General features: G+C 73.4%; 46 protein-coding genes and 1 tRNA gene (1 of these 47 running past the window's edge). 10 read left to right on the top strand and 37 right to left on the bottom strand.

Features of this window, described 5'->3' with window-relative positions:
* Positions 1-169: 169 nt before the first annotated feature.
* The 9 genes from cysQ to RQM47_RS08315 form a co-directional block, all read right to left on the bottom strand.
* Positions 170-1,003: a 3'(2'),5'-bisphosphate nucleotidase CysQ gene (gene cysQ / locus RQM47_RS08355; RefSeq protein WP_314008449.1), complete on the bottom strand. Its 834-nt coding sequence runs from the start codon at positions 1,001-1,003 to the stop codon at positions 170-172.
* A 236-nt stretch (positions 1,004-1,239) separates the two neighbouring features.
* Positions 1,240-2,355, bottom strand: coding sequence for a glycosyltransferase family 4 protein (locus RQM47_RS08350; RefSeq protein WP_314008447.1), 1,116 nt, complete (start codon positions 2,353-2,355; stop codon positions 1,240-1,242).
* Positions 2,352-4,196: an asparagine synthase (glutamine-hydrolyzing) gene (gene asnB, locus RQM47_RS08345; RefSeq protein WP_314008444.1), complete on the bottom strand. Its 1,845-nt coding sequence runs from the start codon at positions 4,194-4,196 to the stop codon at positions 2,352-2,354. The genes RQM47_RS08350 and asnB overlap by 4 nt, the downstream gene beginning before the upstream one ends.
* Positions 4,197-4,253: 57 nt before the next feature.
* Complete coding sequence (locus RQM47_RS08340) at positions 4,254-5,198, bottom strand: UDP-glucuronic acid decarboxylase family protein (protein WP_314008441.1); 945 nt, start codon at positions 5,196-5,198, stop codon at positions 4,254-4,256.
* 99 nt (positions 5,199-5,297) lie between these two features.
* On the bottom strand, positions 5,298-6,275 hold the full coding sequence (locus tag RQM47_RS08335; protein ID WP_314008438.1) for a glycosyltransferase family 2 protein: 978 nt from the start codon (positions 6,273-6,275) through the stop codon (positions 5,298-5,300).
* A gap of 75 nt (positions 6,276-6,350) precedes the next feature.
* Complete coding sequence (locus tag RQM47_RS08330; RefSeq protein ID WP_311662556.1) at positions 6,351-7,466, bottom strand: NAD-dependent epimerase/dehydratase family protein; 1,116 nt, start codon at positions 7,464-7,466, stop codon at positions 6,351-6,353.
* A 22-nt stretch (positions 7,467-7,488) separates the two neighbouring features.
* Positions 7,489-8,745, bottom strand: coding sequence for a glycosyltransferase family 4 protein (locus RQM47_RS08325; RefSeq protein ID WP_314008436.1), 1,257 nt, complete (start codon positions 8,743-8,745; stop codon positions 7,489-7,491).
* Positions 8,746-8,815: 70 nt separating this feature from the next.
* Positions 8,816-10,240 carry a UDP-glucose/GDP-mannose dehydrogenase family protein gene (locus RQM47_RS08320; RefSeq protein WP_311662558.1) on the bottom strand — a complete coding sequence of 475 codons (1,425 nt, stop codon included), beginning with the start codon at positions 10,238-10,240 and terminating at the stop codon, positions 8,816-8,818.
* A 194-nt stretch (positions 10,241-10,434) separates the two neighbouring features.
* A complete protein-coding gene (locus RQM47_RS08315; RefSeq protein ID WP_311662559.1) occupies positions 10,435-10,788 on the bottom strand; it encodes a hypothetical protein in 354 nt (117 codons plus the stop codon).
* 192 nt (positions 10,789-10,980) lie between these two features.
* On the opposite strand from RQM47_RS08315, the gene RQM47_RS08310 reads away from it, so the two are divergent.
* Both RQM47_RS08310 and RQM47_RS08305 read left to right on the top strand, forming a co-directional pair.
* Positions 10,981-12,300, top strand: coding sequence for an ATP-binding protein (locus RQM47_RS08310; RefSeq protein ID WP_314008432.1), 1,320 nt, complete (start codon positions 10,981-10,983; stop codon positions 12,298-12,300).
* Between the two features lie 69 nt (positions 12,301-12,369).
* On the top strand, positions 12,370-13,089 hold the full coding sequence (locus RQM47_RS08305; RefSeq protein ID WP_314008428.1) for a response regulator transcription factor: 720 nt from the start codon (positions 12,370-12,372) through the stop codon (positions 13,087-13,089).
* On the opposite strand, the gene RQM47_RS08300 is transcribed toward RQM47_RS08305, so the two are convergent.
* The 11 genes from RQM47_RS08300 to RQM47_RS08250 all read right to left on the bottom strand — a co-directional run bounded on the left by RQM47_RS08300 (position 13,074) and on the right by RQM47_RS08250 (position 27,144).
* Positions 13,074-14,315: an endonuclease/exonuclease/phosphatase family protein gene (locus tag RQM47_RS08300; RefSeq protein ID WP_314008425.1), complete on the bottom strand. Its 1,242-nt coding sequence runs from the start codon at positions 14,313-14,315 to the stop codon at positions 13,074-13,076. The two genes, RQM47_RS08305 and RQM47_RS08300, sit on opposite strands and share 16 nt — an antisense overlap.
* Positions 14,312-15,448, bottom strand: a complete 1,137-nt coding sequence (locus RQM47_RS08295; RefSeq protein WP_311662563.1) for a hypothetical protein — start codon at positions 15,446-15,448, stop codon at positions 14,312-14,314. Before RQM47_RS08295 ends, RQM47_RS08300 begins: the two co-directional genes overlap by 4 nt.
* Before the next feature lie 87 nt (positions 15,449-15,535).
* Positions 15,536-16,627, bottom strand: coding sequence for a nucleotidyltransferase family protein (locus RQM47_RS08290; RefSeq protein WP_311662564.1), 1,092 nt, complete (start codon positions 16,625-16,627; stop codon positions 15,536-15,538).
* 162 nt (positions 16,628-16,789) lie between these two features.
* Positions 16,790-18,673: an ABC transporter ATP-binding protein gene (locus RQM47_RS08285; RefSeq protein ID WP_314008423.1), complete on the bottom strand. Its 1,884-nt coding sequence runs from the start codon at positions 18,671-18,673 to the stop codon at positions 16,790-16,792.
* Positions 18,670-19,584 (bottom strand): hypothetical protein, encoded by a 915-nt coding sequence (locus RQM47_RS08280; RefSeq protein WP_311662566.1) that lies wholly within the window; start codon positions 19,582-19,584, stop codon positions 18,670-18,672. Before RQM47_RS08280 ends, RQM47_RS08285 begins: the two co-directional genes overlap by 4 nt.
* 256 nt (positions 19,585-19,840) lie before the next feature.
* Positions 19,841-21,949, bottom strand: a complete 2,109-nt coding sequence (locus RQM47_RS08275; RefSeq protein WP_314008421.1) for a lasso peptide isopeptide bond-forming cyclase — start codon at positions 21,947-21,949, stop codon at positions 19,841-19,843.
* On the bottom strand, positions 21,946-22,464 hold the full coding sequence (locus RQM47_RS08270; protein ID WP_311662568.1) for a lasso peptide biosynthesis B2 protein: 519 nt from the start codon (positions 22,462-22,464) through the stop codon (positions 21,946-21,948). The genes RQM47_RS08275 and RQM47_RS08270 overlap by 4 nt, the downstream gene beginning before the upstream one ends.
* A 5-nt stretch (positions 22,465-22,469) precedes the next feature.
* On the bottom strand, positions 22,470-22,754 hold the full coding sequence (locus RQM47_RS08265; protein ID WP_311662569.1) for a PqqD family protein: 285 nt from the start codon (positions 22,752-22,754) through the stop codon (positions 22,470-22,472).
* 75 nt (positions 22,755-22,829) lie between these two features.
* Positions 22,830-24,038, bottom strand: a complete 1,209-nt coding sequence (locus RQM47_RS08260; protein ID WP_311662570.1) for an MraY family glycosyltransferase — start codon at positions 24,036-24,038, stop codon at positions 22,830-22,832.
* A 215-nt stretch (positions 24,039-24,253) separates the two neighbouring features.
* Positions 24,254-24,793, bottom strand: coding sequence for a hypothetical protein (locus RQM47_RS08255; protein ID WP_311662571.1), 540 nt, complete (start codon positions 24,791-24,793; stop codon positions 24,254-24,256).
* The gene (locus RQM47_RS08250; protein ID WP_311662572.1) at positions 24,790-27,144 is read right to left on the bottom strand and encodes a polysaccharide biosynthesis tyrosine autokinase; all 2,355 of its coding nucleotides are present in this window, start codon (positions 27,142-27,144) and stop codon (positions 24,790-24,792) included. Before RQM47_RS08250 ends, RQM47_RS08255 begins: the two co-directional genes overlap by 4 nt.
* Before the next feature lie 234 nt (positions 27,145-27,378).
* Between RQM47_RS08250 and RQM47_RS08245 the strand changes: the two genes are divergently transcribed.
* Positions 27,379-29,787 carry a T9SS type A sorting domain-containing protein gene (locus RQM47_RS08245; RefSeq protein ID WP_314008418.1) on the top strand — a complete coding sequence of 803 codons (2,409 nt, stop codon included), beginning with the start codon at positions 27,379-27,381 and terminating at the stop codon, positions 29,785-29,787.
* Between the two features lie 162 nt (positions 29,788-29,949).
* On the opposite strand, the gene RQM47_RS08240 is transcribed toward RQM47_RS08245, so the two are convergent.
* The gene (locus tag RQM47_RS08240) at positions 29,950-30,270 is read right to left on the bottom strand and encodes a hypothetical protein (protein ID WP_311662574.1); all 321 of its coding nucleotides are present in this window, start codon (positions 30,268-30,270) and stop codon (positions 29,950-29,952) included.
* 94 nt (positions 30,271-30,364) lie between these two features.
* Positions 30,365-30,916, bottom strand: coding sequence for an NUDIX hydrolase (locus tag RQM47_RS08235; RefSeq protein ID WP_311662575.1), 552 nt, complete (start codon positions 30,914-30,916; stop codon positions 30,365-30,367).
* Between the two features lie 188 nt (positions 30,917-31,104).
* Here RQM47_RS08235 and RQM47_RS08230 point away from each other — a divergent pair.
* Positions 31,105-31,180: transfer RNA gene (locus RQM47_RS08230), tRNA-Gly, on the top strand.
* A 135-nt stretch (positions 31,181-31,315) separates the two neighbouring features.
* On the opposite strand, the gene RQM47_RS08225 is transcribed toward RQM47_RS08230, so the two are convergent.
* The 4 genes from RQM47_RS08225 to panC all read right to left on the bottom strand — a co-directional run bounded on the left by RQM47_RS08225 (position 31,316) and on the right by panC (position 34,312).
* Entirely contained in the window at positions 31,316-32,014 is a 699-nt protein-coding gene (locus RQM47_RS08225; protein WP_311662576.1) for a superoxide dismutase family protein, read from the bottom strand.
* 116 nt (positions 32,015-32,130) lie between these two features.
* On the bottom strand, positions 32,131-32,781 hold the full coding sequence (locus RQM47_RS08220) for a superoxide dismutase family protein (protein WP_311662577.1): 651 nt from the start codon (positions 32,779-32,781) through the stop codon (positions 32,131-32,133).
* 76 nt (positions 32,782-32,857) lie between these two features.
* Positions 32,858-33,340: an aspartate 1-decarboxylase gene (gene panD / locus RQM47_RS08215; RefSeq protein WP_311662578.1), complete on the bottom strand. Its 483-nt coding sequence runs from the start codon at positions 33,338-33,340 to the stop codon at positions 32,858-32,860.
* A gap of 93 nt (positions 33,341-33,433) precedes the next feature.
* Positions 33,434-34,312 carry a pantoate--beta-alanine ligase gene (gene panC, locus RQM47_RS08210; RefSeq protein ID WP_311662579.1) on the bottom strand — a complete coding sequence of 293 codons (879 nt, stop codon included), beginning with the start codon at positions 34,310-34,312 and terminating at the stop codon, positions 33,434-33,436.
* Positions 34,313-34,534: 222 nt separating this feature from the next.
* Between panC and RQM47_RS08205 the strand changes: the two genes are divergently transcribed.
* On the top strand, positions 34,535-35,941 hold the full coding sequence (locus RQM47_RS08205; RefSeq protein WP_311662580.1) for a class II fumarate hydratase: 1,407 nt from the start codon (positions 34,535-34,537) through the stop codon (positions 35,939-35,941).
* Between the two features lie 280 nt (positions 35,942-36,221).
* Positions 36,222-37,148: a metallophosphoesterase gene (locus RQM47_RS08200; protein ID WP_314008415.1), complete on the top strand. Its 927-nt coding sequence runs from the start codon at positions 36,222-36,224 to the stop codon at positions 37,146-37,148.
* 11 nt (positions 37,149-37,159) lie between these two features.
* On the opposite strand, the gene RQM47_RS08195 is transcribed toward RQM47_RS08200, so the two are convergent.
* The 3 genes from RQM47_RS08195 to RQM47_RS08185 all read right to left on the bottom strand — a co-directional run bounded on the left by RQM47_RS08195 (position 37,160) and on the right by RQM47_RS08185 (position 39,348).
* A complete protein-coding gene (locus RQM47_RS08195; RefSeq protein WP_311662582.1) occupies positions 37,160-37,672 on the bottom strand; it encodes a hypothetical protein in 513 nt (170 codons plus the stop codon).
* Positions 37,673-38,231: 559 nt separating this feature from the next.
* Positions 38,232-38,741 (bottom strand): HNH endonuclease, encoded by a 510-nt coding sequence (locus RQM47_RS08190; RefSeq protein ID WP_311662312.1) that lies wholly within the window; start codon positions 38,739-38,741, stop codon positions 38,232-38,234.
* A 169-nt stretch (positions 38,742-38,910) separates the two neighbouring features.
* A complete protein-coding gene (locus RQM47_RS08185; RefSeq protein ID WP_311662311.1) occupies positions 38,911-39,348 on the bottom strand; it encodes a DUF2147 domain-containing protein in 438 nt (145 codons plus the stop codon).
* 384 nt (positions 39,349-39,732) lie between these two features.
* Here RQM47_RS08185 and RQM47_RS08180 point away from each other — a divergent pair, with 384 nt between their 5' ends.
* The 3 genes from RQM47_RS08180 (at position 39,733) to RQM47_RS08170 (ending at position 43,218) form a co-directional block, all read left to right on the top strand.
* Positions 39,733-40,791, top strand: coding sequence for a tetratricopeptide repeat protein (locus RQM47_RS08180; RefSeq protein ID WP_314008412.1), 1,059 nt, complete (start codon positions 39,733-39,735; stop codon positions 40,789-40,791).
* Between the two features lie 3 nt (positions 40,792-40,794).
* Complete coding sequence (locus RQM47_RS08175; RefSeq protein WP_311662309.1) at positions 40,795-41,595, top strand: DUF4292 domain-containing protein; 801 nt, start codon at positions 40,795-40,797, stop codon at positions 41,593-41,595.
* A 69-nt stretch (positions 41,596-41,664) separates the two neighbouring features.
* Positions 41,665-43,218: a murein hydrolase activator EnvC family protein gene (locus RQM47_RS08170; protein ID WP_311662308.1), complete on the top strand. Its 1,554-nt coding sequence runs from the start codon at positions 41,665-41,667 to the stop codon at positions 43,216-43,218.
* Between the two features lie 87 nt (positions 43,219-43,305).
* Here RQM47_RS08170 and RQM47_RS08165 read toward each other — a convergent pair whose 3' ends face one another.
* The 7 genes from RQM47_RS08165 to hisI all read right to left on the bottom strand — a co-directional run bounded on the left by RQM47_RS08165 (position 43,306) and on the right by hisI (position 54,024).
* Positions 43,306-44,862 carry a Vms1/Ankzf1 family peptidyl-tRNA hydrolase gene (locus RQM47_RS08165; RefSeq protein ID WP_311662307.1) on the bottom strand — a complete coding sequence of 519 codons (1,557 nt, stop codon included), beginning with the start codon at positions 44,860-44,862 and terminating at the stop codon, positions 43,306-43,308.
* Between the two features lie 300 nt (positions 44,863-45,162).
* Positions 45,163-47,814, bottom strand: a complete 2,652-nt coding sequence (gene rpsA / locus RQM47_RS08160) for a 30S ribosomal protein S1 (RefSeq protein ID WP_311662305.1) — start codon at positions 47,812-47,814, stop codon at positions 45,163-45,165.
* Positions 47,815-47,970: 156 nt separating this feature from the next.
* Entirely contained in the window at positions 47,971-48,657 is a 687-nt protein-coding gene (gene cmk / locus RQM47_RS08155; RefSeq protein WP_311662304.1) for a (d)CMP kinase, read from the bottom strand.
* Between the two features lie 108 nt (positions 48,658-48,765).
* On the bottom strand, positions 48,766-49,395 hold the full coding sequence (locus RQM47_RS08150) for a hypothetical protein (protein WP_311662303.1): 630 nt from the start codon (positions 49,393-49,395) through the stop codon (positions 48,766-48,768).
* A gap of 77 nt (positions 49,396-49,472) precedes the next feature.
* The gene (locus RQM47_RS08145) at positions 49,473-51,833 is read right to left on the bottom strand and encodes a S9 family peptidase (protein ID WP_314008410.1); all 2,361 of its coding nucleotides are present in this window, start codon (positions 51,831-51,833) and stop codon (positions 49,473-49,475) included.
* Between the two features lie 196 nt (positions 51,834-52,029).
* Positions 52,030-53,499 carry an aldehyde dehydrogenase family protein gene (locus tag RQM47_RS08140; RefSeq protein WP_314008407.1) on the bottom strand — a complete coding sequence of 490 codons (1,470 nt, stop codon included), beginning with the start codon at positions 53,497-53,499 and terminating at the stop codon, positions 52,030-52,032.
* A 135-nt stretch (positions 53,500-53,634) separates the two neighbouring features.
* Entirely contained in the window at positions 53,635-54,024 is a 390-nt protein-coding gene (gene hisI / locus RQM47_RS08135; RefSeq protein WP_314008405.1) for a phosphoribosyl-AMP cyclohydrolase, read from the bottom strand.
* Between the two features lie 109 nt (positions 54,025-54,133).
* On the opposite strand from hisI, the gene RQM47_RS08130 reads away from it, so the two are divergent.
* A complete protein-coding gene (locus tag RQM47_RS08130) occupies positions 54,134-54,802 on the top strand; it encodes a hypothetical protein (protein WP_314008403.1) in 669 nt (222 codons plus the stop codon).
* A gap of 45 nt (positions 54,803-54,847) precedes the next feature.
* On the opposite strand, the gene metH is transcribed toward RQM47_RS08130, so the two are convergent.
* Positions 54,848-57,074, bottom strand: partial view of a methionine synthase gene (gene metH / locus RQM47_RS08125; protein WP_314008400.1) — the 3' portion only. The gene runs 1,487 nt beyond the window's last position; the window shows 2,227 of its 3,714 coding nt (coding positions 1,488-3,714); its start codon lies off the right edge, out of view — the gene reads right to left on this strand; it ends in the stop codon at positions 54,848-54,850.

The following is a 57,074-nucleotide window of genomic DNA, read 5'->3' as shown; positions in this document are numbered from 1 at the left end:
CGCGTCGTTTTCTGCGTCTCGGATGCGCCCCCACCCTTGCCCTACCCTACGGTTTACGAGGCGGCAGCCTCACCGAATCCAGGCCTCCGCACGAGCATGGCTGCTGGGTTCTTTCGCCGCCGCGCAGACCACCCCGCCCTCGACGTTGGACGCGCGGGGCGGGGCGGCGTCACGAGTCGGCCAGCCAGCGCCGCCAGTCGAGGGCGGAGTCGCCCCAGCAGAAGACGGACGGGTTACGGAGGTCGCTCTTGTTGTACGCTAGTCGGGCACCGTCGCGCGTGGCGACGCCGCCGCCGGCGGCCTCGACGACGGCCTGCGCCGCGGCCGTGTCCCACTCGAAGGTCGGGACGGTCCGCGGGTAGAAGTCGGCTTGGCCTTCGGCGACGAGGCAGAACTTGAGCGACGACCCCATCGACGCCGCCTCGACCGCGCGTCCGTCGGCCTCGACGCGGGCGAGGATCGCGTCGACCTCGGCGCCCGCGTGGTCCCGGCTCGCGACAACGGTGAGGCTGCCCTCGGGCGCCCGGCGCGTCGAGATCGGCACCGGCTCCGCCCCGCCCGTCCGCTTCCACGCCGCCCCGCCCGCCGCGTAGTAGGTGACGCCGTGGACCGGGACGTGGACGACGCCCAGGACAGGCGCGCCGTCCTCAATGAGCGCGACGTTGACCGTGAACTCGCCAGACGTGATGGGCGAGGTGGCGGCGCCCTTGACGAACTCCTTCGTCCCGTCGAGCGGGTCGACGCACCAGAACCGGCGCCAGTCGCGGCGGTCGGCGCCTTCGGGATCGCCCTCTTCGGAGAGGACGGGGAGGCCGGTCGCCTCGAGCCGGCCGACGATCGCCCGGTGTGCCGCGGTGTCGGCCTGCGTCAGCGGCGAGTCGTCGGCCTTGTGGTCGACCGGGAGCGGGCGGCCGTAGAGCGGGAGGATGGCGGCCCCGCCGGCGAGGGCGGCGTCGAGGGCGGCGTCGAGGGCGGCGTCGAGGGCGGCGTCGAGAACGTCCATGCGGCGGGCGGGGCGGGGCGGCCGAGCGAGGATCGCACGAACCCGGCGCCAACGCGCGGCCTCCACCCCGCCCCGCTCCTCACGGACGAGACGCGGGCGGGGCGGCCCGACCGGAAACCGCAGGTGTACACCCTAGAGCAAGATGCGGGTGGGTACCGGGTACTCGGTACGGGGTACGCGTGCGTCGAGGTCAGATCGGACCGTACCTCGTACCGAGTACCCACCCGAAGGGTGCTCTAGGCGGGAAGAAATACGCGGTCGACCACGGACCGCCAGCGGTCGGCGAAGCGGGCGGCCGAAAAGTGGTCGAGCCGGTCGGGCACGCCCGCCGGCTGGCGGAGCGCCGTGCGCAGGCCGTCCACGACGGACGCCGGACTGTCGGGGTCCACGATCGTGCCGATCTCGCCGTTCAGGACGGCCTCGCGGCTCGCGTCCGCCGACGACGCCACGACGGGCACGCCGCACGCGAGTGCCTCGAGGTAGACGATCCCGAACCCCTCGCCCCGCCCCGGCATCGAGAAGGCGTCGGCCAGCCGGTAGTGGTCGGCCTTCTCGTCCTCGGCCACGTAGCCCGCGAACACGACGCGGTCCGCGAGCCCGAGCGCCCGCGCCTTCGCCTCCAGGCGCTCGCGGTCGTCGCCGCTCCCGCACACGAGGTAGGCCAGGTCCGGGAACTCGGGCACGAGGGCGGGGAGGGCCTCGAGTGTCTCGTCGATCCCCTTGTACTGCTCGGCCGCCGAGAGCCGGGCGAGCGTCATCACGACCGTCTTGCCGCCCAGCCCGTAGCGCTCCAACAAGTCGGTGCGTTTGGGGCCGACGCCAAACGCGCTCACGTCGACGCTGTTGGGGATGACCACGCCGCGCTCGGCCGGGACGCCCATCCACTGCGAGAACCGCTGCCGCGTGAGGTCGCTCACCGACACGAACGCGTCGGCGCGCTGAACGGCCCAGCGCACGGCGGCCTCCCGCCCCGCCCCGTACGACTGCGGCCAGTGCTCCGGCCCCCACCCGTCGACGCCGTGGACGATAAAGAACCACGGCGCGCGCGCGCGCATCGCGGCGACGGCCGCGAGCGGCGTCAGGTTGAGGTGGCCGCCGACGACGCCGTCGTATCCGCCCCGCGCGAGCACGGCCCCGAACGCGCGGAGGAACGCCGCCGCCCCGCCCGCCGCCTCAGTCCGGTAGTCGACGCCGGGCGGGGTGGGGCCGGGCGCCTCGACGATCACGCGCGGCAAGACGACGACCTCATCGACCGCCGGGTGCTCGGCGAACGCGGCCAGAAAGTCCCGATTGACCTTGGCGATGCCGCCGCGGCCGCCCCAGGCGTCGGTCACGAGCGCGAGCAGCCTCACGCGGCCACCCCGCCCACGGGGACCGATGCGGGCGGGGCGGCCTCAGTCTGCCGCCGGTACACGTACTTGGCCCAGCCGCGGAGCCCGCGGTCGGCCGCCGACACCTCCCCGCTCTCGACGAGCCACTGGCGGACGGGCGTCGTGAACCCGGTCTTCGGCCGGTCCGTGATGGCCGGCGGGAGGGCGGGGCGGGCGGCGGCCGCCATCGTCTGCTTGCCCACGCTCGGGTGGGCGGCCAGGAGCGGGGCGAGCCGCCGGAGCAGCGCCCAGTCCACGAGCGGGACGCGGACTTCGAGCGAGTGCGCCATGCTCGCCCAGTCCGTGTCGCGGAGCAGCTGCGAGCGCATGTAGTGGGCCGATTCGAGCGCCGTCACGCGGAGCCGCGGCGTCTCGATGCGGCCGACCGTCTCGCCCAACTGCGCGAGCGGCTGGAGCGCCTCCCACCCCGCCCGCGCGAGGTCGGGGCCGAGGATTTCGGGGAGCTCCCAGGGCATGAACAGGCCACGCCGGAGGAGGTAGGCGCCGGCGTAGTCGCCACCGTACTCGACCACGCCGGCCAGCTTCGGCGGGACGCGCTCGCCGCCCAGCCGGGCCAGGAGCGGGGCGGAGACGGCGCGGAGCCCGCGCCCGAGCGCGGCGCTCCCGGGCACCGGCCCGAGCGCGCCGACGAGGCGCGGGATCTCGGCAAAGCTGGGGTAGCCGCCGAACAACTCGTCGCCGCCCAGCCCGGAGAGCGCCACCTTCAGCCCGCTCTGCGCGGCGGCCTGGCTGACGAGGTACGAGTTGAGGCCGTCCAGCGTCGGCTGGTCCATGGCGTCCATGAACCCGGGGAACGCGGCCCGAAACGCGTCGGCGCCCACGCGGACGGTCTGGTGCTCGGCGCCGTAAAACTGGGCAACGGACTCGGCGAGGGGCACCTCGTCGTCCGGCGTACCGGCGTACTCCTCGAACCCGAGCGTGACGGTCCGCAGCCGCCCGCCGGCCTCGGCCGCGAGTCCGGCCAGCGCCGTCGAGTCCCGCCCGGCCGACAGGAACACGCCGACCGGGACGTCGGCCACGAGGTGCGCCCGCACCGAGTCGAGCAGCGCCTCGCGGACGATCGTCGCCGGGTCGCCGGCGGGCGGCCTGCTCCGCTCGGCGTGCTCCAGCGTGTCCGTGATCGACGCGAACGGGCGGGGCGGCCGCGCGCCGTCGCCGTCGACCCACTGCGTGTGGCCGGGCGGGAACGCCCGGACGCCGCGGTAGAGCGTGTGCGGCTCGGGGACGTGGCCCCACAGGAAAAAGCCCGCGTGGCCCGCCGGGTCCGGTTCGGTATCCACCCCGCCCATCGAGAGCAGCGCCTTGACCTGCGACGCCGCCTTCAGCGTGCGGCCGTCGTCGGCGACGTAGAGCGGCTTGATCCCGTACGGGTCGCGGGCGAGGAGGAGGCCGCCCCGCTCGGCGTCCCAGAGCGCGAGCGCGAACATGCCGCGGAGGCGCTCGACGAACCCCTCGCCCTCCTCCTGGTAGAGCCGGAGCAGGACTTCCGTGTCGGACGTCGACCGGAAGCGGTGTCCGCGCGCTTCGAGCCCGCGCTTGAGCGCCTCGTAGTTGTAGATCTCGCCGTTGTAGACGACGGTCACCGCCCCGCCCTCGCCCCCGACCTGCATCGGCTGCGCGCCGCCCGGCGAAAGGTCGATGATCGAGAGCCGCCGGTGGCCCAACCCGACGCGGCCGTCGTCGCTCGCCCAGAAGCCGTCGGCGTCGGGGCCGCGCGAGGCCATCCGGCTGCACGCGGCGGTGAGCGCCGCCGGGTCGGGGGCGCCGGAGCGGTAGGCAAACTGGGCGGCGATCCCGCACATAATGTTGAGGGTGACGCCGCCCCGCTCCTGTTGACGTACGTGGGCGGGGCGGGGTGGCTAGGCGGTGGCCTCGACCTGCTCCTGGAAGTACGCGAGCGTCCGCCGCAGCCCCTCGGCGCGGTCCACGCTCGGCGTCCAGCCGAGGATCTCGCGGGCGCGCGTAATGTCGGGCTGCCTCACCTGCGGGTCGTCGGCGGGGAGGTCCTCGTAGGTGATCGTCGAGTCGGACCCGGTGAGGGCGACGACCTCCTCGGCGAACTCCTTGATCGACACCTCGTCCGGGTTGCCGATGTTGACAGGGTCGGACTCGTCCGAGTGGAGGAGCCGCCAGATGCCCTCGACGAGGTCGTCGACGTACTGGAAGGACCGCGTCTGCGAGCCGTCGCCGAAGACGGTGATGGGCTCGCCGCGGAGCGCCTGCCCCATAAACGCGGGCAGCGCGCGGCCGTCGTCGAGCCGCATGCGCGGACCATAGGTGTTGAAGATGCGCAGGATGCGCGTCTCGAGCCCGTGGTACGTGTGGTACGCCATCGTCATGGCCTCAGCAAACCGCTTGGCCTCGTCGTACACCCCGCGCGAGCCGACCGGGTTGACGTGCCCCCAGTACGTCTCGGGCTGCGGGTGGACCTGCGGGTCACCGTACACCTCGGACGTGGACGCGAGCAGGAACCGGGCGTCCTTGGCCTTGGCGAGTCCGAGCGCGTTGTGCGTCCCCAAGGACCCCACCTTGAGCGTTTGGATGGGCAGCTTGAGGTAGTCGATGGGGCTCGCCGGGCTCGCAAAGTGGAGCACGTTGTCGACCTCGCCCGCGACGTAGATGAAGGTCGAAACGTCGTGCTTGACGAACTCGAAGCCCGGGTTGCCGATCAGGTGGGCGATGTTGTCTGGGTTCCCCGTGATGAGGTTGTCCATGCAGACGACCTCGTGGCCTTCGGCCAGGAAGCGGTCGCAGAGGTGGGAGCCGAGGAAACCGGCGCCGCCGGTGATGAGCGTACGGGGCATAGGGTCGGGGGTGATGGCGGGGCGGAGAACGGTCGTGGCAGCCTCTCTGCGTTGGGACGCGCGGTGTGGGCTCGGCGTCGTCTCGCTCCTGGAATCCAGCTAGGGCCGGAGCCGGCTCGGCAGCTTGTTCTTGAAGTAAAAGATGTTCTTTTCGACCGTCGCAGGGTGCATCACCGAGTACAGCTTCTTCCTAACGTCGCTCTCGACGAAGTCGAGCGTCGGGTCTAGTTCCAGAGCCCTCTCGGCCTTTTCCTTGGCCGACGATGGGTTGCCTCGAATCGTGTCGCGGACCACGCTCTTCCACAACGATCTAATCCAGGCGTCTTGGACGGGGGGCGGGTACTCGCCGTCGAACAGCCGGAGGACTTCGTCCCACCAGTCTCTGGTGTACTCATTCCCCCTCGACTTGGAATTCGTGATCCTGTGCGGGCTCGCGTGGTCGCGGTTCAAAACGCCCACCTCGGGCACGAACTTGAACCGGACGCCGTCCACGACCATCCGCATGTGCAGATCGTACTCCTGCCCCCCGTCGAGCCGGGTGTCGAACCCCCCGACCCGCTCCAACAAGCGGCGCGCGTGGAGCGGCCGAGACGTCTGGATGTTGCGTTCCAGCAACCACGCCAGCCTCTCCCCGAGATTCTCAGACCCAACCCGCCCCTCGGGGTCCGTTGAGGGCGGCCGCCCCGCCAGGGGGCGGAGGGCAGCGTCGCACCGGACGGCCATCCCGAAAGGGACCACGTCGTCGGGCTCCCCCTCTAGGGCGGCAAACTGGGCGGCTACGGCGCCCGGCAGAAGCACGTCGTCGGCGTCCAGGAACTTGATGTAGTCCCCGTTCGACTCTTCGAGGGCGGCGTTGCGTGCAGCGCACGCTCCTTTGTTCTCCTGCTCGATGACCCTCACCCCCCGCTCCTCAAACGAGCGGGCGACCTCAACCGACCCGTCCTCCGACCCATCGTCGACGACGACGACCTCCACGTTGGGGTACGTCTGCCCCGCCGCCGACGCGATGGACTCCGCGAGCCACCGCTCAGCGTTGTACGCGGGCATCAGGATCGAGACGAGCGGCGGAGCGGACACGAACTGTTTGAGGAGGACCTGAGGGAGACCGCCCCGCCCGCGTTGTGGGCGGGGCGGGGCGGGTCAGGGCAGCGCTTAGGACTGCGCAGGCGCGGCCGCCGTCTGAGCGGCGCCGTCGCCGCCGGCGGGGAGGCGGCCTTCGGCGTCGAGCTTGGCGCGGAGCTGGTCCTCGATCCAGGCGTAGGTCCGACCCACGCCCTCCTCGAGCGGGATCTCGGGCTCCCACCCGAGCACCTCGCGGAGCTTCGAGTTGTCCGAGTTCCGGCCGCGGACGCCCATCGGGCCGTCAACGTGCTCGTGGACGACGTCAACGCCGGCGGCGTCGGCGGCGATGTCGCACAGCTCGTTGATCGTCACCATCCGGTCACGGCCCAGGTTGAGGGGCTCGCGGTAGTCCGACATCATGAGCCGGTAGACGCCCTCGACGCAGTCGTCGACGTGCATGAACGAGCGCGTCTGCTCGCCGTCGCCCCAGATCTCAACCGTCGGCGTGCCGCCCGGCTCGCCCTCCTTGCCGCCGAGGAGCTTGGCGTAGGCCGTCTTCCGCATCATGGCCGCCGGCGCCTTTTCGCGGCCGCCCTCCCACGTCCCGAGCTCGCCGTAGACGTTGTGGAACCGGACGGTCCGAGTCTCCATGTCGTAGTCGCCCGTGTAGTAGTGGCAGAGGAGCTCGGTGAACAGCTTTTCCCAGCCGTAGGCGTCTTGCGGGGCCGCCGGGTAGGCGTCGTCCTCCTTCAGCGCGGCCGCGTCGGCCGTCGTCTGGAGGTGCTCCGGGTAGACGCACGCGCTCGACGTGTAGAAGTAGCGCTGGACCCCATTCTGGCGGGCGGCCTCCAACGTGTGCGTGTTGATGAGGACGTTGTTGTGGAGGATGAGGCTGTGGTTGGCCGAGATGAAGCCCATCCCGCCCATGTCCGCCGCGAGCGCGTAGACGTGGGCGATCGGCGTGCCCGCCATCTCGCCGGTCTGGGCGGGGCGGCACGCCTGGAGGCAGTTGTCCCACCGCCGGAGGTCGAGGAGCTCGAACTCGTCGGCCCGCGTCTCGGCGAACTCCGGCCGCTTCACGTCGACGCCGCGGACCCAGTAGCCCTTGTCCTTGAGGTAGTTGACGAGGTGGTGACCGATAAAGCCGCCGGCGCCGGTCACGAGGACGGGCGTCTGCGAGGGCGTGTGGTCGCTGGCGTAGGACATGGGTGTAGAGTTGGCGGGTCGGTTAAACAGAGACGGGAGTCGGGATCTGGGCGCGGAGCGCCTCGGCCCAGGCGTCGCAAAGGATGGGCCGGTCGTAGTGCTTCAGGAAAACCTCGCGGGCGCGCTCGCCCGTCGCGCGGCGTTCGGCGGGCTCGTCGGCGAGCGTGCGGAGGGCGGCCTCCAGGCGGTCCGCCCCGCCCCGCCCGCCGTCGGCGGCGGGGTCGACGACGACGCCGACGCCGGCCTCGCGGATGGTCCGGGCCGGCTCCGAGCGCTCCGGCCCGACCATGACAACGGGCCGGCCGGCGGCGAGGATGCCGTAGAGCTTGCCAGGGACAGCGATTCCCGCCATCGCCTCGCGGAGCGTCAGGAGGTGCACGTCGCCGACGGAGAGGGACTCGGCTAACTGCTCGCGGGGGAAGTAGTTCGCGTAGCGGAAGTTGCGGAGCCCGTGTGATTGGGCGAACGCCTCAATCTCGGCCTTACGCGGGCCGCCGCCGACGAAGAGGAAGAAGACGCGGTCGTCGTCCTTCATCCGGCGCATCGTCTCCAGCACTTCATCGAAGCGGTGGGCGAGCCCGGCGTTGCCCGAGTACATCACCACGAACTGGTCGTCGCGGAGCCCGAGCTCGCGGCGGAGCGGGTTGTCCGCGGGCGCGACCGGGTACACCTCGTCGCCGTCGCTCCACACCTCGATCGTCGTCAGCCGCTCGGGCCGCACGCCCTTCGCCTCGATCCGCTCCTTCATGCGGAACCCGAGGTCGATGACCAGGTCGGCCCCGCGGTAGCCCGCGTCGTTGAGCGCGTGGAGGCCCCGGGCCGCCGCCCCGCCCTCGTCCAGCATGCCGAGCGCGACCTCGGCGTCGGGGTGGAGGTCCATCGACCAGATGGCGTAGCGCTGGCCCCGCGCCCGCTTCGCCAGTGAGGCCGCGAACGAGAGCAGGGGCGGGGTGGTGAGCGACACGACGAGGTCCACGCGCGGGCCAGTCAGCAGGCGAGCCAGGACCTGGGCGTAGAACGCGCCGTAGTCGACGATCCGGCCGAGGTGGCGGGCGCGCCCGAACGAGGTCGTCCGCAGGCGCGTGATCTCGACGCCGTTGTGGACCTCGTGGGCGGGCGCGTCGAGCTGCCCCTTGTACCCGCTCTGCCCGCACAGCACGCCCACGTCGAAGCCCGCGCGCACGAGGTGCTCGGCGAGGTCCGTCAGGTGCTGGCCCGTCGACGCGACGTCGGGCCAGTAGTGCTGGTTGACAAAGAGGATCGAGGGCCGGCGAGCCATCGCGAGCGGGGCGGTCAGGCGGGCGGGGTGGGAGTACCGCCCCGCCCGCGTGCGGAGGAGGACGGGCGGCTTAGGACGCGAGCGCGTCGCCGCCCCGCCCGACCCCGGCCTCGTCGCCCACGGCCACCGGCGGCACATGCGGGCGGCCGATCGAGTGGTACGTGAAGCCGGCATCGGCCATGTCCTGCGGGTCGAACACGTTGCGGCCGTCGAAGACGAGCGGGGCGTCGCCGGTCATCGAGCGGCGGACGCGCGTGAGGTCGGGGCGCCGGAACTCGGGCCACTCCGTCGCGACGACGAGTGCGTCGGCACCGTCGGCCGCCTCGTAGGCGCTCTCGGCGTACGCGAGGGCGCCGTCGCCGGAGAGCGGCTCGCGCTCGAACGTGGCCTTCGTGGTCTCGACGGCCTCGGGGTCGAACGCGACCACGTCGGCCCCGAGCGCCGTCAGCTCGCGGATGAGCACGTGGGCCGGCGCCTCGCGGACGTCGTCGGTGTGCGGCTTGAAGGCGAGCCCCCACATTCCGATCGTCTTCCCGTCGAGGCGGCCGTCGTCGGACAGCGCCTCCACAATTCGGGGGATGAGCGACTTCCGCTGCTCGTCGTTCACGCGGAGCACGGCGTCGAGGATCTCGAAGCTGTAGCCCTCCTCGCGGGCCGTCCGGTGCAGGGCCTGGACGTCCTTGGGGAAGCACGAGCCGCCGAACCCGATGCCGGCGTACAAGAACTTCGGCCCGATCCGGCTGTCGGTCCCGATCCCGCGCCGGACCTCGTCGACGTCGGCGCCGACCCGCTCGCAGAGGTTGGCGATCTCGTTCATGAACGTGATCTTGGCCGCGAGCAGCGAGTTGGCCGCGTACTTCGTCATCTCGGCCGACTCCTCGTCCATGAGGAGGATCGGGTTGCCCTGGCGGACGAACGGCTCGTAGAGCCGGGTCATGACCTCGCCGGCCTTCTCCGACGACGTCCCGACGACGACGCGCTCGGGCTTCATGAAGTCGTCGACGGCCACGCCCTCGCGCAAGAACTCGGGGTTCGAGACCACGTCGAAGTGCTCACCGGCCGTCAGCCCGTGGGCCTCGACGGCGTCGGTCACGCGCCGCGACGTGCCAACGGGCACCGTGCTCTTGTCGACGAGCACCTTGTAGCCCCAGTCGGGGTTGGCGGCGAGCAGGCCGCCGATGTCGTCGGCCACGCCGAGCACGTACTGGAGGTCGGCCGAGCCGTCCTCGGCGGGCGGGGTGGGGAGCGCGAGGAACACGACCTCGGCCTCTTCGAGGGCCTCAGCGAGACTGGTCGTAAAGCGGAGCCGGTCCTCGCGGCGTCCGCGGTCGAAGTAGACCTCAAGGCCGGGCTCGTAGATCGTCAGCCGCCCGTCGCGGAGGCTGTCGACTTTGCCCGCGTCGATGTCGACGCAGGTGACCTGGTTGCCCATCTCGGCAAAGCAGGTGCCCGAGACGAGCCCGACGTATCCAGTTCCGACGACGGCGATGTTCATAATCCTAAGAGAGAGGCGGAGGCGGTGACGTGAGCCTCCAGGAGAGCAAGTAGGGGGCCAGTCCTCATTCTACATGCGAGGCCATCGGCGCCGGGGTAGTTTTCTGTGACGATTCGCCGCCCTGTCCCGCTTCGGGATTTGCCCGGTGCCCGGCTGAGACATCGAGCTCGCAGGCCAGACCTCCGCCCCGCCCGCTACCCCTCCTCCCCGCTCGCGTCCGAGGGCGGGGCGGCGTGCCGGCCCCACCGCTCGGCCTCGCGGCGGTCGGCCGGCACGCCGCACTGGCCTGTCTGGTAGCACTCGGCCACGATGCCGGCGGCCTCGGAGTCGCCCGCCTCGGCCAGGTCGCGGAGGGACGTAAGAGCCGCCTCGTGCTCGCCCCGCTCCAGCGCCTCGACGGCCTTGACCCGCTGGACCTCGACGTAGCCGCCGACGAGGCCGTCGAGGTAGCGGCCCGCGCCCTCGGTGCCGCGCTCGACCGTCTCGGGGTCGGCGAGGAGCATGGACATGGCCCCGACGAGGGCGGCGGTGACGAGGGCAAAGCGCATGGCAAAGGCGGGTGTTTATAGGGTGATCGAGCGCTCGCCTCGCTTTCTAAACACACCGCCGAGACGTCACAAGAGCGGAACGCGTCCGGGGCCTATCGGCCGCAGGTACGGCCGGTGGCGGCCCGCTTGTTGCGGGACAGTGGCCGGCTCGCCACACGGGACCGGCTTCCCCGCCCCCCGCCCCTCCGACGCTTGCCTTCCCTCCCCCGCCCCGCCCCACTCCACGCCGCTCACCGTGCACTGGGACAGACAGCCCGCTTTCTAATCACGACGCCGGAGGCCGGCGTCGAGGCCGCCCTGGACGTGCTCGGACGCGCCCTCGGCGCCCGTGCGGTCTCCTTTACCCCCGCCCCGGGGGGCGGGGTGGACGCGCTCCGGCCGCCGGCAACGTGGACCGCCCCGCCCGACACGGCGACAGGCACCGCCACGACGCCATTCGACGTGTCCGTCCTCACGGACGGCCTGCTAGCCGGGCGGCTCCGCGTCGAGGTCGACGCCGGCGACGTGCCCGCCGAAGCGTACCGCGACGCGCTCGCGCCCCTGGCCGACGTGCTCGGGGCGCACCTGGAGCGGCGGGGCGGCGAGGCGGCAGATGGAGCAGGGTGGCGGGTGCTCGACGTCCACCCCGCCCCGACGGTCGTCCTCGTCGGCGGGCGCGTCACGTACGCTAACCGCGCCGCCGCGCTCCTCTTCGGCGTCGCCGGCGGCGACGCCCTCCGGGGCCGCGCGCTCAGCGACCTCCAGGCCGCCGGCGAGGGGAACGCCGCGGCGCTCGACCCCGCGGCGGGGTCCGAGGGCGGGGCCGTCGTCGTGTTCCACGACGACATCGAGTGGACGGGGGCGGGGCGGGCCGTGGCCGGCGCGCTCGAAGAGCAGCGGGAGCGGATCGGCCGCGACCTCCACGACAGCATCGGCCCGCTCCTGACCGCTGTGCGGATGCTGAGCGAGGGGATCGCCGCCCCGCCCCGCCCCGACCCGAGCGAGGACGCCGAGACGGCCGGGCGCATCGCGGTCTACGCGGCTGAGGCGCTGGACCGCGTGCGCGACGTGGGCCTCGGGCTCGCCCCGCCCCCGTTCGACGCGGGCGGGGTGGCCGGCGCGCTCGCCGACCTCGCCGCGCACGTTGACGCGCTGGGGCCGGCCCGGTGCGTGTTCCGCCGCGACGGCGACGCCGACGTGGACGATCCGGCCGTCGCGCTCCAGGTTTATCGGGTGGTCCAGGAGGCGACGACGAACGCGCTCCGCCACGCCCACGCCGAGACCGTCCGCATTCGCCTGGGCCGCGACGGCGGGGACCTCGTGGTCGAGGTCGTGGACGACGGCGTCGGGTTCGACGCCGGCGCCCCGCGGTCGCGGTCGCTGGGCCTGGAGAACATGGCGTGGCGCGCGCGCAGCGTCGGCGCATCGCTGACCGTCGAGGGACGCCCCGGGGCCGGGACGGAGGTCCGCCTGGTGCTCCCGCTCGCCGCGGGCGGGGCGGCCGGCGGGGCGCGTGACGGCGGCGGCGGGTGAGCGGAATTGCACTGCATCTGGCACAGTCATTGGTAGTCTTTCCTCCTCTCCCCGACCGTCCTCCCGCCCATGCCCCTCGAGACCCCCCGCACCCTGTCCGTCATCGTGGTCGACGACCACCCGGCCGTCCGGGACGCCGTCGGCCACGCCGTCGGCGGCCAGTCCGACATGGCGCTCGTGGGCGGGGCGGGATCGGCCGCCGAGGCGTTCGAGCTGGCCCGGAGCGCGCGGCCCGACGTGGCCGTCGTCGACATCTCGCTCGGCGACGCCCACGGCCTCGACCTCGTGCAGACGCTCCGGGCCGAGCGGCCGGGGCTGGCCGTCGTCGTGTTCTCGATGTACGACGAGGCCGTCTACGCCGAGCGCGCGCTCCGGGCCGGGGCCATGGCCTACGTCCGCAAGACGGAGCCGACCTCGGCCGTGCTCGACGCGGTCCGCTCGGCGGCCGCCGGCGACATCTACCTCGCCCGCCGGGCGGCCTCGCGCATCCTCGCCCGCGTGGCGCTCGGGGGCTCGTCGTCGTCGGCCGTCGGCGGCGACGGCGCCGCGTCGTCGGCCCAGCTCGACGAGCTCACCGACCGCGAGATGGCCGTGTTCCAGCTGCTCGGGCAGGGCCGCGGCCCCGACGACATCGCCGACCACCTCAACCTGTCGCGGAAGACGGTCGAGACCTACCGGCGGCGGGCCAAAGAGAAGCTTGGGTTCGAGTCGGTCACCGAGTTGCTCCAGTTCGCCATCCGCTGGACCTACGCTCAGGCGGGCGGGGCGGGCCGCTACTCGCCCGAGTAGACCAGCTCGGCCGACACCGCGCGGTGGTCCGAAAGGCCGGGCGGCCCGACGGAGGCGGCGCGCACGCTCCACCCCGCCCCCACGAGGACGCCGTCGATCGGGGCGACGGGGACGGAGTCGGGGCGCGTCGCCGCCCACGGCCGGCGCCCGAGCACCTCGCGCGTGTGCCGCGCGAGCCGGGCGCGGCTCCACTGGTCCGCGGTCGCGTTAAAGTCGCCGGCCACGACCACGGGGAGCGGGTCGGCCTCGATCAGCGCCGCGAGGCGCTCGGCCTCCTCCCCCTGGACCGCGAAAAACTCCCGGAGCCGGCCCGGCGTCTCGGCCCACACGGCCGGGCTCGTCATCCGCTCGACTGACCACTCGGCCGTCGGGTTGAACGGGCGGAGGTGTACGTTGTAGAGCGCGACGCGGCGGCCGCGCCACGAGACTTCGGCTCGGGCGTACACGCTGGGCTCGGTGTTGGGCGGCCCCAGCTCGCCGGCCTCGTGGGCGAGCACGGGGAGCCGGGTCAGGAACACCTGCCGGTTGGCCGGCCCCCGCTCCCGCGCGACGAGCGTGTCGACGCCGCCGCCCACCCGGTACGCCCCCGACGAGAGGATGGCCTCGATGGTCGGGTGGTAGATCCGCAGGCGCTGCCCGTCCACGACGATCGACCGCGCGTCGGCCTCCTGGAGGAACACGACGTCGGGCTCCGTGCGCTGGACGTAGTCGGCCACGCGGTAAGCGGCCTCCGACGACGTCCGCCCGACGTTGAGCGTCATCACGCGGAGGCCCTCCGCCCCGCCCGGCGCCGGGGGCGGGGCGGGGTGGCGCACCCACACGGCCGCGGCCGCGGCCGCAAGCGCGACGGCCCCGACGCCCCAGACCGGCCGCCGCGACCGGACGGCGACCGCGCCGGCGGCCACGGCCGAGAGCCCGAGCGCCGGCCCGAGCGCAGGCAGCAGGAGCGCCGCCACCTGGGGCACCCACCCGCCCGCCGGGCGGACCCACCGGGCCGAGGCGCCCACGGCGGCGAGCGCGGCGAGCGCGGCCGCCCCGCCCACGCCCAGCCGCCCCGCCCACCGGCGGCGGAGCGCGCGGCGGCGCTGGGCCGTGATCCGCCGGTCCCGGCGGAGGTGCGCCCAGTCGGCCGGCCCCCAGCCCGAGCGGCCGGAGCGGGACCGGGACTCGGAGCGGGAGCGGGACCCAGAGCGGGACCGGCGGCGGCGCGGCTCGTGCTCGCTCATGGGGCGGGGCGGTAGCGCCAGAGCGTGTTCTCGGCCTCCGCCCCGCTCTCGGCGAGGTAGAACGCGCCGTCCGCGTGCTCGACGGCCACGAACGGGCGGTCGAACCGGGCCACCTCGCGCACCGTCTCACCGTCGCGCGTCTCGTACAGCGCCGACGTCCCCGCGCCGATGTCGGAGCCGAGCAGGTAGACCACCCCGCCCACGCGGACGAGGTCGCGCGCGCGTTCGGGGACCGCGAGCTCCTTCATGTGTCCGCGTTCGAGGGCGGTCCCGGCGTAGAACCGGCCGCTCGCGACGACGAGGTGGTCCCCCAGTTCGACGACCGCGTCGATCTGGCTCCCCGAGCCGGGGAACACGTCGTCGCGCTCGGCCAAGACGACGGCGAAAGGCTGGTCTCGGTCACCCGTGTAGCGGATGAGGTACGGCCGCGGCTTCTGCTCCGGGTACCCCGGCACGTCGCGGGGCTGGAACGAGGTCGCGTAGAGCGCGCCCTGGAACGGGAAGAAGGTGTACCGCCGGAGCGGGTTGACGTCCTCGGCCGGCGGCTCGTACCCGTACTGCACGAACGTCTCGCCGCCGTCGTAGCTGACGGAGACGTCGGGAAAGTGGGGCGCCCCGTTCTGGACCAACACGAGCGTGTCGCCCGTGGCCGGGTCGGCCCACTCGAACGTGTGCCGGCTGTGGTTTTCCGTCGGGTCCGCCACGCGCTCCGTCCACGTCCCGTCGCGCTCGCGGCGGATCATGAGGACGGCGGGACGCCCGATCGCGTCGTCGGCCGAGGCGTAGAGCCGCCCCGACGGCCCGACCTCCAGGCTGTAGATCCCCTCCTGGTGCAGCACGGCGTCGTCGACGCCCCACGCCTCGACCTCGACGTCGTAGTACACCGGCCGGTTCGGGACGCCCGAGTTGGTCGACCCGTGCGCTAGGTAGACCCGCCCGTCCACGACGGCCAGGTCGTGGACCGGGCCTTTCCCGTCCAACTCGCCGCGGGGGTAGACGTCCGGGAACGGATTCCCGAGCCCGGTCAGCGTGGGGGCGGGGCGGGGCGGGGCGGCGTCCAGAGCGGCGGGGGGACCGGCGAGCACGAACGCCCCGCCGGCGAGCAGGAGGGCGAAGAGGAGGAGCGGGCGCATGGTCGGCGGGGGGAGCGGGAGGCCGTGAGCCCGGCGCCGCCAAGCTAACCCGGACGCCTGGCGGGGTGGACCCGGGGCGCCCCGGTCTCAGGCGGTGTCGCCCTCGACCGAGACCAGCGGCTCCACCACGCGGCGGAGCCCGACGTAGGCGAGGTACTGGAGCTGGCCGCGCACGCCGTCCGGGGCGAGGAGCGTAAACCGGATCCGGTCCCTCCCCTCCATCACGGGCTCCGCGTGGGCCAGCGGCAGCCGGCGCAGCACGCGGTCGGCGAGCTGCGCGGCACGGGCGTCGGCGCGGGCGGCGGCCATGACACGTGCGGGGTACTCCGCGCCGACGGCGTCCGTCGACACGAGCACGGCCATGTGGAGCGCGCGGAGGCAGCGCGTCTGGCGCGCCCGCTCTTCGAGGGCCGCCCAGTCGGGTACGAACCGGGCGGTCTCGGCCAGGTCGGTCGCAAGGCGCAGCCGGTTCCACTGATCCTTGAGCGCGTTGACGGCCAGAGCCAGGTACAGGTCGTCCCAGGCAAACGTCGGGACGGTCTCGCCCGCGAGGTGGAGCATCCGGGACCGGCGGTACAAGGCGTCGAACGGGCCGTGGTAGGGGTACCCCACGGGGACCAGCCGCGTGTGCAGGTCGACGGTCGAGATGAGGGGGCCAGCCGTGCGGCCGAACGTGTACTCGCCGTTGACCCGGAGGTACCCCGCCCGCTGGAACGGCGAGCGCGGCCGCGTCTGGAACCCGAGCTCGCCCAGCAGCCGCGCGGCAACGTCGAAGTCCGCGGGGTCGATCAGCAGGTCGTTGTCGACGAACGGACGGCGGGCCGTCCCGCCGTACGCCTCGGCCAAGGCCGGCCCCTTGAACGTGAGGAACCGGACGCCCGCCCCGTCGAAGCTCCGGGCGATCCGGGCCATCTCGGCGTTCAGGAACAGCACGCTCATCGCCCGCCGCCTCACGTAGCTGTGAAGCTCGTCCTGCACGTTCTGGGGCGCCCACGGCTGGAGGTGGGCGTACAGCAGCGGGAGCACCCGGTGGTGGGCCGCCACGAGGAGCACGTCCCGCCACGAGTCCACACGCTCGCCGGCCGCCTGGAGGTCAGCGGCGCGGTCGGCGGAAAGGTCCGCGCGGCTGGCGAGGCGGACCACCTCGTAGGCGGAGGGGTCGAGAGTAGAGAGGGGCATAAGGAAAGCGAGTGGGAACGGCCCGACCGACGGCGTGAGCAGACTAACGGCCGGCCGAGGAGCGCGACGCGGAATTTCGCAGATCTCTCCCGAGGGGGCACACATGGAATCCGCCGACCACCCCGCCCCCGGTTCGCGGGGCGGGCGGGGTGGCGGGCGGTCTCACGCGTTCGGCCCCGGGGGCGGGGCGAGCTCACGGGCCGGGGCGCCGTCGCCTCGCCCCTCGAACCCGGCCTGGCGCGTCTGGGTCGCCCACGACTCCGCGTAGCGCCCGCGCTGCTCGACGAGCTCGTCGTGGGTCCCCGACTCGACGATCTGGCCCCCGTTCATCACGTGGATGATGTCGGCGCGCATGGCCGTTGTAAAGCGGTGCGTGATGATGAGGGCCGTCCGGTCGCCGGCGACGTGGTCGAAGCGGTCGAGCCACTCGTTCTCCGCCCACGAGTCCATAAAGCTCGTGGGCTCGTCGAGGATGACGAGCGGGCTCTCGCGGTAGAAGGCGCGCGCGAGCGCGACCCGCTGCCACTCGCCGCCCGAGAGCTCCACCCCGCCCTCGAACCACCGCCCGAGCAGCGTCTCCTCCCCCTTCGGCAGGCGGTCGACGAGCGCGTCGGCGCCGGCGCCCACGACGGCCTCGCGGAACCGGGGCGACTCGGGGTCGACGTCGGGGTCGCCCAGGCGCACGTTCTGCTCGGCCGTCATCTGGTACCGCATGGGGAACTGGAAAAGGACGGCCGTCCGCCGGCGGACGTCGGCGAGCGCGAACTCGCGGAGGTCCGTCCCGTCGACGGTCACGCGGCCCTGGTCCGGGTCGTAGAACCGGCACAGGAGCTTGATGAACGTGCTCTTGCCCGCCCCGTTTTCGCCCACGATCGCGACCGTCTTGCCGGCCGGGATCTCAAGCGAGAAACCCTCCAGCGCGTTCCGGGTCGTGCCCGGGTAAGAGAACGTAACGTCCTCGAAGCGGACGCCCTCCGCAAGCTGGGCCGGGAACGGCTTGGGGTCGGGCGGGTCGACGACGCGGGGCTCAAGGTCGAGAAAGTCGAACAGGTGGCGCAGGAACAGCGAGTTGGCGTAAACCGCGCCCGCGCTCGTGAGCGCCGTCCCAGTCACGGTCTGGGCCTGCGTGAACGCCTGGTAGAACGCGGCCAGGTCGCCCAGCGTGGCGTCGCCCGCGAACGCCTGCCACACGACCCAGCCCATGACGACGCCGGTCACGAGGAGCGAGACCACGGCGGCCCCGAACCGCCCGAGCGCCTGGTTGCGCACGAGCACGAGGCGCTCCGAGCGGAGCCGCTCGCGGAGCGCCCGGTAGCCGCGGATGAGCGGGCCGTCGAGCCGGTTCATCCGCACCTCGGCGGCCGACTGCATCGTCGTCAGCAGGATGCCGTAGTACTGCGCGCGGCGCCGGCGCGGGGTGGCGCCGGTCCACCACGTGTGCTGCTGGCGGTTGTAGTACAGCACGACGGCGAGGACGGGGACCGCGCTGACGATGAGCGCGAGCGGGATCCACAGGCCGTACCCGATGAGGATGACGCCGATCGAAAACAGCGTCACGCTCGTCTGGAGCAGCGAGCCCCCGTTCTGGATCAGCTGGAGCACGCGCGTCGTCCCCTGGCTCTGCGCCTGCTCCATGAGGTCGTGGTACTCGGGCGCCTCGTAGAACTCGAAGTCGACCGTCGACGCCTTCTGCTGGACCAGGTTCGTCACGTAGTCCTCGACGTACTCGGACTGGGCGACCGACACCCACTGGATCACCCCGCCCAGCACGCGCTGGAGCAGGAAGACGCCGCCCATGAGCAGCGTCGGGACGGCCACGACCTCGACGGTGTCCCACGACCGGCCCATCCCGACGGCCATGTTCATGGCGTCGATGACCCACTTCGTGAGCGCGACGAGCGCGGCGGGGAGCACGCCCTGCACGGCGAGGAGCGCCAGCCACAGGACGGTCCAGAGCGGGGCGGCACTCCACAGCAGGTCGACCGTCGCGCGCGCGCGCACGGCCCACGCCCGGACGTTTTCGCGGGACAGGTCGGGCTTCCTCATGACGTCGGGCGGGGCGGGGTGGGGCGGGCCTCGAGCGGGCCGACGCCGGCATCGGCCTCGACGGCGGCCATGACCTCGCCGAGCGCCTCGAACGAGTGCCGCCGCTGGAGCAGCCGGGGCCGGACGGTCCGAACAAAGTCAGAACACTGCTGGAGGTGCTGGGTCAGGAGCGCCGGCGTGTTCGTGTGGATGAGCGTCCGCGCCCGCGTGTGTGCGATAAGCTGGACGACGGCGTTCTGGGCCGGGACGTCCACGATCGCCGTCTGCTCCCGGAAGCCGGGCTCCAGGAAGTACGCCGCGGCGACCGGAATGGGGTCGTCGGCCATCTCGACGTTGGAGCGGGCCAGCTTCGGCCCGTTCCGCGAGATCGGCGTCAGGCCGTCCCCGCCCGGGGCCAAGAACATGGCCGCGTCGTCGCGGAGCCGGATCTGGGGGTAGGACGGGACCACCTCGGGCCGCTGACCGGGCCGGGTCGTGAACGCGGCCACGTCGTCGGTGAGGAGCGCGTAGCCCCGCTGGTGGAACGCCTCGGCGAGCGTCGACTTGCCCCACCCCGACTCGCCGATGACGCAGACCGCCCCGCCCCGCCCGGCGACGGCGCAAGCGTGGAGCACGAGGTGGCCCCGCTGGCGGAGCAGCGTCGCGAAGATCTCGCCGAGCAGGCGCGCCCGGATCGCCTCCTCGTCGGCCTCGCGGAGCTCCTCGACAACGATCCGACGGCCGCCCGTGAGCTCGAACCGGGCGACGTCCTCGAACTGGCCGGCGATGCGGTCGCCGCCCCCGCTCGCGTCCCACCGGACCGTGCCGTACACGAGCTCGACGTCGGGGGGGCCAGTCGGTTCGACCTCGACGAGCTCGGGGAAAGGGAATTCAGAGTCGAGCGTGAGCCCGTAGGCGGTGTAAGTCGGCACAGGAGAGGCTACAGACGAAGGTGAAGGTCCCGCTGCGGTGCCGGACCTCTACAATCATACCGAAAGCGGGCAGGGAATGCTCAGCCGCCGCAAGTGCCCCCCGGCTGAGACCGGACGTGGCGCAGGCGCTGAGCTCCCCCCCGCTCGTCTCGACCTGAAACGTCGAGTCGAGGACGAGGGACCACGGACACCCGATCGCTAAGTCTATGCACGACAAGCCCGCCCCGCCCCCTGAAGCACGTTCCAGGAGGACACCTTAGTCGTTCTGCGGGCGGGGCGGGGTGGGATCGGCTGCCTCGTCTCCGACTACGTCCTCGCCCGCCGCGCCGGCCCAGTGGAGGACCGTCAGGCCGAGCACCGTTGCGCCCACTTCGTCGAGCGACCCCGACGCATTCTCTTCGAACCCCCGCCGGAGTCGGCCCATGTCGACGATGGCCGCGCCGTCGCCGGGGCGGTCGAGGAGCGACCGCGCGCGGTCGCCGTCGAGGCTGAACCACGCGTGGTGGAACGCGGGCGCGAAGTTGGCCTTCCCGACGCGCCACGCGACCGACTCGGGGAGCACGTCGTCCATCGCCCGCCGCAGCACATAGCGCGTCCAGCCGTCGCGGAGCTTCTGATCGGCGGGGAGCGCGAGGCTGTACTCGACGAGGCGCCGGTCGAAAAACGGGTGGGCGACCTCGATCCCGCACGCCCCCGCGAGGAGCGAGAACAGCCCGCCCGTCCGGCCGAGCGACAGCCGCTCGAGGCCGGCCCGGTGGTCGCCGGCCACGCTCTGGAACGTGAACGGGTCCGTCTCCGACATCGCCCGCCCCACGCGCTCGCGGACGCTGGCGAGGTCCGCAAATGGCTGTGCCATCTCGACCGCCCGCTCGCTGAGCTGCCCCGTTCCCGGGCGCTTCCACGCACGCGCGAGCCGGAGCACCGGACCGGGCGTGACGGCCCGTTTCCACACGCGCTTCGCGATCCCGCGCGGGTTGGCCCGCGCCTCGCGCTGAGCGCCCCGGAGCTGCCGCAAAAACGCCCACGGCGGCGTGTCCTCGGCGGCCACGTCGAGCGCGCCGACCCCATAGTGGAGGAACAGCTCAGCGGCCGAGGCCAGGACGTCCTCGAACGGCTGCCGGTGCGAGGCTCGGCTGTAGCGGGTCTCGAGCGCCCGCGTCTCGCGCCCGAACGCCGCCCAGTCGCCGGCGTCGGCGAGCTCGCGGAGCCGCGGCCGCCCGTGCATGACGACGGTGTCGCCGTCGTACCCGCTGAGCACCGTCCGCACGCCGGCCGCACGCCCGGCCTTGAGGTTGGCCCACATCGTAAAGTGGGCGCCCAGCATGAGGTCGTCGTCCACGAGCGGGACGATCTCGTCGAGCGCAGCCATCGGACTGAGCGGGGCGGCCTGCGAGACGTGTGATACCACCCCGCCCTGGTCCACAACGGCTTGGATATACTCGCGCTCGTCGAGCTCGGGGATGTCGTCGTGGACGGTCGAGAAGGTGTGAAGTGGACCTCTCCCCTCTTCGCGCAGGATGTCCCGAGCTACGACGGTGACGGACGACGAGTCGAGCCCGCCGCTAAGGTCTGCCCCGACCGGGAACGCCGACCGCGAGCGGGCGCGGACCGACTCTTCAAACCGCTCCCTGAATCCGGCCGCGTAGTCCTCGTCGCTCCACCCCGCCCCCACTCCGGGGTCGGAGCGGACCGTAAAGTGCTGCCATATGCGCACGCCACGATGGTCGGCGGAGAGCGCGTGCCCCCCGAGGAGGGACTGGACGCCGCGGAGCGGAGTCCGCGCGGGGTCTCCGGGATACCCAAGGAGGCGGTCAGCCAGGAACACCTCGTCCCGCTCGCCCGAGACGAATTCGCCCAGCGGCCGCGTAGCCGAGGCGAACGCGATCCACTCCCCCGGGCGGTGGGCGTAGTACAGGGGCCGCGTCCCGAACGGGTCCTTCGCGCAGAACAGGCGCCGGCGCCGGCCGTCCCAGACCGCGAAGGAAAAGTCTCCGAGCACGTGGTCCGGGCAGTCTTCCCCCCACTCCGCGTAGGCGGCCAGGAGGAGGTCAGCGTCGGTGAGCGGCGCGCCCGGGGCGGGGAGGCCGAGCTCGTGGAGCGACCGCCGGAGGCGGCTCGCGAGGGCGTCGCGGTCGTCGACGCGGGCGTCGGCCACGAGCGCGAGCGGGCCGCGGACGAGCGGGAGCCGCTCGTGGAGCGACTCGGGCGTCGTGTGCAGCGCGCGGTGCGCGAGCGCGGCGACGCCGTCGGACCACGCGCCATCGGCGTCTGGCCCGCGGTGGCGCATTGTGGCCGCCATCCGCTCGGCGTCTGAGGCGGCGACGGGGGCGCCGTCGAACCGGACGACTCCAGCGACTGCGCTCATCGTTCCTCCGCTGCCAGTGCGTCCTGAACCTCGTCGCGGCGACGGGCGGGGCGGAACGGGCTGTACACCACAGACGAGTCGCCGCCGCCCAGGACGATCCGGCCGTCGACCTCAAGCCAGGCGTGAGCGCCGATTCCGTCCTCGTCCCGGCGTACGCCGAGGCGGAGCGTCGAGGGGTAGCCCTTGCGGGCGAGGAGCCAGCGGCCGGCGATCGCCTGCGTCAGGCACGGCCGGTCGGCCAGGAGCGTCCGCCCCGCCCACGCTACGGTGCGCAGGAGCGCCGAGGCCTGCTGCGGGGGGACCTTGTCGGCCGACGCCGCACCGCCCGCCGAGGGCTCGAAAAGCCGAACCACGGTTCGGTACGGCAGTGCCCACAGAGCGATCCGCACGACGAGGAGCATCGGCAGCACGCGGGCCAGCGCCCCCCACGAGGCGCGAGGCAGCCGACGCGCCCGCCCGGCCGCCGAGAGCGTCCGGGCGAGCGGCCCGCGGTCAGGTGCTTTGGGGGTCGGCACGCGTGTCACGACGGGGTCTCAACCAACCCGCGCGACATCATCTCACCGACGAACTGCTCGACGTCGGCCCGGAGCTGCGCCGGGGCCACCTCGTACTCCTGCACCAGGAGGTCGACCAGGTCCGACACGGACCGGGGCTCGCTCAGCAACTCGAAGATCCGGGTGCCCACCTCGTTGAGCCCGAAGTACCGCCCCGACACCGGGTCGAGAAGGACGGACTCGCCCCCCAGATCGGCGGTCGCCACGGCGTCGGACACAATGATGGGGAGGTCAGGGGACAAAACGGCCATGCGATCGGTGAGCGTTGGAGGGCGTTGACGAAAAGGTACTCTACGGCCGGGCCGCAGGAGGGGCGGGGCGGCGGCCTACCCGTAGTGGGGCGCTAGGTCGGGGACCTGTTCGGCATCCTCGTCTTCGGGCGCGCCGGCGGCCGGCACATCGGGGGCCGCCACGTCGGGGGGCCGCGTCACGGAGGCCGGCGCCGAGGCGTTCGGGTCGACCTCGACGAGCTGCGGGCTGTCATAGGGGAGCCGGACGTAGCCCAGGCGGACGATAAGGCCGGCCGCGAGCGCCACGGCGGCCGCGACCGTCATCGCGACGCCCACCCCGCCCGTCGAGCTTGCCACGACGGCCAGCATGCCGAACCCGGCAGACACGAGGTAGAGCGCGGCGACTGCCTTTGGGACCGACATCCGGTCTGCCATCCGGTGGTGGATGTGGTCACGGTCGGCGGCGAACATCCCGCGCCGCTCGGCCACACGCCGCGCCATCGAGAGCGAGGTATCGAGGAGCGGGAACCCCAGAGCCAGGAGCGGAACGACCGGCGCCAGGGCCGGGTCGCTGTTGGCCGGGCTCGACAGCGTGTAGACGGCCAGGACGTAGCCGAGGAACAGGCTCCCCGAGTCGCCCATGAAGATCGACGCCGGGTTAAAGTTGTGGACGAGGAAGCCGGCCAGCGCCCCCACGAACACGAGCGCCACGAGCACGAGCGTAAGGTCACCCCGGATGCCGAACGCGAGCGCCATGCTCGCGAACGCAATCGCGACCACGCCCGACGCCAGTCCGTCGATCCCGTCGATCAGGTTGACCGCGTTGATCACGCCGACCACCCACAAGATGGTCAGCGGGATCGAGTACAGCGCGCCGAGATAGACGTCGGACCCGATAAAGGGGAGCGCGCTGAGGTCGATCCGGTACCCTCCGTGGAGGAGCGCGTAGGCAACCAGAACCTCGACGGCGAACTTGGGCTTGAACCCCATCCCGTGGACGTCGTCGTAGGCCCCGACGGCGACCATCGCGAGCGCCCCGACGTAGGCGATCGGGTGGAGCCCCGCCGCCCCGCCCAAGCCGGCCTGCCCGGCAGCCCACAGGACGAACGCCGTCGCGCCCGCGGCGCCGGCGAAGATGGCGATGCCCCCCGCCGACGGGGTCACCACACTGTGGAGCTTCCGGTGCCCGTCGGGCGCGTCGGTCCACGCCCAGCGGAGGGCGGCCCGGCGGACGAGCACGGTCGCCACGGCCGTCACCCCGAAGGCGACGACGGCTCCGATCGTTGCGAGGAGGAAAAAGGGCATCGGGACCGAGAAGGCGTCGGGCGGAGAGGGGTGGCGACGGGCGGGGCGGGACGTGGGGAGCCTTCACGTCCTATGCCAGAAAGGGGCCGCCGCGTTTGGTGAGCCTCCCGAGTGCGTTTCGTTGACGGCGGGGTGGAGGCTCTTTTCTTAGGCCCCCGCTGCGCGCGGGCCGGGACGTTAACACGGCACAGAAGGCCGAGCCTCTAGGCGTCTGCCTAGTTGCCGAGCCCGTCGATTCGGAAGTACAGGAGCAGAAGCACGGAGACCACGGACGCCAGCCGGCTCACGAGCTCAAGGCCGTCCCGGAACGTGAACGGCTCCGGAATCGCCTCGTACTCGACCTCAGTCTCGATCACGTCGCCCGTCTCAAGGTTCGGGTGGATCTCGGGCTCGAGCACAAGTTGCTCGGCCGTCGCCTCGTAGATCGGGCGCCGCGTGCCCCCCTGCATGCGGAGGACCCGAACGATCGAGGTCGAGATCGCCCGCTCGGTCGAGTCGGTCGAGGCCGTGCCCCCTGCGAGGGCGAGGGCTTCCGTGAGGGAGATGCCTCTCTGGAGCCGGTAGACGCCGTTCCGTGCGCCGCCGCCGAGGACGTAGACCTCGACGCTGGGCGCCCCCTCCTCGACAAACTGGAAGAACGATGTCCCTTGGTTGATGATCTCGTTGACCGCCCCGATCTGGGCGGCCGAGGACGGCGCCATCGTGACGAGGAAGGCGAGCGACGCGACGAAGCGTGCGGCGGCGGGTCGGTTCATTGTCCGTTGTCTGTTTGGGTGGTCGTGGCGTCCGGTTCGCGGGCGGGGCGGCTGCGCGATGCGCCCCGGCCCGACCCGTAGGGGCCGTAGTTGGAGTAAGCCCCGTACTTCGAGTAGTGGCCGTAGGTGTAGGCGTAGCCGAGCGCCTTGTCGAGCGAGAATCGGTTGAGGACGGCGCCTACGACGCGCGCGCCCACGTCGTCGAGGTGGGCCAGCGCCTGCCGGACGTCGCCGACCTTGGACTTGCCGGAGCTCGTCATGAGGAGCGTGGCGTCGGCCTGGGTCGAGAGGAGCACGGCGTCGGTCGCCGCGAGCACGGGCGGGGTGTCGATGACGACAACGTCGACGACGTCGAGGAGCGCCTGGAGGAGGTCGCGGAGCTCGGGCGAACCCAGGAGCTCCGAGGGGTTGGCAACGGTCGCGCGGCCGTCGCCGGGGCCATCGAGCTCATTCTCGACCGCGACGGCCCCGGTGGGGATGACGAACAGGTTGTCGACGGGGCCGGAGAACGCCTCCGGGAGGAGCGACGCGAGGCTCTCGGCGTCGGCGTAGCGGCCGCCGAGGACCTGCGCGAGGCCGTAGTCGACCGGGCTCCCGAACACCTCGTGGAGCCGCGGCCGCCGGAAGTCTGCGTCGATGAGCACCGTCTTCCGCCCCGCCTGGGCAAACGTGACCGCGAGGTTCGACGACGTCGTCGACTTGCCCTCGCCGGCCCCGGCGCTCGTGACCACGACCGTACGGACGACGGCGTCGGTCCGGCTAAACTGAACGGCGGTGCGGAGGTGGCGGAACGTTTCGGACGCCGGCGAGAGCGGGGCGTGGAGCGTGACGAGCTCGGGCGCGACGGGGCGGCCCCGGACCTCGACCGGGGCGTCCGACCCCAGCGCCTCCTTGATCGTCGGGGCCAGGTCAGGGACCGCCTCCAGGACCGGGACGCCGAGCGCCGAGACGTGCTCGGGCTTGTATACCCGGTTGTCGACCCGGTCGCGGGCTACGGCGAGCACGATCCCCAGGCCGAGCCCGGCGAGGAGCGCGAGCCCGAGCGTCTTGAACGGCGTCGTGCTTATCGGCGCGGAGGGCACAGACGCCCCCTTGAGAACGCGGGCGTAGCCCGGCTCCGACTCCTCGGCGACCGTCACCTGCTGGAGGCGCGAGGCGACGTTGGCGTAGGTCTGGGAGGCCGCGGCGCGTTCCTGCTGCGCCCGCTCAAGCGAGACGGCCTGCGAAGGCGCCCGCCCAAGCTGGCTATCGATCTGGCCGATCTGGCGGCCGAGCTGGGCGATCTGGCCCTGGAGACCCTGGATCTCGATCCGCTCCTGTGTCGCCTGCTCCTTGAGGTTGGCGATGAGCGAGAGGGCCTGCTCGGGGGCAGTCACCCCGCCCGCGTCGAGGGCCTGGCCGACAAACTGGCCGGTCACCTCGCGCTTTTCCCGTTCGAGCTCCGAGATCCGGCCGCGGATGGCGCGCGCGGCAGACTCATCGATGGCCAGCCCGGCCGACTCGCGCCGCTCGTACGGCTGGAGCCGCTGGCGGAGCTCGGAGAGGGACTGCTCGATTTCGGCCACGCGACGGTCGGTGGCGTCGGAGACGCGATCGGCGAGGCCGGGCGTGATGTCGCGGAGCTGGCCGTTGATCGAGGCCAGCTTGTTCCGGCGCGTCTGGAGGTTGATCTGGGCCGCGTCGCGCTGGGACTGAAGCGCGGAGAGCCGGCTCACGAGGGCGCTCGACCCAATGACGGCCGGGGTCGTCATGCGTCCTTCGAGCGTGGCGTCGGCCTCGTCGAGCTCGCCGCGGAGGCGGTCGGACTGCTCCTGGAGGAACTCGCGGGTGGTCGTGAGATACCCCCGGCTGGCGATCTGGGTCTGCGCGACGTACTCCTCAGCGTAGGCGTTGGCGAGCGCCGCGGCGGCCTCGGGGTCCGAGCTGACGGCGTTGATGCGGATGCCGCTGGACACGTTCCGGTCGGCAAGCTCGAAGTCCACGTTGCCCGGGGGGAGCTGGCCGTTGTCGCCGCCCAGCCGCTCCTGGACCCGCTCGCGGATGCCCCGCGACTGGTTGAGCACGAAGAGCTCGGTGTAGACCGAGCGGTTGTCGCGGACGAACGGGGTCGTCTCGCCGATGGGGGACGTCTCCGCCCCGCCCGCGGCGCGGTCGAGGTCGATGAGGACGAGCGCCGAGGTCGTGTAGAGCGGGCGCTGCGAGGACACGTAGGCCACGGCGCCCACGGCGACGAGCAGGAACACGCCGGCGATGATCCACCGCCGCCGGTAGAGCACGTCGAGGACCTCCTCGATCTTCCGGCCCTGGGCGCTGCCAGGCGGGCGGGTGGGGCGGGGACGGTCAGCGGCCATGGGATGGGCAGACTAGGGAGACAAACAATACGGACGTGGGGCCTAGCATGCGGCCCGGGCCGCACGCAATCGGGCGGGGAGGAATAACGCACACGCCGTACCGGGCTCCCCTAGACGGGCGTGCGGCGACGGCGGACCGTAACGGCAGGTCCACCGTCGGGGTCCTTGTTCTCGAAATGCTCTCGCCGTGCGGCGCGGCGGCGATACCGGCCGTCCACTATTCGAGTCGTGCGCATGGCCCCGTTTCTCGCCCTCCTCCTCCTCCTGTCCTCGCCCACCCCGCCCGACGCCGCGGGTTGCGCCGGGCGGACCGGTTCGGGCGCCACCCTCCTCATTCCGGCCCGCCCCGCCCTCTCCCGGGCGGGCGCTCCGCTCGAGGTCGGCGACGAACTGTCGGTCCTCGCCCCCGACGGGCGGTGCGTTGGGGCGGGGCGGTGGGGCGGGGCCGGCGCCGCGCTCACGGTCTGGGCCGACGACCCGACGACGGCTGAGGCCGACGGGCTCCGGCCGGGCGAGCCCGTCCGCCTCGTGGTCCGCACGCCGGCCGGGGACTACGCCGACGGCGACGTCGTCGTCACGTTCGAGGCCGGGTTCGGCGTCGAGGGCGGCTACCAGCACCACGGCCTCTACGCCGTCGCCGTGGAGCCCGGCGAGATCGTCCCCGCCCCGCCCGCGCCGCGTCTGATCGTGGTGAACGAGGTCGAAGTCGACGCGGCGGGCGCCGGCGCGTTCGTGGAGCTCCGCAGCGCGGACTCTGGGCTCGCGCTCGACGGGCTCCACCTGGCCCTCGTCGACGGGGGCGGGGCGGTGTACGCGTCCGTCGACCTGAGCAGCCACACGACGGGCGCCGACGGGCTCTTCGTGGTCGGCGGAGCCGAGGGCGGGGCGGCGTTGGGCGAGGTCCAGGCCGGCGTCGGGGCCGTCGCGGTCTACGACCACGAGGTCGCGGTCGGCTCGCGGGCCGGCGCCGGCGGGCTCGTCGACGCCGTCGTGTTCGGGCCGGAGGGGGCGGGGCGGTCGGACGACCTGCTGGCCCGGCTCGGCCAGGCGGTCCAGTACGTCGAGGCCCAGGGCGCGTCGCTCCAGCGGCTCGACCTCGCCGGCGGCGGCGGCCCGTTCGCGTCGGCCCTGCTCCACCCGCGCGCGGCCACGCCGGGCGCCGGCAACGGCCGCGAGGTGACGGTGGACCGGACGGCCGAGGTCCAGGACGGCGCCGGGCTCCGCCTGGTCTCGGTCCCCGTTGTGAGCGCGGACGGGGAGCCCAAGGCGGTCGGCGACCTGGCTGCGATCAACCTCGTCCGCGGCGTGGCCGGGGGCGACCACCCCGCCCAGTACCCGGGCGCCCAGCCCAACGTGCTCACCGCGTTCGACAACGCGGGCGGCGGCTTCGTCGCGCCGGCGTCGACGGACGAGGCGCTGGCGCCGGGGGACGGGTTCTTCTGGCACTGGTTCGACGAGGAGGCGGCGCCGTCGGCGGCCGACGGCGGGGGGACGAGCTGGGGCCACGCCCTGGAGAGCGAGGCGTTCGCGTTCACGACAACGGGCGTGCCAATCGACGACGCGCTCCTGAGCGGCCCCTACGAGCGCGAGGTGAGCGCTCCGACGGACAGCGGCGTCTACCTGATTGGAAACCCGTACCCGTACCCGCTCCGCCTGAGCGGGGTGACGGTCGCGGGCGGGGCGCTCCAGACGACGGTGGCGGTGTGGGACCCGGCCCGCGGCACCTACGAGGATCTTTTTTCCGGCCCCGACGGCACCGATGACGTGCTGCCGGTGTGGGGCGGGGCGGTGGCCGAGGTGTACGCGCCGCGTGGCTCGTTCACGGTCGTGACCACGTCGGCGGCCGTCGACCCCACGGCCGCCGCCCCGGTCGAGGCCGCGGCCCGGCGCCAGACGGCCACGACCGCCGCCCGCCTCAGCCTCGAACTCTCGGGCACGCTCGAGGGCGGGGCGGCCGTCGCCGACGCCTCGGCGCACGTCCGGTTCGTCGAGGGCGCCGAGGCCGGGTGGGACGTCCACGACGGGTCGAAGCTGACGCCGCCGACTGAAGCCTTCGCGCTCGTCGCGCCGGTCGGGCAGCGCGACGGCGAGCTGCGACGGCAGCGCGTGCTCTCGCTCCCGACGGCGCTCTCGGCCCCGCGCGCGGTGCCGATCGCGTTCGCGGCGTCCGAGGGCGGGGCGTTCACGCTCCGCTGGGACGTGGCCACGCTCCCGGCGGGCTGGGGCGCCCGGCTCCACGACCTCAAGACGGGCGACGCGGTCGACCTCCGGGGCCAGACGTCGTACGCGTTCGAGACGGGCGGGGCGGCCCCGTGGTCCGAGCGGTTCGAGGTCGTCGTCTCGCCGGCGGCGACGGCCGGCGAGGCGGTCGCCGAGCGTGAGACGACGGTGGGGCCGGCCTACCCGAACCCGGCCGTCGGCCCCGTGCGCCTCGACGTCCACGCGGCGACGGCCCAGCGCGTGGCGGCCGACGTGTACGACGCGCTCGGGCGCCGCGTGGCGCGGGCCTACGAGGGCTCGGTCGGGGCCGGGACGCCGGCGACGGTGTCCGTCGACACGAGCACGCTCGCGCCGGGCCTCTACATGGTCCGCGTCGAGGGTGAGACGTTTGCCGAGACGCGCCGGATGGTCGTGGCCCGCTGAGGCCGCCCCACCCGACTGCCGCCCCGCCCTCTCTGTCGAGGGCGGGGCGGCTCTGCGTTAGAGCACCCTTCGGGTGGGTACCGGGTACGAGGTACGGCCCGATCTGACCTCGGCGCGCGCGGTCCTCGTACCGAGTACCCCGTACCTCCCTGCACGTCAGCTTTAGGCGTCGTCGTCCGGCGTGGTGAGCGGCTCGTCGAAGGCGGCCGAGACCTGGCCGACGTCCTTGAGGTCGGCCGCCCCGCCCCGGTCGGCGTCCACGACGACGTTGTCGGAGTCGATCTCGCGCTCGACCGTCACCTGGTAGCGCATAAAGTCTTCCGAAGCTCCGCCCGGGCCGGCGTCCCCGCCCGAGATCGGGATGGCCTGAATGACCGTCCAGCCCTGGCCGACCTTCCGGCCGATCTCGGTCATCAGCGCGTCCTGGTCGTCGTGGTCCTCGGTGTTGACGCTGACGAGGATCGTGTTCTGTTCTTTCTGCATGGGAAGCGCGGGGCGGGGTGGGAACGGGTCGGGTCAACGCGTGCGCCCGGGCGGGGTTCAGGGCGCGCGGCCCCCTCCCCCACCCCGCCCGCGCCTAAAGCCACCCTTTCGAGAGCGCCCAAAACACGGCGGCGGCGTGGACGCCGTGGGCGATCCGCCCCGACTCCACGAGGTCCGGCAGCGAACGGGCTGGCACGAGCCGGACGCGGAGGTCCTCGGCCTCGTCGGGCGCGGGGTCCGCGACGCGCCGGGCGCCCCGGGCCACGTAGACGTGGCCGTAGTTCGTGTGCCGCCCGGGCTCGACGGCGAGCCGCCCCAGCCGCTCCCAGTCGTCCGAGGCGTAGCCCGTCTCCTCCAGCAGCTCGCGCCGGGCCGCCTCGGCCACGTCCTCGCCCGTATCGACGGCCCCGGCCGGGAGCTCGAGCAGGACGCGGTCGATCCCGTAGCGGTACTGCTCGACGAGGACGGCCTCGCCGGCGTCGGTCAGCGCGAGCACGCAGGCCCAGTCGGGGTACTCGGCCACGTGGTACTCGTCGAGGACGTGGCCGTTGGGGAGGCGGACGCGGTCCTCGCGGAGCGTCAGCCACCACCGGTCGAGGAGCGTCCGGGAGGCGAGCGTGGTCCAGGAGCGCGGGGCGTCGTCCATCGGGGCGGGGCAGGGAGCGGGAAGAACGCACGCCCCGCTCCGCCCCGCCCGCTCCGGCGCCCTCCCCGCCCGGCGAACCGGCTGAGACCCGGTGAAGACGCCCGCCCCGCCCCGCCCCCCGCGTTGACAGACGCGGGCGGGGCGGCGTACTTTGGGCGCTCGCTCGGCACCGCATGCCGGGCCGACGTGCGAGACTAGCTCAGCTGGTAGAGCGCCACCTTGCCAAGGTGGAGGTCGCGGGTTCGAGTCCCGTGTCTCGCTCCAGGACCGACGGCCCTCCCCACTCGGGGAGGGCCGTTTTTCGTTGGGGCGGGGCGGTCGTGCCCACGCCGTGCCGTAAACGAACGCGCCCGCCGCCGGGTGGGGCAGCGGGCGCGGAGCAGACGAGACGGGCGGGGACTACATGCGCCCCTCGATCACACCGCAGCCCTGCGGCGTGCCCGAGTCGCCGGCCGGGTCCGTTTCGAGATCGTCGCGGCCGGAGTGGATCACGATGGCGTGACCAGCGACCGGGTACTCGTCCGGGCCGTAGCCGCCGACCGTGACCGTGGTCTCGACGGTGCCGTCGGCGTCGACCGAGATGTTGCCCAGGTCACCCTTGTGCTTGTTCTGGGAATCGTCGGTGGGGGCGCCGTGGTCGTTCGTGCCGAGGGGGTCCCAGTGGCCGCCCGAGGCGCCGGCCGGCTCCATCTGGCCGTCGCCGTCCTTGTCGGCTGCGGAGCACGCCGGGTTCTGGTGAATGTGGATGCCGTGCATGCCGGGCGTGAGGCCGCTGAGGCTCACGTCCACCATGAGGTCGTCGCCGCTCTCCCGAAAGCGGACCGTGCCCTGGGCGCTGGCGCCGGCGTCCGACGTCGGGCGGACGATGGCGGCGGCGGTGGTCTCGGCGTCGTCCTCGAACAGGCCGGTCACGGCGTCCCACGTGTCACCGGCCGCGTCGGCGACGGCGTCCCCGACGTCGACGGCGATGTCGGCGGTCTCGTCGGCTACGTCCGTAGCCACGTCGGCCGTCTCGTCGGCCACTTCCTCGGTGGTCTGGCAGGCGGGGAAAAGAAAGAGCCCAGCGGCGAGGAGGGCGGGGAGGGGAAATGAGCGCATGTGCGGAGGGGAGGGTTCTGGAGAAGAGCCACCTGTCCTACGCGCCGCGCCCGTCGCCGAGCCCGCAGCGCGCCAAAACTCAGGGATCGCACCACGCCGTCCCGCCCTCAGCCGCCCTAGGCGTCGGGCGGGACGGCCGCGGGCGGGGTGGCCCAGGGTGTCGGGAGCGGCCCTTTGCGGACGACGCCGCACCCGACGGGGCGGCCGGACGCCCCATCCGGCTGGGTTTCCAGGTCGTCGCGCCCGGCGTGCACGACGACGGCGTGGCCCTCGACCGACGTCGGCCCCGAAAAGGACAGGAGCGAGTCGACGACGACGCCGGCGGCGACCCCGTCGGGGCCAGCGGTGATGTTGCCCAAGTCGCCCGCGTGGTGGCTGACGACGACCGACGACGGCGCGCCGTGCAGGCTCACGAGCGGGTTGAGGTGGCCGCCCGCCGCCCCGCCCGGCGTCCCCGCCGAGTCCGGCGCGCAGGAGGTGCCTTCGTGGACGTGGAACCCGTGCTCACCCTCGGTCAGCCCTTCGATGCGGACGCGGGCGCGGAGCAGGCCGTCGACGGGGCGGAACGTGACGGTCCCCGAGACGCCGGACCCGCCGACCCCGGTGATGACGGCCGAGGCCACGTCTGCGTCCGGCGTCGCCGCCTCTGGCCCGGCGTCGGCCGTGAACGACGGCTCGGACGCTCCCGCGGGCGGGGCAGGATCGCCCACGCACGCCGCGAGGGCGACCAAGAAAAGTGCAGCGAGCAGGGCGGTGAGCGGCTTCATAGGGCGGGGCGGGGTGGCGTCGGGGGGCGCGTCCGCCCCGCCCCGCACGCGCCGTGCCAACGGGGGTCGCACAGTCCTACGACCGGCGGACGGCGCCGCGCGTCGAGACGGTGCGGCCGAGGCGCGGCGACCACAAACCGTCGGCGTCGATGGCGTTCGTGACGGCCGGCTCGCTCGGGTCGGCCACGTCCGAGCCGTCCAGGTCGAGGATCTCGGTCGGGTTGTTGTCGGCGTCGACGAGGACGACGCGGGGCCGGTGGGCCGCGGCCTCGTCGGGCGTCATGTCGGCGTAGGCGATCACGATGACCTGGTCGCCCGGCGCCACGAGCCGCGCGGCCGGGCCGTTCAGGCACACGGTCCGGCTCCCGGGCGGGGCGGGGATCGTGTAGGTCTCCAGCCGCGTGCCGGCGTTCACGTTGAGGACCTGGACGCGCTCGTACGGGAGCAGCCGCGCGGCCTCCATCAGCTCGCGGTCGAGCGTGATCGAGCCCTCGTAGTACAGGTCAGCTTCGGTCACCGTCAGGCGGTGGAGCTTCCCCTTAAACATCGTGACGGTCATGAATGGCGGGGAGGGATGGGGGATGGAGGCATAGAGGGATGAGGGGGCGCTCGTGGTCGCGCCGTTTCTGCTCATTCCTCCATCCCGTACCCCTTAATCCCTCACGATGAGCGTGGTGTTGTCGATGAGGCGGGTGTCGCCGAAGAACACGGCGAGCGCCGCAAGGTACCGGCCCCCCGAGGGGCCGCGCGCGGCGAGCGTGTCGACGGGCTGGAGCGCCTCGGCGTCGACGACCTCGGCGTACTGGACGCGCGCGAGCGGGGCGGCCTCGACCTCGCGCCGGAGCAGCGCTTCGAGGGCCGCCGCCGACCGCTCGCCCCGCTCGACGGCGGCCTCGGCGGCCACGAGCGCCTGGTGCAGCACGATGGCCTGCGCCCGCTCGTCGGCACCGAGGTAGCGGTTCCGCGACGAGAGCGCGAGCCCGTCCGCCTCGCGCACGACCGGGTGCCCGACGACCTCGACGCCGAACCCGAGCTCGGCCGTCATCCGCCGGAGCACGGCCAGCTGCTGGGCGTCCTTCTGGCCGAACACCGCGAGGTGCGGGCGGCACGCGAGGAGCAGCTTGGCCACGACCGTCGCGACGCCCTCGAAGTGGCCCGGCCGGTGCGGGCCGCACAGGTGCCGCCCCAGCGCGCCGACCGAGACGGTGGTCGTGGGCGGGAGCCCGAACGGGTACATCTCGGCCGCCGTCGGCGCGAAGACGGCGTCCACCCCGCCCGCGCGCTCCAGCGCGTCGAGGTCGGCGGCGAGCGTGCGCGGGTAGGCGTCGAAGTCCTCGCCCGGCGCGAACTGCGTCGGGTTGACGAAGACCGAGACGGTCACGTGGTCGCCCCGGCGGCGGGCGTCTCGGACGAGGGCGAGGTGGCCCTCGTGGAGCGCCCCCATCGTAGGGACGAGGGCGAGGCGGCGGCCGGCGGCACGGGCGGCGTCGGCGGCCGCCTGCATGGCGGCGACGGTGCGGATCGGGTCCAAGAGGACGGAGGACGGGGAAAGAAAAGAAGCGGCCGCCCCGCCCGACCGCTCCGGCAGGGGCGGGGCGGGCGCTCTGCTCGCGGCGGGGCTGGCACGGGGCGGGGCGGGGCAAGTTCGTTGAGATCCCCCGAACCGCGCCCGCCCCGCCCGGTAGAGATCTGTGCGGCCGCGGGCGGGGCGGCCCGCACTCGTCCGACCACCCCGCCCCCTCCCCTCCTCCGCATGTCCGACTTCCGCACCGAGACCGACTCGCTCGGCCCCGTCCAGGTCCCCTCTAGCGCCCTCTACGGCGCCCAGACGCAGCGCGCCCGCGACAACTTCCCCATCTCGTCGCTCCGCTTCCCCCGCCGCTTTATCGAGGCGCTGGGGACCGTGAAGGCGGCGGCGGCGCGCGCCAACCAGGACCTCGGCCTGCTCGACGAGGCCACGGCGGGCGCGATCGCCGACGCGGCCGAGCAGGTCCGCCGCGGGGACCTCGACGGCGAGTTCGTGCTCGACATCTTCCAGACGGGCTCGGGCACGTCGACGAACATGAACGCCAACGAGGTCATCGCGACCGTCGCGGGCCGCGCGCTGGCCGGCGCCGACTCGGGCGAGGGCGGGGCGGTGCACCCGAACGACGACGTCAACATGGGGCAGTCGTCGAACGACGTCATCCCGACGGCCATGCACGTGGCGGCGCGCGTCGGGATCGAGACCGAGCTGGTCCCGGCGCTGGAGCGGTTCGCCGCGAGCCTGGAGGCCAAGGCCGCCGAGTTCGACGACGTGGTCAAGTCGGGGCGGACGCACCTCATGGACGCCACGCCGGTCCGCCTGGGCCAGGAGTTCGGGGGCTACGCGGCCCAGGTGCGCAAGGGCGTCGAGCGCGTGCGCCGGGCCTCGGACGAGCTGGCCGAGCTCGCCCTGGGCGGGACGGCGACGGGCACCGGCATCAACCGGCCCGAGGCGTTCCCCGAGGCGGCCATCGGCACCATCTCGGAGATGACGGGGCTCAGCTTCCGCGAGGCCGACAACCACTTCGAGGCGCAGGCGGCGAAGGACGCCTACGTGAGCGCGGCCGGCGCCCTGAACACGGTCGCCGTGTCGCTCATGAAGATCGCCAACGACGTCCGCCACCTCTCGTCCGGCCCCACGAGCGGGCTCGCCGAGATCAGCCTGCCGGCCGTCCAGCCGGGCTCGTCGATCATGCCGGGCAAGGTGAACCCGGTGATGTCGGAGGCCCTGATGATGGTGTGCGCGCGCGTCATGGGCAACGCCGTCACGGTCACGGTCGGAGGCCAGCACGGCAACTTCGAGCTCAACGTGATGATGCCGGTCATGGCCCACGCCATGCTGGAGTCCATCGAGGCGCTCTCCGGCGCGCTCGACGCCTTCCGCGAGCGGTGCCTCGACGGCATCATGGCCAACCGCGACCGCGCCCGCGAGCTGCTGGAGAAGAACCCGTCGATCGCGACGGCCCTTAACGGCGACATCGGCTACGACGCGGCCTCGAAGGTGGCCAAAAAGGCGGCCGCCGAGGGCCGCTCGGTCCGCGACGTGCTCCAGGAGATGGACCTCATCCCGGCCGATCGGATCGACGCCGTGCTCGACGTGCGGAGCATGACGGAACCCGGCATCCCGGGCGAGTAGCCCGCCCCGCCCCGGTCGTCTCGACTCATCTCGCGCCCACCCCGCCCCGCCCGCGTGCTGGGGCGGGGCGGAGAAGCGTCCGCGTGCTGGGGCGGGGCGGAGAAGCGTCCGCCCCGCCCTCGCAGATCCCGCCGACCACGCGGGCGGAGGGTGAGGAGCACGCGGTCTCGGCCGGTCACGCGTCCGGGATGGCCGCACCTCTGGGCGGGGCGGTCCCGGGGGGCCGCAGGGCTTCCCCGGTGAGCGATCTTCGGGAACGCTCACCCCACCCCGCCCGCGCATGTTCGGACGCGTCCTGGCCGGCCTCGGCCTGTTCCTCCTCTTCTTCGCCGTCTACGGCATCTTCATCGAGCCTCGGATCCTCCTCGACGACAAAAAGTTCGTGGCCGAAGTCCCCGACCTGCCCCCCGCGTGGGACGGAAAAAAGGTGGCGCTCGTGGCCGACTTCCAGTACGGGATGTGGCTCGACAACGTGGGCATGATGGAGGAGACCGTCGAGGACGCCGTCGACGAGGGCGTCGCGCTCCTGCTCGTGGCCGGCGACTTCCTCTACAAGCCGGACTCGACGAAGGCCGAGGAGGTCGTTGAGATCCTCCGCCCCGCCCTCGCCGCTGGCATCCCGGTCGTGGCCGTGCTCGGCAACCACGACTACTCGCTGATGAAGAAGGACAGCGACGAGCGCCCGCCGATCGCCGAATACCTCGCCGAGCGGCTCCGGGCGGCCGGCGCGACGGTGCTCGAGAACGACGCCGTCGCCGTGCCGGCGCCCGGCGGCGGTGATCCGCTGTGGGTGGCCGGGATCGGGTCGGTGTGGGCCGAGAACAGCCGCCCCGACCGCGCCCTCGCCGCCGTCCCCGACGGGGCCGCCCGGCTGGTCCTCATGCACAACCCCGAGTCGTACCGCCAGATCCCCGCCGAGGCCGCCCCACTCGCGTTCGCGGCCCACACGCACGGCGGCCAAGTCCGCGTCTTCCCCGGCGAGCACAGCTCGTGGCTCGACATCGTCCGCGAGGGCGAGACGATCGCCGACGGGTGGGCGGCCGACTCGATCGGGGCGTCCGGCAACCGGCTCTACGTGAACCGCGGCGTCGGCTTCTCGACGGTCCCCGTCCGCATCAACTGCCGGCCGGAGCTGACCGTCGCCACGCTCCGCCCCGCCCGTGGGGCGCTCCCCGAGTCGCCGCCCCGCCGGACCACCGACGGCTAGAAGGGCGCGCGCTACGGCGTGAGCGCCGGGTCGCGGAGGGCGGGGTCGCCCTCGCGGGCGAGCAGCCGGTTCCACCCGCCCACGAGCAGGCCCGACACGACGGTCCCGATCAACGCCATCCCCGACAGGCTCAGCGTGAGCAGCCACGTCCCGCGCCGGTGGTTGCCGAGCACGATCTGGTCGGTCTCGGGCGAGACCACGATGGGGATCCGCATGGCCTCGCCCTCGGGGACGTCGAGTTGGTCGGCCTCGATCTCCTTGAGCAGGATGATCGGAAGCTCGACGCGGCGCTCGACTGGCGCCGCCGCCCCGGGCGGGGTGTAGCGGAGGTCGACCTGGCCCGCCGTGATCTCGCTCCGCTCGCGGAGGTTGAGGCCTACGACCTCGGCCTGCACCGTCTGCCCGTCGGCGTCGACCGCGCGCTGCTCCATCCCGGCCCGGAACGTGGCCACGGCGATGACGAGGAGCAGCAGCGGGAGCGCCCACAGCAGGCGCGCAGCAACCGGGTTCGAGAGGAAGTTCATAGACGGGCGGGGCGGACCCGAAGGGCTGGGTGGCGAGACAACGGCCTCCCCGCCCCTCGGTTGCCCGCCGCGGCCGAGTTCGCGGGGAGTTGCGGGCAGCGGGCAGCGGGCAGCGGGCAGCGGGCAGCGGGCAGAAGATGCCCCACCCCGCCAGCACTGTGCGGGGGCGGGGTGGTCGGGCACCGCCCGCTCGTGTCTGGCGAACGCACCCCCCGCCAAGGCCGCCACCGCTCCGCGCGGCATGGGCTGTCCCCCTTGTTCAAGGGGGACAGTTCGTGCGACGGGGGAGCGCAGCGACCGGAGCGCGAACGGGGGGTGCATCGGGGCAGCCACGGGCGGGGCGGAGGCGCCGTTCGGGACCGCCCCGCCCGCGTCATCTACCACCCCTAGCCCCTCCTATCCAGGAGGGGGACTGCCGCCGCCTCCCGTTGACAGCGGCCTCCCCTATCACCGCCCCGTCCAGATGTGAGCGGGCGGGGCGGAACAAAACGGGCACCCCCCCGCCCGCGCGCCCCTTTTCCCTTTTCCCTTTTCCCTTTTCCCTTTTCCCTTTTCCCCGCTACGCCGCGAACAGGTACGGCTTCCACGCCTCCTCGCCGGTCCCGATAAAGTCGCGCATGTACATCACGTGGCTCGGACGATAGGGGCGCTTCCGCATCTGGAGGCCCGCCTCGTCCGGCGTTCGGCTCCCCTTCCGGTTGTTGCACGGCGTGCAGGCCGCGACGAGGTTCTCCCACGAGTCCGCCCCGCCCCGCGACTTGGGGACGACGTGGTCGATCGTCAGGCGGTCGGCGGCCCCGCAGTAGACGCAGCGGTGATGGTCGCGGCGGAGCACGTTGCGCCGGGTCAGGAGCACCTTCCGGTAGGGGACGCGAACGTAGCGCTTGAGGCGGACCACGCTGGGCCACGGGTACGACGCCCGGGCCGTCCGCAGCGCCCGGTCCGTCCGGTTCTCGACGACCTCCGCCTTGTGGAGGAACACGAGCCCGACCGCGCGCTCGACGCTGCACACCGAGAGCGCTTGGTAGTCCTGGTTGAGGACCAGGACGTGCCCGGCGAGCGCGCTCATGACCGCCCCGCCCTGGGCGGGGAGTCTCCTCGGAGGAACGCGGTGGGGGACGACGTTGGGAAGGCGCGCGTCGGCTGCGGGCCGGCACCGTCGCCGACCGCCCACATAATACGGCGGCGCCCCCCGCACTCGTGTGCCGGGGGCGCCGTCGGGGACGTAAAGCGGGGCGTTACTGAACGCGCTCCCAGTACTGCGTCCGCCGCGTGAGTGGGGAGTCGAACCCGACGAAGCCCCACACCTTGAGGCGCCCGTCGCGCTCGACCTCCATCTTCGCCTTGTACGTCTTCCCGCTCTGGGGGTCCGTGATCCGGCCGCCCTTCCAGGTGTCGCCGTCGCGCTCAAAGTCGCGGAGGATCTCGACGCCCTTCATGTCGCTCCCGCGGTACTCCTCGTCACAGTCCTCGCAGACGCGGCCCTCGGGGAGGAGGCCGGCGATCTCGCCGTAGAGCTCTCCGTCGCGCTCGTAGATGCGGACGAGCGACTGAGGCTCGCCAGTATCGTCGTTGATCGTCCGCCACGTGCCGACAGGCGTCGTCTGCGCGAGGGCGGGGAGAGCGAACGCAAAGAGGGCGAGGGCGCCGAGGGCGCGGAGGGAGAGTCGGGTCATTGTGTGAGCGGGTGGATGAGGCGGGGCGGCCGGACGGCGGCCGGCGAGAGAGTATCAAGAGCCGTTCCAGACGTTCGTCCCGGCGTTGCCGCCCCTAAACGAGTCGCAACCTGTGTTCGCATGTGCCGCCCCGTTCGGCCGCTGTCGCACGTGTGGACGGGAACGCCTAGCGATTTGAAGCGCCTTCGGGCTCGTCCTGCACCGCCCCGCTCGGGCGGGGCGGGAGATCATGTGGGCGGCCGCCGCCGCCGTTCCTGACGCCGCGCCGGCCGCGGGCGTGCACGTCTGTGCTCGCCGCTGCCCTCATCGCAGGACGGAACGCCGTGGGGCGCCCGCACGAACCCGGGGGCGGTCCGCGTTCGCCGGCCCCAGCGATCTTGCGCCATGCCCCTCCCCCGCCCCGCCCTCCTCGCGCTCGTCCTCGGCGCCGCCGGGGCCGCCGCCGCACAGCCCCGCGACGCCGCCGAGCAGCGGGCCTACGTCGAGGGCCGGTTCGTCCGCGCGCTCACGTTCCACGCCGTCGGCGACGACGGGGCCGCCGCCGCCGCGCTTGACGAGGTCCTCGCGCTCCGCCCGGACGACCCGGCGGTCTACGACGCCCGCGCCGAGGTGGCGCTCGCGCGCGGCGAGGCCGCCGACGCCCTGTTCTACGCCGAGCGCGCCGCGGCGCTCGCGCCCGCCTCCGCCGACATCCGCCTCGGGCTCGCGCGCGCGCTCGACCGGGCGGGGCGGCCGGTCGAGGCGGTCGAGGCCGCCGAGGCGGCCCGGTCGCTGGCGCCCGACGACCCGGCCGTGTGGGAAACGCTCGCCGGCCTCTACGCCCGGGCGGGGCGGGGCGACGCCGAGCGCGAGGCGCTCGCCGCCGGGGTCCGCCTCCACGACACGGCGGCGGCCCGACTCCGGCTCTCGGCGCTGTACGAGCGGGCCGGCGACGCCGAGGCCGCCCTCGACGCGGCCCGGGCCGCCCAGCGGCTGGCCCCGGACGACCCCACCGCACGCCGCCGCGTCGCCGCGCTCGCCGCCCCGCCCCGCCCCGACGCCGCGGCGGACGCCACCCCGCCCGCAGCCGAGGGCGGGGCGGTCGGAGGCGAGGCCGCCGCGGGCCAAACCGCCGAGGGCGGGGCGGAGTCGGTCGACGCGCTCCTGGCCACGGTCGAGGCCGACCCGCGGCGGCTCGACGTCTGGGCACGGGCCTTGCAGGCGCTCGCCGCGTCGGGCGACCCGCGCGCGGGCGCCGTCGCCGACGACGCCCTCCTCCTGTTCCCCGCCGTCCCCGCCGTCGCCACGCCGGCCGCCGAGGCGTACCTCGCCGCCGGCCGCCCCGCCGACGCCCGCCGCGCCGCCGAGCGCGCTCGCGCCGCCCTCGACGCGCAAGGTGATGCCCCCGACGCTGACGACCTCCGCGCGCGGCTCGACCGCGTCCTCGCCGCGACCGACGGCTAGCCCATGCCCCACGTAGCGCCGACCGTCGGGGTCCGCCCCGCCCTCGTCCTGCTCGCGCTCGTCGCCGCCGGCTGCGGCCCGACGGGGCCGCTCGTACGGGACGCTCCCGACGCGACGGCCGCGGGCTACCCCGACCACTCGGTCGACCAGGTCATCGGGGCCGTCGCCGCGTCCGTGGCCCCGGTCCAGAGCGCGGCGGCCGACGGCGACCTCGTGGTCGACGGCCCGGACGGGAGCCAGAGCGCCTCGTTCAGCTTCCGCGCCCGGCTCGCCGACAGCGTCGCCGTGGTCGTCCGCGGGCCGCTCGGCGTGGTCGCCGGGCGGGGCCTGGCCACGCCCGACTCGTTCTACGCGGCCGACCGGATCAACCGCCAGCTGTTCTACGGCCCCGCCGCGGCCGCCGAGCGCTACGTGCCGGGGGCCGGGTCGTCGGAGCGGCTGGCGCAGGCGGCGCTCGGCCTCCTCGTGCCCGACGCCGGCGTGGCGTGGTCGCTCACGGCGCAGGACGGGCTCTACCGGCTCGTCGGGCGCCTGCCGAGCGGGGCCGCCCGCGAGATCACCGTCGACCCCGCGCTGTGGCGGGTCGTTCGCGTGCGCGAGTTCGACGGGGCGGGGCGGTCGGTGGGCGGCGTCGAAGCCGAGGCGTTCGACACGGTCGACGGCGTGGTCCTCCCGCGCCGCGTCCGCCTCCGGGGCGGCGGCACCACGGTCACGCTGGAGCACCGGCGCCTCGCCGTCAACCCGCCCGACCTCCGGCTCCGGTTCGAGCGGCCGGCGGACTATGAGGCGTTCCCCATTCAGTAACCGGGCGGGGTGGAACGGGAGCGTCTCCCCCGCCCCGCTCGCTAGATTCGGACGCCGCCCCGCCCCCCGATGCGCCTCGCCCCGCTCCTCCTCCTCACCGCGCTCGTCGCCGCCCCGGCCTGGGGGCAGAGCCGGGCCGAAACCGAGGCGCGACTGTCGAGCCTCCGCGAGCAGGTCCGGGGCGTCGAGGGGCAGGTCCGGCAGGCGCGGAGCCAGGAGACGTCCGAGCTCCGCGCGCTCGAAGGGCTGGACGCTGAGATCATTCTCCGCCGGCAGCTCGTCGACGGCTACGAGACGCAGACGGCCTCGATCCGCGGCGAGACCCGCGAGCTCCAGCGGTCCATCGAGCGGCTCGAGTCCGAGATCGACGCGGCCAAGGCGTCGTACCGAGCGCGCGCGCGGCACGCCTACATGCACGGCCGCCGGAACAGCCTCGCGCTCATCCTGGCCGCGGGCTCGGTGAACCAGATGATCGTCCGCGCCCGGTACCTCCAGCAGTTCGCGAAGCAGCGGCGCGGGGAAGTCGAGCAGATCGGCCGGAAGACGGCCGTTCTCCGGTCGCGCGAGGAGGACGTGCGCGCCTCGCTCGCGGCGACCGAGCGGCTCCTGGAGCAGGGCCGCGCCGAGCGCGACCAGCTCGCCGCGAGCCGCCGCGAACGGGCTGGCCTCGTCGCCGAGCTGCGGACGCAGCGGGGCCGCCTCGAGACCGAGTTGGACCAGCGGCGGAGCGACGCCGACCAACTCGCCGGGCTCGTACGCGACCTCGTCGCCCAGGAGCGCGCACGCGCCGAGGAGGCCCGGCGTCAGCGCGAGGCCGCCGAGCGCGCCGAAGCCGAGCGCCGCGCCGAGATCGCCCGCCAAGCCGAGGCAGCCCGACAAGCCGAAGCCGCCCGCCAGGCCGAGGCCGAGCGCGTCGCCGAAGCGGCCCGCCAGGCCGAGGTCCAGCGGCGCGCCGACCAGGCCGCACGCCGCGCCGCCGAGGCCGAGTCGTTCCGCCGCCGCCCCGCCCAGCGCGCCGCCGAGCCCGCCGCCCCGCGCCCGGCGCCGCCCCGCCCGCAGCCCGAGGCCGCCCGCCCCGCCCCGACACCGGCCGCCGAGCCGTCGGCGCCCATCGCCGAAGCCCGCCCCGCCCCGCGTCCTGCGCCTCGGCCGGCGCCCCGCCCCGCCGCGCGGCCTGCGCCCCGCCCCGAGCCCGCCGCCGAGCGGGCGGTCGACCTGACCGGCTCGTTCCGCCAGAACCGCGGGCGCCTCCCCCGCCCCGCCAGCGGCACCGTCGTCGGCGCGTTCGGGAAGCGGACGGACCCCGTCTACGGCACGGCCGTGTCCTCGATCGGGATCGACATCGCCACGGCGCCGGCCGCGCCCGCGCGCTCCGTCTTCGACGGCGTCGTCGAGCGCGTGGGGACGATGGCCACCTACGGCACGTTCGTCATGGTCTCGCACGGGGGCTACACGACCATCTACGGCAACCTTTCCGGCGTCTCGGTCCGCCAGGGCCAGCGGGTCCGTGCGGGGCAGGCCGTAGGCCGGGCGGGGACGGCCGGCTCGCGGCGCGGGAGCCAGCTCTTTTTCGCGCTCTTCGAGGGCGGGGAGGCCGTCAACCCCACCCGCTGGCTCCGCTAGGCCGCCGGGGGCGGGGCGGACACTTCCTCCACCCCGCCCGGACGCGCGGGCGGGGCGGCACGGTCGACCGCGACGGCGTCAGCGGCCCTAGCCAACGGCGAGGAGGACAATCACCGCGATCACCAGGAGGGCGAGGAGGATCCATCCGAGCATCGCCCAGGCGGGCTTGCGCGCCGTTGCAGGCGCTTCTTCAGCAGCGGGCGGGGCGGCGGGAGCGCGGTCGGCCGCACGTTTGCGGTCCGCCGCTGGCTGGGGCTCGGGGGCGGGCTCAGCCACGGGCGGCTCGGCCACGGGCGGAGTGGGCTCGGCCACGGGCGGGGCGGGCTCGACGGGCGGGGCGGGCGGCTCCGCGGCCACCGGCTCTACGTCCACGGGCTCCGTGGTCACGGGCTCTGCGGGCGGCACCGTTTCGGAGTCCACAGGCGGCGCGGTCTCCGCAGCCGCTCCGTCGCCCGCGGGCGGGGCGGCGGCCTCGCGCTCGGCGAGCTCCCGCTCGACCCGCTCCAGGCGTTCCCGCTCTTCCTGCTCGCCGTGGCTCTCGTCCAGCGAGTACCGGAGGAGCGCGGCCACCCCGCCCGCGTCGGTGAGCGCGGGGAACGGGTCGGTAAAGTCGACCTCGGCCCCGGTGCGGACGGCCTGCTCGGTCATGGCCTCGACGAGGTCGACGCGGAACACGTCGCTCGAGCCGCACACGCCGCAGGTGTCGGGCGTCCCGTGCGCGACGTGCTCGCAGGTCCGGCACTTGGTGCCGGCGATCTCGGCCTCGCGGTCCACCAGCACGGCCTCCACGCGGGCTTGGCGGAGCGCCTCCATCACGTCGGTCGCCCCGAACGCGGCGAGGCCCGGCCCCACGCCCTGCTCGCGGATCGCCACCCACAGGTCCTCCTCGTCCTGGCGCTCGCCGGCCTCGGCGACCTCGGCGGCCGTGTCCAAAAGCTGGTCCTCGCTTGCGTCCGCCGACACGGCCCGCGTGCCGACGAGCTTGTCCTGGAGCGGGGTGGCGAGCGCCTCCTCGACGGCGCGCACGGGCTCGTCGGAGCCCAGGAGCACGAGGCGCGAGAACGGCCGCTCGTGGTCGAGCGCCTGGAGGTCGCCCGCGATCTCGGCGGCGTACTGCTCGATCTGCTTTTCGCGGCGCCGCGCGTAGCGCTTCTGGCTCCACCCGCCCTTTTTGACCCGGTTCTTGACGTCGCCCCGCACGCTCCCCTCCTCGTCGACCTCGTCCGGCGCGACGTAGTAGATCTTGGCCGACGTGTTGTCCACGACGGCGACGGCGAACGTCTCGTGCTCCTCCAGGAGCTCGTACGCCGGGCGGACGTACGGCGCGTCGCCCATCCACACGCGCGTGCCGACGGGCTCGGGGAGCGGGTACGCCTTGGCGAGGTCGGCGGCCCACCCCGCGAACGCGACGACCGCCCCGCCCGCCGGGGCGCTCTGGCCGTCCAGGAGCTTGCCCACGACGGCCAGGTTCTGCTCGAAGTGCTCGGTCTCTTCGGGCTGGTCGGCCAGCAGCGAGCGGACGCGCGCGAACCGCTCGTCGAGGACCGAGCGCTCGTCGTCGGCGTCGAGGTAGACGGTGAGGAACGCGCGCTCGGGGCCGGCAAGGTCGGAGAGGGCGCGGAGGTGGTCGGCGTCGAGGGTCAAGGGCGGGGCGGGGGGAGAGCCGCCTCCTACGCCGAGGCGCGGCAGGGGCTCCCCCACCTGGAGCCGCTCCGCCCCAGCGCCGCCACGACGGAGGGCGGGGCGGGACGACGCCCACCCCGCCCGGGGCGCTCGTAGGGATACGGCTCGCCGTGTCCGGGGCGGGCGGAACGCCGACGTTCCGGCACCACCCCGCCCGCCGAGCGCGCGGGGGCGGGGCGGCCTGCGACGCCACCCCGCCCCAACAAAAAAGCGGCGGCCCCCGGAGGGGCCGCCGCCGTTCCGACGGGCGGGGCGGGGCGGTTACGCCTTGTCGTCCTCGTCCGTGTCCTCGCCGCGGAGCGCGTCGAGGTCGCCCTCTATGGTCGCGGACGCTCCGCCGAGCTCGGTGTCCGGCTCCGGCGCGTCGTCGGTGCCGAGGGCGTCGGCGACGACCTCGCCGGCCGGCTTCTCGAGCACCTCGGGGACGTCAACGTCGTCGACCGAGTCCACGTTCGGGCCGACAAAGTCGGGCTCGGTCGTGACAGCGGTCGTCGGCGTCTCCTGGCCCGTGGCCGTCTCGACGGCGCTCGCGAGCGAGCCCTCCGCCGGCTGGCCGCCGGACTTGAAGGTGGCCTCCGAGTTCTCGGCCGACGGCAGAGCCGCCCCCTTGGGCTGGCGCTGCGATGTGACCTCGTCAGACCCGCGGGGGGCCGTCTCGTCGGTCTGCTCGACGACGCGGTTGGCCTCGCCGACGGTCCCTTCGAGCTGCGACGTGGCCTTGCCGCCCACGACGGGCGGCTCGTTCGTGTCCTCGTCGGAGACCGCGTTGGCCTCGGCCTCCGCCATCTGCTGGCGGAGCGCCTCCAGACCCGAGATCTCGCCGAGCGTGGCGGGGCCAGACTGGCGGCTCCCGTACGACTCGACCTGGCGGCGCTCCTCGCGCTGCTGGGTCTGGCGCTCCCGGTTCTCGGCGCTGCGCTCGGCGCGCTCGGCCGACCGGACCTTGGCCGTCTCGGACATGACCAACTCGCGGTCCTCGCGGTCCATGCGGATCACCTGGAGCTCGAGCTCGTCGCCGATCTGGTACGAGTCCATCGGGCGGCCCGAGCGCTGGAGGTGGCTCGCCGGGACGAACGCCTCGACGTCGAGCGGGAGGTCGACGACGACGCCGCCGTCGTTGATCTCCGCGACCGCGCCGACCGCGTCGGCGCCCTCGGTGTACACCTCGGCCACCTTCGCCCACGGGTCCGTCGAGACCTGCTTGTGGCCGAGCGAGATCCGCCGCTGGGCGATGTCGATGTCGAGGACGATGACGTCGAGGTCCATCCCCTTCTTGACCACTTCAGACGGGTGCTTCACGCGCCGCGTCCAGCTCAAGTCCGAGACGTGGACGAGGCCGTCGATGCCGGGCTCGATCTCGACGAAGGCGCCGAAGGTCGTGATGTTGCGGACCTTGCCGCGCGTGATCGTCCCGACCGGGAACCGCTCCAGGAGCCCCTCCCACGGGTCGGGCTCGAGCTGCTTCATGCCGAGCGAGATCTTTTTCGAGTCCTCGTCGACCTTGAGCACCTTCACGTTGACCGTCTGGCCCAGCTGGACCTTCTGAGTCGGGTGCTTGACGTGCTCCGTCCACGACATCTCGGAGATGTGGACGAGCCCCTCGATGCCACGCTCGACCTCGACGAAGGCGCCGTAGTCGGTGACGGACACCACGCGGCCCTCGATCTCCATGCCCTCGACGAGGCGCTCGGCGAGGTCGTCCCACGGGTGCTTCTGGAGCTGCTTGTAGCCCAGCGAGATCCGCTGGCGCTCCTTGTCGTAGTCGAGGACGACGACGTTCAGCTTCTGGTCGAGCTCCAGCACCTCGGACGGGTGGCCGACCCGGCCCCACGAGATGTCCGTGATGTGGAGGAGCCCGTCGACGCCGCCCAAGTCGACGAAGGCGCCGAAGTTGACGATGTTCTTGACCTGGCCCTCGAGCACCTGGCCCACTTCGAGCGAGTCGAGGATGTGCTCGCGCTGCTCCTGGAGGTCCTTCTCGATGAGCGCCTTGTGCGAGATCACGACGTTCCCGTTGCCCGGGTTCGTCTTGACCACCTTGAACTCCATCGTCTTGCCCAGATAGACGTCGAAGTCGCGCACGGGGCGGACGTCGACCTGGGAGCCGGGAAGGAAAGCCTCCGAGCCCAGCAGGTTGACGATCATGCCGCCCTTGATGCGCTTGACGATCTCACCCTCGATCACCGCCCCGCTCTCAAGAGCACCCTCGAAGATGTTCCAGCGGAGCTTGTCGTTGGCCTTCGCGTAGCTCAGCGTGAGCTGCCCGCGGCGGTCCTCCAGGCGGTCGACGTAGACGTCGATCTCGTCGCCCATCTCGGGCACCTCGCCGAACTCGTTTTTGGCGACGACGCCGTCCGACTTGAACCCGATGTCGACGACGACCTCCTTCTCGGTGAGGCCGACGACTTTGCCGGTCACGATCTGATCCGCCTCGACGGCCGACATGGACGACCCGTAGAGGGTCTCCATCTCGTCGGGCTCGGCGCCGCGGTCCATGACCTTGGCCGAGGCCCCGATGCCGGAGACGCCAGCGTTCTTAGCGTCGGCGGCGTTGAGGTCGTCGATCGAGATGGTCCGGCCGAGGTCCTTGCCGGTGTAGCCGAGCACGGGCGCGCCCATGGCGCCGTCGCCGGACGCGCCGTCGCCGGACGGGGCGCCGCCCTGCGGGGCGTCCTCGTCGCCTTCGACGAGGTCGGTGACGACGTCGGCCACGGTGTCGGCGACCGTCTTGGCCGCGTCAGCCGCGGTCTCCACGGCCGACTCGACGGCGTGCGTCACGGTGCTGAGGAGGCCGCCGCCCTCGCCGTCGTCGGAGGCGGGCGGGGTGACGTCGGGGGCCGCCTCGGGGGCGCCGTCGGCCTGGGGGGTGGAGGCGTCGTCCGACGTCTCGGGGGTGTTGGGTTCGTTAGCCATAAAGGGGAGCAACGGCGACCGCCCAGACGGGCGAGAGGCGAGGGGCGCCGCGGTGGGGTTTAGGAGTGAGAAAAACGTCCCGCGTCGCGGCCTCTCGTCGGCAAGCCGACGCGGCGCGGGAGGGGATAAACGGGAAAACGGGTCGGATCGCCTGCGCTAGCGGTCGCGGACGGCGCGAAGCACCTCGTCGACCTGGTCCTCGACCGAGAGCGCCGTCGTGTCCAGGCGCCGGGCGTCGGGGGCGGGGCGGAGCGGGGCGAGTGCCCGGCTCTCGTCACGCCGGTCGCGCTCGGCGATCTCGGCGCGGACCTTCTCGAACGCCGCGGGGTCGCCGCCGGATCCCGCCCCGCCCGCGTCGGACGCGGCAAAGTCGGCGAGGCGGCGGCGGGCGCGGGCGTCGAGGTCAGCGACCAGAAAGAACTTGACGTCGGCGTCGGGGAACACGACCGTGCCGACGTCGCGGCCCTCGGCGACCACCCCGCCCGCGTCGGTCTCGCGGGCGACGGTCCGCTGGAGCGCCACCATGGCCTCGCGGACGGGCGCGAGCTTGCTCACGCGGCTGGCGTCCTCGGCGGCCTGCGCCGTCCGGATCCGGTCGGTCACGTCGACGCCGTCGAGGGCGACGCGCGTGCGGTCGGGGGCGGGGCGGAGGCGGACGTCGAGGGCGGGCAGGAGGTCGCGGGCGGCGGCGGCGGTAAACGGGAGGCCCCGGTCGCGGAAGGCGACCCCGACGGCCCGGTACATGGCGCCGGTGTCGAGGTAGAGCCACCCGAGCCGCTCGGCCACGCGCCGGGCCGTCGTGCTCTTGCCAGACCCGGCGGGGCCGTCGAGGGCTACGATCACGGGCAGAACGGGGGCGGGGCGGCGGGGAGCCCGTCAAGGTAGGCGCCCGCCCCGCCCCGCCCTAGCGGCGGGGTGGGAAGACGGCGTGGAACGTGGGCGGGGCGGGCGCTACTCGCCCTTCCAGGCGGCGTCGCACCGCTCAAAGTCGCCGGTCGTGTTAAGGCACTCGATCATTTCTCGGACCGCCGCCGCCGGGCGGATGCCCCACCGCGCTCGCTCCTCGTCAGAGACGGCGTCGAGGTCCGCGTTCCCGAGCGACCACACAAGCTCTGCCCCGCTGTTGTCTGTTGGGTCGTGGTCCGTCGTGTCTCGGGGAGAGCCGAACGCCTGCGTGCCGTAGACTTGGGGCCGGCCAATCGACTGCTGCCATCGATCGTACGCACGGGGCACCAGCCATCGAGCATCCTCGTTGCCATCCTCTTCGTACGCCCGCCGGGAGAGCGTGTAAGCCCGGTAGAGGCTGTACGGCGTGATGTCGTGCTGGAACACGAGCGCCGCGTGGTAGAGGTCGGCGCCGGTGCGGAGCCGCCCCGCCCCGGTGAGCGCTTCCACACGTGCGAGGCGCATGGAGTCCGCTGCCGCGACGACGCTCCACGGCATCGTCCCATCCATGTTCGCCTGCCGGTCGGCCTGATCCGCGTCGGCGAGCGCTTTCAGTTCGGCGCTCACGGCGCCACCCGACTGCGCCAGCGCGGGCGAGGCAAAGACGAGGAGGGCGAGCACGAGCGGACGTCTCATAACGTACCGGCCGTACAGGCTGGTGAGGGACGTCACAGACGATCCGCCGCCCCGCCTGTTCCCAGCGGGCGGGGCGGCTAGCGCTGCGCCACCGGCCCCGCCCCGCCCAGCGACTCGGCGAAAAAGTCCGTCAGCAGCGTGTACAGGTGGAGCCGCGTGCCCCCGCCGTAGATGCCGTGGTTCCGGCCCGGGTAGATCATGAGGTCGAACTGCTTGCCGGCCGCCTGGAGCGCGTCGACCATCGCGTAGCTGTTCTGGACGTGGACGTTGTCGTCGGCGTCGCCGTGGACGATGAGGAGGTCCTGGCCCGGCGCGAGCCGGTCGGCGTAGGTCGTGGGGCTGCCCAGGTCGTAACCCCCGGGGTTCTTCTGCGGCGTCGAGAGGTAGCGCTCGGTGTAGATCGTGTCGTACTGGCGCCACGACGTGACCGGCGCCACGGCCGCGCCCGCGTGGAAGGTCTCGGGGCCGTCGTCATAGGTCATGGCGAGGAGCGTGAGGTATCCGCCGTAGCTCCACCCCCAGATCCCCATGCGGTCGGAGTCCACGTAGGGCATCGCGCCGAAGTGCTGGGCGGCGGCGATCTGGTCCTCGGCCTCCAGGATCCCGAGCCGGTTCTGCGTCTCCGTCTTGAACGCCTTGCCGCGGCCGCCCGTCCCCCGGTTGTCGACGCCGGCAACGAGGATGCCGTGGGTCTCGGCGAGGTACTGGTGCCACAGCCGCTCCGTGCCGGCCCAGCGGTCGGTCACCTCCTGCGAGCCCGGCCCGCCGTAGGTGTGGATGAGGAGCGGGTACTCGCGCGACGCGTCGAAGTCGCTCGGGCGGATCACGTACGCGTTCAGCGGCTCGCCGTCGGCGCCGGGGACCGTCGTGAACTCGGGGGCCGGGAGGCCGTAGGCCGCGATCCGCTCGGCGAGGTCCTCGTTGTCGACGAGCACCGCCACCTCCTCCCCGCTCGTCCGGTAGAGCGTGGTCGTGGGCGGGGCGGTGGCCGTCGAGTAGGTGTCGGTGAAGTAGTCGAAGTCGCGCGACAGGTCGACGCTGTGCCACCCCGCCCCGCTCGTGACCTGCTCGGGCTCGCCGCCGCCGAGCGGGACGCGGTAGAGGTGGCGCTGGAGCGGCGACGCCGCCGTCGTCGTCACGTAGGCGACGCCCTCGGCCTCGTCGACGCCGTGGAAGTCGGTGACGTCCCAGGGGCCGCGCGTGACCTGGCGGACGAACGCGCCGTCGTTGTCGTAGAGGTAGAGGTGGCCGTAGCCGTCGCGGTCGGAGCGCCACACGAAGTGGTCGCCGTCGTCGAGGTAGGTGATCGTGCCGGTCGCGACGTCCGAGAAGCCGGTCTCGACCTCGATGTAGCTGTCGTTCTCCTCCTCCAGGACCTGCTCCACGTCGCCCGTCTCGGGGTCGCCGTAGAGGAGGTCGGCGTGGTTCTGGTCGCGGTTGAGGCGGAGCATCCAGACGTCGGCGCGGCCGTCGTCCAGGGCCGGCGTCCAGCCCATGCCGGCGAGGTACTCGGTCTCGTCGCCGCCCTCGAACCAGGTGTCCGTGTCGAAGAACGTGGTCTCGCCGGTCGCCACGTCGACGACGCCCACGCGGACCTCGGCGTTGGCCTCGCCGGCCTTGGGGTAGCGGAAGCTCGTGGTCTCGGGGTAGAGCGTGCGGAAGTCGGTCATCTGGAAGTCCCGCGTCGCGCTCTCGTCCAGCTGAAAAAAGGCGATGTAGCGGCCGTCGGGGCTCCAGCGGAACCCGTCGCGGAGCCCGAACTCCTCCTCGTAGACCCAGTCGAACGTGCCGTTGATGACGGCGCCCGGGCCGCCGGACGTCGTCAGCGCCCGCTCATCGCCCGTGGCGAGGTCGACGACGTAGAGGTTCCGGTCGCGGACGAACGCGACGCGCTGGGCGGCGGGGTCGAACTTGGCGAACATCTGGAGCCCTTCGGAGCGGTCGGCGACCGGCCGGAGCGCGTTCGTCTCCAGGTCGAACACGTAGTAATAGCCCTTCGTGTTGAGCCGCCACACGCGCTCCGAGTCGGTGTAGAGGAGGGCTTTGGAGCCGTCGGCGGAGTAGGCGTAGTCCTCGATCTGGACGAGCCCCTCGCCGTCGGGCTTAGCGAGCACGCTCCCGTCGATGAGGACGCGGCGGCCGTCGTTCTCCAGGTCCATCTCGACCAGGTTCGAGGTGCCGGCCTCGCGGTCCTGGTCCACGTAGAGGAGGCGCGCCCCGCTCTCGGCCCACCGGCCGCCCTGGAACGACTCGGCCGCGAACTCCGGCGACGCGAACAGCTTCTCGAGCGTGAGCTCGGCGGCCGCCGTGGCCCGCGCCGGCACGCGGCTCTCCGACACGGGCGGGGCGGCGGCGGGCGGGGCAGCGGGCGCCGCCGGCTCCGTGGACGCGCAGCCGGCGATGACGAGGAGGGCGACGAGCAGGAGCGAAGGGCGCATCGGGCGGGGCGGGGTGGGGAGAGGCCGAACGGGACCGCGAGGTCGCAAAGTACGCGGACGGCCGCCCCGCCCGGCGCGGGAGGAGAAGAGGACTGGAGGAGAAGAGGGCCGGATGAGAAGAGGACTGGAGGACACACGCCCCGCCTCTTCTCGTCTTCCCCCTCTACTCCTCTTCTCGCCTCTCCCCCGCCCCGCCCTACTCCACGCCGGGCAGCGGGTAGTCGCGCGGGGTGTGCTGGACGGACACCCACTGGACGGTCGAGAAGGCGTCGAGCGCCCACTGGCCGCCGAACCGGCCGAGCCCGCTCGCGCCCCGCCCGCCGAAGGCCACGTGCGGCTCGTCGTTGACCGACATGTCGTTGACGTGGATCATCCCCGTCCTGACGCGCCGCGCGAAGGCCACGCCGCGCTCGATGTCGGCCGTGAACACGGCGCCCGAGAGGCCGTAGTCGGTCGCGTTCGCGATCGCCAGCGCCTCGTCGTCGGTCTCGAATGAGAGGACCGGGGCGACGGGGCCGAAGATCTCCTCCTCGGCCGCCGGCATGTCCTGCGCCACGCCCGTGAGGACCGTCGGCGGGACCACGCGGCCCTCGGGCTCGCCGCCCAAGGCGACCGTGGCCCCGGCGTCGACCGTCCGCTGGAGCACGTCGAGCACCGACTCCAGCTGGTCGTCGTCGATGATCGGGCCGACGAACGTGGCCTCGTCGCGCGGGTCGCCCGCCTGCAGCTGGCGCACGACGTCGAGGAAGCGCTCGACGAACGCGTCGTGGACCGACGCGGCAACGGCGATCCGGTTGATGGCGATGCAGATCTGGCCCTGGTGGAGAAACTTCCCGAACGCCGCCGCGCGCGCGGCCTGGTCGAGGTCGGCGTCGTCGAGGACCACGAATAGGTTGTTGCCGCCCAGCTCCAGCTCGACCCGCTTGAGGTGCTTGCCGGCCAGCTCGGCGATGCCCCGCCCGACGGGCGTCGAGCCCGTAAACGAGATCACGCGCGGGGCGGGGTGGGCCACGAAGGCGTCGCCGATCTCCGACCCCTTGCCGGGGACCACGCCCACGAGCCCCGGCGGCACGCCGGCCTCCTCGAAGATGGCCCCGAGCAGCGTGCCGCCCGTGACCGGCGTGTTCGAGGCCGGCTTCAGCACGACCGCGTTGCCCGCGCCCAGCGCCGGCGCCACGCTCCGCATCGAGAGGTGGAACGGGAAGTTCCACGGCGAGATCACGCCGACGACGCCGACCGGCACGCGGTAGACGCGGTTCTCCTTGCCCGCGACCGTCCCCGGGAACAGCGAGCCCTCCATGCGCAGCGGGAACGTCGCGGCCTCGGTCGTGATGCCGACCGCGTTGCCCAACTCGGCGCTGGCCTTGACGTGCGTGCTCCCGGACTCGGTCACGAGCCACTCGATGATCTCGTCGTGGCGGTCGCCCATGACCTCGACGGCCTTCGCGAGCACCGCCTGCCGCTCCGTGGGGAGCCACCCCGCCCACTCCTCCTGCGCGGCGGCGGCGGCCGTGTAGGCGTCGTCGACGTCGCTCTCGGTCGCCTGGGCGACGTCGAGGAGCGTCTCGTCGGTGTACGGGTTCGTGGTCGGGGCGGTCTGGCCGTCGGCGCCGTCGCGCCACTCGCCGGCGACGAAGAGCTGGCCGAGGTGGCTGTAGCGGGACATGGGCGGGGTGGAGTCGGTGGGCCGGGCTCACGGGTCCGGCGGGCCGTCGTTCCCGCGGGGCGCCCCGAGCGCCGGTCCGGCCTCGCCCGATGCCGCCCCCGCCCCGCCCCGCGGGCCGCGTGCGGGTCCGCCCGGCTACTTGTAGACCGCGCCGGCGTCGAAGACCGGCACGTCCGTCTCTTCGAGGGCGCCGTCCTCGACGCGGCGGTAGAAGCACGAGCGGTGGCCGGTGTGGCACGCCGCCCCGCCCGCCTGCTCGATGCGGAACAGGAGCGCGTCGCCGTCGCAGTCGACGTAGGCCGCCTTGACCGCCTGCGTGTTCCCGCTCGTCTCGCCCTTGACCCAGACCTTCTGGCGCGACCGGCTCCAGTAGGTCATCACGCCGGTCTCGAGCGTCTGCCGGAGCGTGTCGCGGTTCATGTAGGCGAGCATGAGCACGTCGCCGGTCGCGTCGTCCTGGGCGATCGCGGCGACCAGGCCGTCGTCGTCAAACTTTGCGGCGTCGAGGAGGGGCTGGAGGTCCATCTGCGTGAGGGGTGCGTGGGCGGGGTGGGCCGCCCAAGGTGCGCGGGCGCGGGCGGCGGGCGGGGAGGAGAACGCGGGAAAGATCTCCGCCGGCCGGCGTACACCGCCCATGCTGGCTCACCCCGCTCTCGCCCTCGCCGTCCTCCTCGCCGCCGCCTCGGGCTGCGAGCCGGGCGGGGCCGCCCCGCCCGACCTCCCCGTCTACCGGGGCGACTTCGCGCCCGTCGACGACGGGGCGGCGGATCCCGCCTTCGCCGCCCTCCGCGAGCACCTCCTGGGCGTCGTCGCGCGGCGCGACACGGCCGCGCTGCTGGCGCTCGTGGCCCCGGGCGCCCGCGTCGCCTTCGACGGCGGGCGGGGCGGGGCGGACGCCTTCCGGCGCCTCTGGTTCTCGGGGAGCCCGCCGTCGGGCGCGCCCGTGTGGAGCGTGCTCGGCGCGGTGCTCGGCGCGGGGAGCGTGGAGGAGGACGGCGCCTTTACGGTCCCCTTCGTCTCCGGCCTCTGGCCCTCGGACCTCGACCCGTTCGCGCACGTGGCCGTCGTCGGGCAGGACGTGCCGGTCCTGGACGCGCCGGGCGGGGCGCCGGTCGCGCTCGTCAGCGAGATCGTCCTCCCGGTCCTCGCCCCGCCCCTCGACGGGTGGTGGCAGGTGGGGCTCCCGGGCGGGGCGGCCGGGTTCGTCCCGACGGGCGAGGCGATCAGCCCGGTCGGCTACCGCGCCACGTTCTGGGACGACGGCGACGGGCTCCGGCTCCAGTCGTTCCTGGGCGGCGACTAGCCGCCCCGCCCGCGCCTCCGTCTGTTCCCGGCGACCGCCCCGCCCTCAGGCCGCGGCGGCGGCCGGTTCGGGGTCGTAAGCCAGCACCGGCCCGAGCCACCGCTCGACCTCGTCGACCGGCACCGCCTTGCGCGCCGCGTAGTCCGCGACCTGGTCGCGCCCGACGGGGCCGAGGTTGAAGTAAGACGCGTCGGGGTGCGCGAGGTAGACGCCGCAGACGGCGGCCGGCGGCGTCATGGCGAGGTGCTCGGTGAGGTCGGCGCCGGTCCGCTCGCGGGCGTCCAGCAGGTCGAAAATCGTCACCTTCTCCGTGTGGTCCGGCTGCGCCGGGTAGCCGGGGGCGGGGCGGATGCCGCGGTACCGCTCGCGGACGAAGTCGTCGTGGTCCAGGCGCTCGCCCGGCGCGTAGCCCCAGGCCTCGCGGCGGACCCAGGCGTGGAGCCACTCGGCGAACGCTTCGGCGAGCCGGTCGGCGAGCGACTGCGCGAGGATCGCGCGGTAGTCGTCGCCGTCGGCGCGGGCGGCGTCGGCCAGCGCCTCGGCGCCGTGGATGGCGACCACGAACGCGCCGGCGTGGTCGCCCGCCCCGCCCGCGTCGGCCGGCGCCACGAAGTCGGCGAGCGCGCGGTTGGGCTTGCCCGGCGTTTTTTGGGTTTGCTGCCTCAGGGTGTGGAGCACGACCGCCCCGCCCTCGCCCACCGCCCCGCCCGCGTCGGGCGGGGCGGGGTGGAGCACGATGTCGTCGCCGTCGGCGTGGGCGGGGAACAACCCAAAAACGCCGCGCGGCGTGAAGAGGCCGCCCCGCTCGATCTCGTCCAGGAGGTCGTTCGCCTCCTCGAACAGCGTCCGCGCCGCCTCGCCTTTGTCCGGGTCCTCGAGGATGGCCGGGTAGGACGCGCCGCGCATCTCCCACGCGATAAAGAACGGCCCCCAGTCGATCCACTCGCGCAGCTCGTCGACCGTCGGCGCAACGGAAAAGACGCCGAGGCGGGCGGGGGCGGGGCGGTCGACGGCTTGCCAGTCGGTCTCGAAGGCGTTCGCGCGGGCGTCCTCCAGGGGCAGCAGCGCCTGCGACCGCTGGCGGGCCGCGTAGCGCTCGCGCGTCGTCTCGTAGTCGGCGGCGACCTGGGCCAGGAAGCCGCCCCGCCCGTCGTCCGAGGTCAGCGCCGAGACGGCGGGGACGCTTTTCGAGGCGTCGAGGACGTGGACCGTCGGGCCGCCGTACTGCGGCGCCACCTTGACGGCCGTGTGGACCTTCGACGTCGTCGCGCCGCCGATGAGGAGCGGGAGCCTCAGGCCCGCCCGCTCCATCTCTCGCGCGACGGCCACCATCTCGTCCAGGCTGGGCGTGATGAGGCCGCTCAGCCCGACCACGTCGACGGCGTGCTCGCGGGCGGCCTCGACGATCTGCGCCGACGGGACCATGACGCCCAGGTCGATCACCTCGTACCCGTTGCAGCCCAGGACCACGCCCACGATGTTTTTGCCGATGTCGTGGACGTCGCCCTTGACCGTCGCCATGAGCACGCGCGTTTTGGCCGTCGCCTCGACCTGCTCGGCCTCGATGTAGGGCGTGAGCACGGCGACGGCCCGCTTCATCACGCGGGCCGACTTGACCACTTGCGGGAGGAACATCTTCCCCGCCCCGAACAGGTCGCCCACGCGGTTCATGCCGTCCATGAGCGGCCCCTCGATCACGTCGAGCGGGCGGTCGTAGGCCTGGCGCGCCTCCTCCGTGTCGGCGTCGACGTAGTCCGTGATGCCCTTGACGAGCGCGTGGGCCAGGCGCTCCTCGACGGGCGCGTCGCGCCACGCCTCGGCGGCGGCCTCGCGCTCTGGGCTCGTGCCGCGCAGCGTCTCGGCGAGGTCGACCAGGCGCTCGGTCGCGTCGTCGCGGCGGTCGAACAGGACGTCCTCGACGGCCTCCTTCAACTCGGGCTCGATGTCGTCGTAGACCGCGAGCTGCCCCGCGTTCACGATCCCCATGTCCATGCCGGCGCGGACGGCGTGGTAGAGGAACGCCGAGTGCATGGCCTCGCGGACCACGTCGTTGCCGCGGAACGAGAACGACAGGTTCGACACCCCGCCCGAGACGCGGGCGTGGGGCAGGTGCTCCTTGATCCACCGCGTCGTTTCGAGAAAGTCGATGGCGTAGCGGCGGTGCTCCTCCAGGCCCGTCGCCACGGCGAACACGTTGGGGTCGAACACGACGTCCTCGGCCGGCACGCCGACCTCGTCGACCAGGATGCGGTAGGCCCGCTCGCAGACGGCG

It is taken from the genome of Rubrivirga sp. S365, assembly GCF_032248475.1.
Lineage (GTDB): Bacteria > Bacteroidota > Rhodothermia > Rhodothermales > Rubricoccaceae > Rubrivirga > Rubrivirga litoralis.
The sequence above is the reverse complement of the archived record's forward strand: the minus strand, read 5'-3'. Positions and strand labels throughout refer to the sequence as shown.

Bases quoted from the DNA above. Each gene is read 5' to 3' on its own strand.
- RQM47_RS08255 (WP_311662571.1), bottom strand. From the start codon at position 24,793: ATGAACCGACCCGCCGCCGCACGCTTCGTCGCGTCGCTCGCCTTCCTC.
- RQM47_RS08170 (WP_311662308.1), top strand. From the start codon at position 41,665: ATGCGCCTCGCCCCGCTCCTCCTCCTCACCGCGCTCGTCGCCGCCCCG.
- RQM47_RS08235 (WP_311662575.1), bottom strand. From the start codon at position 30,916: ATGGACGACGCCCCGCGCTCCTGGACCACGCTCGCCTCCCGGACGCTC.
- RQM47_RS08260 (WP_311662570.1), bottom strand. From the start codon at position 24,038: ATGCCCTTTTTCCTCCTCGCAACGATCGGAGCCGTCGTCGCCTTCGGG.
- asnB (WP_314008444.1), bottom strand. From the start codon at position 4,196: ATGTGCGGGATCGCCGCCCAGTTTGCCTACCGCTCCGGCGCCCCCGAC.
- RQM47_RS08285 (WP_314008423.1), bottom strand. From the start codon at position 18,673: ATGAGGAAGCCCGACCTGTCCCGCGAAAACGTCCGGGCGTGGGCCGTG.
- RQM47_RS08220 (WP_311662577.1), bottom strand. From the start codon at position 32,781: ATGAAGCCGCTCACCGCCCTGCTCGCTGCACTTTTCTTGGTCGCCCTC.
- RQM47_RS08325 (WP_314008436.1), bottom strand. From the start codon at position 8,745: ATGGCTCGCCGGCCCTCGATCCTCTTTGTCAACCAGCACTACTGGCCC.
- RQM47_RS08290 (WP_311662564.1), bottom strand. From the start codon at position 16,627: ATGCCCCTCTCTACTCTCGACCCCTCCGCCTACGAGGTGGTCCGCCTC.
- RQM47_RS08225 (WP_311662576.1), bottom strand. From the start codon at position 32,014: ATGCGCTCATTTCCCCTCCCCGCCCTCCTCGCCGCTGGGCTCTTTCTT.
- RQM47_RS08320 (WP_311662558.1), bottom strand. From the start codon at position 10,240: ATGAACATCGCCGTCGTCGGAACTGGATACGTCGGGCTCGTCTCGGGC.
- RQM47_RS08195 (WP_311662582.1), bottom strand. From the start codon at position 37,672: ATGAACTTCCTCTCGAACCCGGTTGCTGCGCGCCTGCTGTGGGCGCTC.
- RQM47_RS08190 (WP_311662312.1), bottom strand. From the start codon at position 38,741: ATGAGCGCGCTCGCCGGGCACGTCCTGGTCCTCAACCAGGACTACCAA.
- hisI (WP_314008405.1), bottom strand. From the start codon at position 54,024: ATGGACCTCCAGCCCCTCCTCGACGCCGCAAAGTTTGACGACGACGGC.
- RQM47_RS08240 (WP_311662574.1), bottom strand. From the start codon at position 30,270: ATGCAGAAAGAACAGAACACGATCCTCGTCAGCGTCAACACCGAGGAC.
- RQM47_RS08180 (WP_314008412.1), top strand. From the start codon at position 39,733: ATGCCCCTCCCCCGCCCCGCCCTCCTCGCGCTCGTCCTCGGCGCCGCC.
- RQM47_RS08330 (WP_311662556.1), bottom strand. From the start codon at position 7,466: ATGTCCTACGCCAGCGACCACACGCCCTCGCAGACGCCCGTCCTCGTG.
- rpsA (WP_311662305.1), bottom strand. From the start codon at position 47,814: ATGGCTAACGAACCCAACACCCCCGAGACGTCGGACGACGCCTCCACC.
- cysQ (WP_314008449.1), bottom strand. From the start codon at position 1,003: ATGGACGTTCTCGACGCCGCCCTCGACGCCGCCCTCGACGCCGCCCTC.
- RQM47_RS08250 (WP_311662572.1), bottom strand. From the start codon at position 27,144: ATGGCCGCTGACCGTCCCCGCCCCACCCGCCCGCCTGGCAGCGCCCAG.
- RQM47_RS08305 (WP_314008428.1), top strand. From the start codon at position 12,370: ATGCCCCTCGAGACCCCCCGCACCCTGTCCGTCATCGTGGTCGACGAC.
- RQM47_RS08275 (WP_314008421.1), bottom strand. From the start codon at position 21,949: ATGAGCGCAGTCGCTGGAGTCGTCCGGTTCGACGGCGCCCCCGTCGCC.
- RQM47_RS08175 (WP_311662309.1), top strand. From the start codon at position 40,795: ATGCCCCACGTAGCGCCGACCGTCGGGGTCCGCCCCGCCCTCGTCCTG.
- RQM47_RS08300 (WP_314008425.1), bottom strand. From the start codon at position 14,315: ATGAGCGAGCACGAGCCGCGCCGCCGCCGGTCCCGCTCTGGGTCCCGC.
- RQM47_RS08295 (WP_311662563.1), bottom strand. From the start codon at position 15,448: ATGCGCCCGCTCCTCCTCTTCGCCCTCCTGCTCGCCGGCGGGGCGTTC.
- RQM47_RS08265 (WP_311662569.1), bottom strand. From the start codon at position 22,754: ATGGCCGTTTTGTCCCCTGACCTCCCCATCATTGTGTCCGACGCCGTG.
- RQM47_RS08205 (WP_311662580.1), top strand. From the start codon at position 34,535: ATGTCCGACTTCCGCACCGAGACCGACTCGCTCGGCCCCGTCCAGGTC.
- RQM47_RS08130 (WP_314008403.1), top strand. From the start codon at position 54,134: ATGCTGGCTCACCCCGCTCTCGCCCTCGCCGTCCTCCTCGCCGCCGCC.
- RQM47_RS08145 (WP_314008410.1), bottom strand. From the start codon at position 51,833: ATGCGCCCTTCGCTCCTGCTCGTCGCCCTCCTCGTCATCGCCGGCTGC.
- RQM47_RS08185 (WP_311662311.1), bottom strand. From the start codon at position 39,348: ATGACCCGACTCTCCCTCCGCGCCCTCGGCGCCCTCGCCCTCTTTGCG.
- RQM47_RS08340 (WP_314008441.1), bottom strand. From the start codon at position 5,198: ATGCCCCGTACGCTCATCACCGGCGGCGCCGGTTTCCTCGGCTCCCAC.
- RQM47_RS08200 (WP_314008415.1), top strand. From the start codon at position 36,222: ATGTTCGGACGCGTCCTGGCCGGCCTCGGCCTGTTCCTCCTCTTCTTC.
- RQM47_RS08315 (WP_311662559.1), bottom strand. From the start codon at position 10,788: ATGCGCTTTGCCCTCGTCACCGCCGCCCTCGTCGGGGCCATGTCCATG.
- RQM47_RS08140 (WP_314008407.1), bottom strand. From the start codon at position 53,499: ATGTCCCGCTACAGCCACCTCGGCCAGCTCTTCGTCGCCGGCGAGTGG.
- panD (WP_311662578.1), bottom strand. From the start codon at position 33,340: ATGACCGTCACGATGTTTAAGGGGAAGCTCCACCGCCTGACGGTGACC.
- RQM47_RS08245 (WP_314008418.1), top strand. From the start codon at position 27,379: ATGGCCCCGTTTCTCGCCCTCCTCCTCCTCCTGTCCTCGCCCACCCCG.
- RQM47_RS08150 (WP_311662303.1), bottom strand. From the start codon at position 49,395: ATGAGACGTCCGCTCGTGCTCGCCCTCCTCGTCTTTGCCTCGCCCGCG.